Origin of the sequence: Desulfitibacter sp. BRH_c19, from assembly GCA_001515945.1 — a bacterium.
Lineage (GTDB): Bacteria > Bacillota > DSM-16504 > Desulfitibacterales > Desulfitibacteraceae > Desulfitibacter.
The window spans coordinates 1-57,671 of the sequence record LOER01000046.1 but is presented as its reverse complement, the minus strand read 5'-3'; the positions used below and the strand labels follow the sequence as shown (position 1 = coordinate 57,671).

45 protein-coding genes, 1 tRNA gene, 1 rRNA gene and 1 pseudogene (1 of these 48 running past the window's edge) are annotated in these 57,671 nt (G+C 34.8%); 43 read left to right on the top strand and 5 right to left on the bottom strand.

What is annotated here, in order from left to right; genetic code table 11:
• The 3 genes from APF76_09590 to APF76_09580 all read left to right on the top strand — a co-directional run.
• A protein-coding gene (locus tag APF76_09590) for a hypothetical protein (GenBank protein KUO48892.1) crosses the window boundary here: on the top strand, positions 1–1,204 show its 3' portion. 623 nt of this gene lie to the left of the window's left edge; 1,204 of the gene's 1,827 nt are visible here — the last part of the coding sequence; its start codon lies off the left edge, out of view; it ends in the stop codon at positions 1,202–1,204.
• Positions 1,205–1,304: 100 nt separating this feature from the next.
• Complete coding sequence (locus APF76_09585) at positions 1,305–2,495, top strand: hypothetical protein (GenBank protein KUO49089.1); 1,191 nt, start codon at positions 1,305–1,307, stop codon at positions 2,493–2,495.
• A gap of 75 nt (positions 2,496–2,570) precedes the next feature.
• A complete protein-coding gene (locus APF76_09580) occupies positions 2,571–3,344 on the top strand; it encodes a hypothetical protein (protein KUO48891.1) in 774 nt (257 codons plus the stop codon).
• A gap of 121 nt (positions 3,345–3,465) precedes the next feature.
• Here APF76_09580 and APF76_09575 read toward each other — a convergent pair whose 3' ends face one another.
• Positions 3,466–4,647 (bottom strand): hypothetical protein, encoded by a 1,182-nt coding sequence (locus APF76_09575; protein KUO48890.1) that lies wholly within the window; start codon positions 4,645–4,647, stop codon positions 3,466–3,468.
• A gap of 270 nt (positions 4,648–4,917) precedes the next feature.
• Between APF76_09575 and APF76_09570 the strand changes: the two genes are divergently transcribed.
• Genes APF76_09570 through APF76_09560 form a run of 3 tightly spaced genes read left to right on the top strand, consistent with a single transcriptional unit; the run spans position 4,918 to position 7,742 of the window.
• Complete coding sequence (locus tag APF76_09570; GenBank protein ID KUO48889.1) at positions 4,918–6,897, top strand: hypothetical protein; 1,980 nt, start codon at positions 4,918–4,920, stop codon at positions 6,895–6,897.
• A 51-nt stretch (positions 6,898–6,948) separates the two neighbouring features.
• Complete coding sequence (locus APF76_09565) at positions 6,949–7,338, top strand: hypothetical protein (GenBank protein KUO48888.1); 390 nt, start codon at positions 6,949–6,951, stop codon at positions 7,336–7,338.
• A 35-nt stretch (positions 7,339–7,373) separates the two neighbouring features.
• The gene (locus tag APF76_09560; GenBank protein ID KUO48887.1) at positions 7,374–7,742 is read left to right on the top strand and encodes an iron-sulfur cluster assembly scaffold protein; all 369 of its coding nucleotides are present in this window, start codon (positions 7,374–7,376) and stop codon (positions 7,740–7,742) included.
• Between the two features lie 65 nt (positions 7,743–7,807).
• Here the strand turns inward: APF76_09560 and APF76_09555 are convergent, their stop codons facing one another.
• The gene (locus tag APF76_09555) at positions 7,808–8,914 is read right to left on the bottom strand and encodes a hypothetical protein (protein ID KUO48886.1); all 1,107 of its coding nucleotides are present in this window, start codon (positions 8,912–8,914) and stop codon (positions 7,808–7,810) included.
• Positions 8,915–9,513: 599 nt separating this feature from the next.
• Between APF76_09555 and APF76_09550 the strand changes: the two genes are divergently transcribed.
• The 15 genes and pseudogenes from APF76_09550 (at position 9,514) to APF76_09480 (ending at position 26,528) form a co-directional block, all read left to right on the top strand.
• Positions 9,514–10,203 (top strand): two-component system response regulator, encoded by a 690-nt coding sequence (locus APF76_09550; protein KUO48885.1) that lies wholly within the window; start codon positions 9,514–9,516, stop codon positions 10,201–10,203.
• Positions 10,200–11,942, top strand: a complete 1,743-nt coding sequence (locus APF76_09545; GenBank protein ID KUO48884.1) for a hypothetical protein — start codon at positions 10,200–10,202, stop codon at positions 11,940–11,942. Before APF76_09550 ends, APF76_09545 begins: the two co-directional genes overlap by 4 nt.
• A 63-nt stretch (positions 11,943–12,005) precedes the next feature.
• Positions 12,006–12,659: a hypothetical protein gene (locus APF76_09540; protein KUO48883.1), complete on the top strand. Its 654-nt coding sequence runs from the start codon at positions 12,006–12,008 to the stop codon at positions 12,657–12,659.
• A gap of 64 nt (positions 12,660–12,723) precedes the next feature.
• Positions 12,724–13,296: a hypothetical protein gene (locus tag APF76_09535; GenBank protein ID KUO48882.1), complete on the top strand. Its 573-nt coding sequence runs from the start codon at positions 12,724–12,726 to the stop codon at positions 13,294–13,296.
• Between the two features lie 5 nt (positions 13,297–13,301).
• Positions 13,302–14,645, top strand: a complete 1,344-nt coding sequence (locus APF76_09530) for a glutamine synthetase (protein KUO48881.1) — start codon at positions 13,302–13,304, stop codon at positions 14,643–14,645.
• Positions 14,645–15,238: a hypothetical protein gene (locus APF76_09525; GenBank protein ID KUO48880.1), complete on the top strand. Its 594-nt coding sequence runs from the start codon at positions 14,645–14,647 to the stop codon at positions 15,236–15,238. The genes APF76_09530 and APF76_09525 overlap by 1 nt, the downstream gene beginning before the upstream one ends.
• A 173-nt stretch (positions 15,239–15,411) precedes the next feature.
• Positions 15,412–16,743, top strand: coding sequence for a glutamine synthetase (locus APF76_09520; protein KUO48879.1), 1,332 nt, complete (start codon positions 15,412–15,414; stop codon positions 16,741–16,743).
• Between the two features lie 260 nt (positions 16,744–17,003).
• A complete protein-coding gene (locus tag APF76_09515; protein ID KUO48878.1) occupies positions 17,004–18,374 on the top strand; it encodes a pyridine nucleotide-disulfide oxidoreductase in 1,371 nt (456 codons plus the stop codon).
• Between the two features lie 16 nt (positions 18,375–18,390).
• Entirely contained in the window at positions 18,391–19,272 is an 882-nt protein-coding gene (locus tag APF76_09510; GenBank protein ID KUO48877.1) for a lipoyl synthase, read from the top strand.
• A 252-nt stretch (positions 19,273–19,524) separates the two neighbouring features.
• Positions 19,525–20,631 (top strand): annotated as a pseudogene (locus APF76_09505) (hypothetical protein).
• Between the two features lie 45 nt (positions 20,632–20,676).
• A complete protein-coding gene (locus APF76_09500) occupies positions 20,677–22,176 on the top strand; it encodes a glutamate synthase (GenBank protein ID KUO48876.1) in 1,500 nt (499 codons plus the stop codon).
• Positions 22,177–22,186: 10 nt separating this feature from the next.
• Positions 22,187–24,382 carry a hypothetical protein gene (locus tag APF76_09495; protein KUO48875.1) on the top strand — a complete coding sequence of 732 codons (2,196 nt, stop codon included), beginning with the start codon at positions 22,187–22,189 and terminating at the stop codon, positions 24,380–24,382.
• 4 nt (positions 24,383–24,386) lie between these two features.
• Entirely contained in the window at positions 24,387–25,226 is an 840-nt protein-coding gene (locus tag APF76_09490; protein ID KUO48874.1) for a diaminopimelate epimerase, read from the top strand.
• 19 nt (positions 25,227–25,245) lie between these two features.
• Positions 25,246–26,409 carry an LL-diaminopimelate aminotransferase gene (locus tag APF76_09485; GenBank protein ID KUO48873.1) on the top strand — a complete coding sequence of 388 codons (1,164 nt, stop codon included), beginning with the start codon at positions 25,246–25,248 and terminating at the stop codon, positions 26,407–26,409.
• A gap of 44 nt (positions 26,410–26,453) precedes the next feature.
• Positions 26,454–26,528: transfer RNA gene (locus APF76_09480), tRNA-Val, on the top strand.
• Positions 26,529–27,152: 624 nt separating this feature from the next.
• On the opposite strand, the gene APF76_09475 is transcribed toward APF76_09480, so the two are convergent.
• On the bottom strand, positions 27,153–27,395 hold the full coding sequence (locus APF76_09475; protein KUO48872.1) for a hypothetical protein: 243 nt from the start codon (positions 27,393–27,395) through the stop codon (positions 27,153–27,155).
• Between the two features lie 208 nt (positions 27,396–27,603).
• Here APF76_09475 and APF76_09470 point away from each other — a divergent pair, with 208 nt between their 5' ends.
• From APF76_09470 to APF76_09400, 15 genes are all read left to right on the top strand, one after another.
• The gene (locus tag APF76_09470; GenBank protein ID KUO48871.1) at positions 27,604–28,479 is read left to right on the top strand and encodes a hypothetical protein; all 876 of its coding nucleotides are present in this window, start codon (positions 27,604–27,606) and stop codon (positions 28,477–28,479) included.
• A 64-nt stretch (positions 28,480–28,543) separates the two neighbouring features.
• Positions 28,544–29,146 carry a hypothetical protein gene (locus APF76_09465; protein KUO48870.1) on the top strand — a complete coding sequence of 201 codons (603 nt, stop codon included), beginning with the start codon at positions 28,544–28,546 and terminating at the stop codon, positions 29,144–29,146.
• Between the two features lie 156 nt (positions 29,147–29,302).
• Positions 29,303–31,222: a threonine--tRNA ligase gene (locus APF76_09460; protein ID KUO48869.1), complete on the top strand. Its 1,920-nt coding sequence runs from the start codon at positions 29,303–29,305 to the stop codon at positions 31,220–31,222.
• A gap of 239 nt (positions 31,223–31,461) precedes the next feature.
• A complete protein-coding gene (locus tag APF76_09455) occupies positions 31,462–31,956 on the top strand; it encodes a translation initiation factor IF-3 (GenBank protein KUO48868.1) in 495 nt (164 codons plus the stop codon).
• Between the two features lie 23 nt (positions 31,957–31,979).
• On the top strand, positions 31,980–32,174 hold the full coding sequence (locus APF76_09450) for a 50S ribosomal protein L35 (protein KUO48867.1): 195 nt from the start codon (positions 31,980–31,982) through the stop codon (positions 32,172–32,174).
• Between the two features lie 23 nt (positions 32,175–32,197).
• The gene (locus APF76_09445) at positions 32,198–32,551 is read left to right on the top strand and encodes a 50S ribosomal protein L20 (GenBank protein ID KUO48866.1); all 354 of its coding nucleotides are present in this window, start codon (positions 32,198–32,200) and stop codon (positions 32,549–32,551) included.
• A 90-nt stretch (positions 32,552–32,641) separates the two neighbouring features.
• Positions 32,642–33,442: a hypothetical protein gene (locus APF76_09440; GenBank protein KUO48865.1), complete on the top strand. Its 801-nt coding sequence runs from the start codon at positions 32,642–32,644 to the stop codon at positions 33,440–33,442.
• A gap of 485 nt (positions 33,443–33,927) precedes the next feature.
• Positions 33,928–34,953, top strand: a complete 1,026-nt coding sequence (pheS, locus tag APF76_09435; protein ID KUO48864.1) for a phenylalanine--tRNA ligase subunit alpha — start codon at positions 33,928–33,930, stop codon at positions 34,951–34,953.
• 18 nt (positions 34,954–34,971) lie between these two features.
• On the top strand, positions 34,972–37,389 hold the full coding sequence (locus tag APF76_09430) for a hypothetical protein (protein ID KUO48863.1): 2,418 nt from the start codon (positions 34,972–34,974) through the stop codon (positions 37,387–37,389).
• A gap of 75 nt (positions 37,390–37,464) precedes the next feature.
• The gene (locus APF76_09425) at positions 37,465–37,737 is read left to right on the top strand and encodes a hypothetical protein (protein ID KUO48862.1); all 273 of its coding nucleotides are present in this window, start codon (positions 37,465–37,467) and stop codon (positions 37,735–37,737) included.
• 68 nt (positions 37,738–37,805) lie between these two features.
• Positions 37,806–39,485 (top strand): hypothetical protein, encoded by a 1,680-nt coding sequence (locus APF76_09420; protein KUO48861.1) that lies wholly within the window; start codon positions 37,806–37,808, stop codon positions 39,483–39,485.
• Positions 39,464–40,048, top strand: a complete 585-nt coding sequence (locus APF76_09415; GenBank protein KUO48860.1) for a hypothetical protein — start codon at positions 39,464–39,466, stop codon at positions 40,046–40,048. The genes APF76_09420 and APF76_09415 overlap by 22 nt, the downstream gene beginning before the upstream one ends.
• Positions 40,049–40,116: 68 nt before the next feature.
• Positions 40,117–41,070, top strand: coding sequence for an NGG1p interacting factor NIF3 (locus tag APF76_09410; protein ID KUO48859.1), 954 nt, complete (start codon positions 40,117–40,119; stop codon positions 41,068–41,070).
• Positions 41,071–41,143: 73 nt separating this feature from the next.
• Complete coding sequence (locus APF76_09405) at positions 41,144–43,660, top strand: hypothetical protein (protein KUO48858.1); 2,517 nt, start codon at positions 41,144–41,146, stop codon at positions 43,658–43,660.
• Positions 43,660–46,008 carry a hypothetical protein gene (locus APF76_09400; GenBank protein ID KUO48857.1) on the top strand — a complete coding sequence of 783 codons (2,349 nt, stop codon included), beginning with the start codon at positions 43,660–43,662 and terminating at the stop codon, positions 46,006–46,008. Before APF76_09405 ends, APF76_09400 begins: the two co-directional genes overlap by 1 nt.
• Positions 46,009–46,100: 92 nt before the next feature.
• Here APF76_09400 and APF76_09395 read toward each other — a convergent pair whose 3' ends face one another.
• A complete protein-coding gene (locus APF76_09395; GenBank protein KUO48856.1) occupies positions 46,101–48,845 on the bottom strand; it encodes a hypothetical protein in 2,745 nt (914 codons plus the stop codon).
• A 210-nt stretch (positions 48,846–49,055) separates the two neighbouring features.
• Here APF76_09395 and APF76_09390 point away from each other — a divergent pair, with 210 nt between their 5' ends.
• From APF76_09390 to APF76_09365, 6 genes are all read left to right on the top strand, one after another.
• Positions 49,056–50,279 carry a tyrosine--tRNA ligase gene (locus APF76_09390; GenBank protein ID KUO49088.1) on the top strand — a complete coding sequence of 408 codons (1,224 nt, stop codon included), beginning with the start codon at positions 49,056–49,058 and terminating at the stop codon, positions 50,277–50,279.
• Between the two features lie 128 nt (positions 50,280–50,407).
• Positions 50,408–51,079: a hypothetical protein gene (locus APF76_09385; protein KUO48855.1), complete on the top strand. Its 672-nt coding sequence runs from the start codon at positions 50,408–50,410 to the stop codon at positions 51,077–51,079.
• 142 nt (positions 51,080–51,221) lie between these two features.
• A complete protein-coding gene (locus tag APF76_09380; protein ID KUO48854.1) occupies positions 51,222–51,806 on the top strand; it encodes an anthranilate synthase in 585 nt (194 codons plus the stop codon).
• Positions 51,807–51,828: 22 nt separating this feature from the next.
• Complete coding sequence (locus tag APF76_09375; protein ID KUO48853.1) at positions 51,829–53,250, top strand: hypothetical protein; 1,422 nt, start codon at positions 51,829–51,831, stop codon at positions 53,248–53,250.
• Positions 53,251–53,266: 16 nt separating this feature from the next.
• Positions 53,267–54,070, top strand: coding sequence for a hypothetical protein (locus APF76_09370; protein KUO48852.1), 804 nt, complete (start codon positions 53,267–53,269; stop codon positions 54,068–54,070).
• 255 nt (positions 54,071–54,325) lie between these two features.
• Positions 54,326–55,069 carry a hypothetical protein gene (locus APF76_09365; protein KUO48851.1) on the top strand — a complete coding sequence of 248 codons (744 nt, stop codon included), beginning with the start codon at positions 54,326–54,328 and terminating at the stop codon, positions 55,067–55,069.
• Between the two features lie 361 nt (positions 55,070–55,430).
• Here APF76_09365 and APF76_09360 read toward each other — a convergent pair whose 3' ends face one another.
• Complete coding sequence (locus APF76_09360; GenBank protein KUO48850.1) at positions 55,431–57,035, bottom strand: hypothetical protein; 1,605 nt, start codon at positions 57,033–57,035, stop codon at positions 55,431–55,433.
• A gap of 564 nt (positions 57,036–57,599) precedes the next feature.
• Between APF76_09360 and APF76_09355 the strand changes: the two genes are divergently transcribed.
• Positions 57,600–57,671 (top strand): 16S ribosomal RNA (locus APF76_09355); the annotation flags it as partial.

The window sequence follows — 57,671 nt, the reverse complement described above, 5'->3', positions numbered from 1 at the left end:
TAGAGGTACTGGTGAAATAGAGATTTCCCAAAAAGGAAAAATGGCATCCTTAGTTAAAAATCTTTACCAGGAGTTTAAAATCCATCCAAAAGCAAAGGCAAGAACCAGATATGGTACTGTAGAAATGCTTGACGGAATTAATAAATTGGGTTTTTGGTCGACCCGTAATTTTTCCCAAGGATACTTTGAAGGTGGAGATAAATTAGTTGGGCATAAAATGCGAGATGAAATAGTAGTTGGTGATGCATCCTGTTATTCATGTCCAATTGGTTGCGGAAAAAATACCAAAGTCTTTTATAAAGGATCTAAAGTGCATATCGAAGGTCCTGAGTTTGAAACAGTTGGACTTCTGGGAGCAAATTGTGGAGTGAATGATTGGGAAAGTATTCTTAAGGCAACAGAAATATGTGATTATTATGGTATGGATACTATGGCTATAGGAGCAACTGTATCCTTTGCTATGGAGTGCTTTGAAAATGGAATCATTAACCTATCAGATACAGATAATCTGGAATTAAGATTTGGGAACGGTGATGAACTTGTTTCACTAGTAGATAAAATAGCCAAGAGAGATGGGCTTGGAGATTTACTTGCCGAAGGTGTAAAAACTGCATCAGAAAAACTAGGTGCCCAGAAATATGCCATGCATAGCAAAGGATTGCCCTTGGCAACTTATGATCCAAGGGGATGTAAAGGTATGGCTTTAACCTACGCAACATCTTCAAAAGGAGCCCATCATATGATATCACCAACTATGGGAGCTGAAATCCCAGGAGATAGATTTGCAGAAGAAGATAAAGCAGGTCTTGTGAAAGACACACAAATAGAAATGGCTTTGGTTGATTCTCTAGGTCTTTGTTCCACAATGAGATTTGTTCTAGATGTGGGTAGACAACAACAACTTTTAGAACATGCATCAGGAATGGAATTATCTAAGGAAGAAATTCTTAAGATTGGTGAGAGAATATTGAATCTTGAAAGACTGTTTAATATTCAAGAGGGTTTTGATCGCAAAGATGATACCCTGCCAAATAGATTCTTAAAGGAAAGCTTTAAAGAGGGTCTAAGCGCAGGACACACAATAGACTTAAAAAAGATGCTTGATGAATACTATCAAGTAATGGGATGGGATAGCAACGGTATCCCAAGTGAAAGTAAGTTAATTGAATTAGATATTTCCGAGATTACTAATTTGAAAGAGTAACCTCCTCCCTATGTCATAACTGTTTACACATAGAGTAAACGGTTATGACAATTTAAAAATATAGAGCAGTTTTAAGCATAAAGGAGTGACTTATATGACTATTAAAGGTAACCTTATTGTGGGCCAGTCAGGGGGACCTACTACAGTTATTAATGGAAGCCTTGCTGGGGTTATTGCGGAAGCAAAAAACCACGAAAAAATCCAAAAAATTTATGGAATGCAGCATGGTATTGAAGGTTTATTAAAAAAAAATTTCCTTGATTTAACTGATTGTTCATTGAATATCATAAACGGCCTTCGTGTCACACCAGCATCAGCATTAGGAGGATGTCGTTACAAAGTCAAGGATGATGACTACTCGCAAATACTAGAAATTTTAAAAGAGAAGAATATTAGATACTTTTTTTATATTGGTGGTAATGATTCAATGGATACCTGCAATAAGATAAGCATTCTTGCTGAAAAAGAAGGTTATGAAATGCAGGTATTAGGAATACCAAAAACTATTGATAATGATTTGCCAATTACGGATCACTGCCCAGGCTTTGGTAGTGCTGCGCGTTTCACAGCTATTAGTACTGCTAGTGCAGGCAAAGATTTGGAGGCAATGAAAAGCTTTGATGATGTTGCAATTAATGAGATTATGGGTCGTCATGCAGGTTGGTTGGCAGCAGCTTCAGTATTAGCTAAGAATGACTTTAAAGACGCACCCCATTTAGTCTACCTTCCTGAAAGAGCTTTCTCTGTTGAAAAGTTCTTAGAAGATGTAAAATCAATTCACAAGGAACTTGGATATGTTTTTGTATCCATAGGGGAAGGAATCAAAAATTCTTCTGGTGAATTTATCGGTGAAAATCAAGCTGAAACTGTAGTTGATGCCTTTGGACATAAAGCAATTGCTTTGGGAAATGGTCCTGCATCATATCTTTCAAAAACCATAAAAGAAAATCTTGGTTTACAAGCTCGCTATAGTCGTTGTGGTACTATCCAGAGATCATTTTCTGAATGTGTTTCTAATATAGACTATGAAGAAGCATATTTAGTAGGAGTCACAGCAGTAAAACATGCTGCTGAAGGTAAAACAGGCTTGATGATTACTTTAGAAAGAACTAGTAATGATCCTTACAAGTGTTGTGCTGGAGCAGTTTCTTTAAGCAAAGTTGCTAATGTGGAGCACTTTGTGCCTAAAGAATATATTAACCAACAAGGGAATTTTGTAACTCAAGAATTTTTTACGTATTGTTTACCCTTGGCAGGGAAAAATATACCAAAGTATGTAAGATTAGTTTAATATACTTTGACATAAGTATTATTTATAGATAAAATAGATAAGAAATAGACGATAAATTGTCGAGGAGATAAAAGAATGATTGATAAGACACAGCCCCTTCCATTACACTATCAAATTACAATGGATTTAAGAAACAAAATAAGAGAAGGTTACTGGATTGTGGGTGACCTATTTCCCACGGATAAGGAATTAATGGAACAGTATGGAGTTAGTAGCACCACAATTAGACGAGCTGTTTCAGAGTTGGTTAATGAAGGCTGGATTAGAAGGCAGCCTGGTAAAGGAACCTTTATTACTAAGGAGTTTGTCGAAACAGTAGATGATGGATTAAGAGGTTTTTTTGAGGAAGTTAAGGCAAAAGGCAAGAATCCTAGCGCTGATATTCTTAGTATGACATCTATTTATGTTGATGAGAAAATCTGCGATGATGTTCCGGAACTCCAGATTTTTAGAGATACCAAAGTGTTTGTAATTGAAAAAGTCCATAGAATTGATGGTAATCCAGTAACTTATTTAAAAAGTTATTGGCCTGATAATATCGGTAAAAAAATTCCAGAATTTGATCTTTCATCAAGGGGGATGTATGAGATACTAGAAGTTGAATTAGGAATTTCACTTGAAAAGGCAGAACAAATGATAAGTGCAAAAATTGCTAATGACCACGAATCTGAAGCCCTTGAAGTCCCAAAGAAGTCACCAGTTCTGTTAATGGAGAGAGTTGCTTATGCACAAGGAAAACCAATTGAGCTTTCTCTTAATGTATATCGTGCTGATAGTTACAGGTACCGTTTAGTATTAAATAGAAATCAACCTAAAAATGGCGGCATTGTTTTAAATACACAAAGCTAAAAAAAATTTTAACTTATAAAAGAACCTTCAAGTCTGTAAACATAATATGTACCTTATATAGGGTACATATTAAAACTTGAAGGTTCTTTGCCTTACATAAATGAAATAAATACTAAATAAGTTATTTTAAAAGCTTTGAGCAACAGTAAACCAATTGGTCACTAGTATATTTGATATTATTAATAGCTTCACCAATTTCAGCCATTGATATTTTTTCCTCTTTCGAGGAAGAAGCTATATTCTCAATATTTTCCTTATTATGTCTTATTCCATTAGAAAGTTCTTCTAAAGAAGGAACAATATCTTGAACAACGTTCTGAATGTTTTCTATATGATCCTTTATTTTATCAACAGAAGAGTGGCTTCCGTTTGCTAACTTTCTGACTTCTTGTGCAACTACTCCAAAACCTCTACCCTGCTCCCCTGCACGAGCTGCTTCAATAGCTGCATTTAAAGCAAGTAAGTTTGTTTGATCTGAAATCTTCTTTATCGTTTCTACAACGTCTCCAATGTTATTAGTGGCTTGAGATAATATTTTTGAAATATCTACAATGGAGGCAACTTTAGTAAATTCTGTATTCATTTTCTCGCTTACAGAACTTACAGTACAAGATGTTGTTTCGATAGATGCATTCATTTCTTGGGTAACGGCTACTATTTGTTCAATTTCAGTATTAAGGTGTTGTGATATTTGGGAAACCTCACTAGAAAGAGATTGATAGTTTATATGGTACACGGCTTTCATAATCGTTTTCGTGCTTTCAAATGTAGCAACCCTCTTTGCAGGTATTATAGTTGTAGTCTTTTGTATATAAGAAGTGAATTTGTTAAGTAAATATCCACCAGAACCAACAATAGTATCTGGTCCTAATATATATTTTGCTTTAGAAATATGTTCAATAATTTGATCATTTGGAAGTTCATTGTATGCTATTACCTTGTACTTTATATGGGCTAAATTATTTTTCTTACAATATATAACAATCTTTTCCCCCTGAGCAGTATTATTATTGAAAACAATAACATCTTCACCAGCAGGGATTTTTGCAACTTGAACATAGAAATAGGCATCAGGAACCAATTCCAAACTAACTATCTTTTTTCTGGGTAGTTTTTGGGCAGCTTCTTCGACTCTTGTAGGTAAAGCAACAAATAGATCTGCAACAGATTCATTAGGTACAGATCTTAAAGCCATGGCCTTGGATTCTACCTCATTAGGAAAAATCTCTTTTACCACAGTTAATAGCTCTTGGGCAACAGTTTCAGTACTTCCAACAGTAATTAACCTAATCTTGTTTTCCATTGTTTCTCTCCTTATAGTCTCTTAGTATATTTTCTGAACATAAGAGTTTCATATTTTATAACTCTATATTATCAGGTAACATAAATTCTTTCTAGTTATAACTGGTATTTTAAGAAATTATAGAGCATTATGGAAAATAGTTTATAAATAAAGGTAATATTTTGTAGAAAGTTGGAATATAAAGAGGAAAAAACAAAAAACTATAGAATATTCAGATAAATAAACAGAAATATATATTATATTTAACTGTATAGATTTGGAGGGATGTTTGTGTCAAGGAGTCATATTGTAATTGGTATTATACTGGCTCAATTACCTACTGGTGTGATAATATTGTTTATACGCCCCCAAAGCTGGGAAATGGCCCTTTTGGGAGTTTTAGTTGCAGTTATTTTATCAGGAATCATTTTCTGGTTACATTTTATCAAACCAACTTTACAAGTATTAGAACTCCAAAACAAGATAATATCCGGGGATTTAACAATTGAAAAGCCTAATTTAAGTAAAGGTATTGCATCTTTGATGTCAGATTTATTTTTTAGATTGCTTTCAGAACTAAAAAGTTTGCTTGCTGGAACATCTGGTACTGGGCAAACAATGATTTTTTCTGCAAGACAGCTTGCTAAAAGCGCAGAAACTGTCAAACAGTCAGTAGAACAAGTGGCACTTGCTATTGGAGAGATAGCTGAAGGAAATAATATGGTTGTAAAAAATGTTGAAGATACTTATACGCAGCTTAAAACAATCGAAACACAGATGAGAAGTGTAGCTGAAGTTGGTCAAGACCTGAAGAATCACGCATTAGATAGCCAGTCTGCTGTGAAAGAAGGTAGAGACGCTTTAACTGAATATGATTCAAGTCTAAAAGAAAATGTAATAGCCAATCAAGATGCTAAGGAATCTGTTCAACAGTTAGCGGATTATTCTAAACAAATAGTTTCCATAGTTAACACTATAACAAATGTTGCCGAACAGACAACCCTTCTTGCTTTAAATGCATCAATTGAGGCTGCCAGAGCTGGTGAGGCCGGCAGAGGATTTTCCGTGGTTGCAAATGAAGTTGGAAAGTTAGCAGAAAACTCTAATAAGGCTGCTGATGAAATACGCAAATTACTAAAAGAAATAAATCACCTAGTAGCTAACGTACAGGAAAAGACAGATGCAAGTGAAAATTCAATTGAAGTTCAAAAGAATTGTGCAGAAGAAGTTAATATAATATTTGGAAACATATTCAAACATACAGAGGAAACTTTTAATAGTGTAAATGATATTATTTTAGGAAACAAATCGTTGAATGATGCTTTAACTAGAATAGGAAATGCTATGGATCAGGTTCTTAATACTACACAACAGACTGCAGCAACATCTCAAGAGGTTAATGCCAATGCAATACAACAAACAGACAACGCAGCAGAAATTGCAGAAGCTTCATCAAATCTTGCTAGACTAGTGGAAAGTTTAAAAAGCCATACAGATAAATTTAAAATACCTAAAGTAGGATACTTAAATTGGACTAGTGAAATTGCTAGTGCATATGTTTTTAAACATTGGCTTCAAAAAACAAAGGGTTTTGATGTTATATTAGTGGAAGTAGAAGGCAATGCAATAAGTGAGATGTATTCTGCCTTAGCTACTGGTGAATTTGATTCAACAGTATCATGCTGGACACCCGATATGCATGATGTCTATGTGAACGTTAATAAAGAAAAGCTTAGTATACTTGGAGCCAATTTAGAGGGTGCAAAAACAGGATTAGTGGTTCCTGATTATGTAACAATAGACAGTATATCTGAATTAAATCTACATAAAGAGAAGTTTGATAACAATATGTATGCTATAGAGAAAGAAGCGGGAGTTAGTAAACAAGCGGTTGATTCTATAACGAAATATTCTTTAGATTTTAATATTCAATTTGGAGATAACAATTCTGTTTGTAGTGCAATTGATCAGGCAATTAAGGAGAAAAGATGGATAGTGGTAACTGGCTGGATACCCGAAGTAATGTTTGGAAGATGGCCCCTTAAATTCCTTGAAGATCCAAAGGGTTCTTTCGGTGGAGATAAGAAAATTCTCAATATTGCTCGCCTAGGATTAGATAAAGATTATCCAGTATTGTACGAAGCAATGCAACGCTTCCAATGGTCATTAGAAGATGTTACTAAGGTTATGAAATTTATGAATGATGGCTATAGTCCAGATGATGCTGCTCGATTATTTCTCGAACAAAATCCCAATTTCATTAAAAAATAGAATATAATTTATGTACACATATAGATTTTAATGAAATGGAAGTGTAAATAAATGGATAATAATCAATCTTCACTAGATTTATTAGAATTGCTATTTAACAATATCAATAAGCTGAAGAAGGTAGCTGATGAAACTAGTGAAAATAGTGATTTAGTAGTAAAATCTTTAAAGGGTTTAGAAGAATATTATCAGGATATGGTAGATAAAATACATGGTTTAAACCAAGAAAAGGCTGCCCTTTTATGTCAATTGGACATCATGAAACAAGAAATAGAAGGGTATCAAGAAGAAAAAGATGAAATTGAGAAGGCATTAGCATCAGGACATGAAAAAGTAATCGAAATGCAGCGTAGTAAACATGAGCTTATATGTGAAGTTAGAAAAGCACAAAGGGAGCTTGATAAAATATACCAGGATATAGACGTAGCTCGCAGGATGTAGGAACTTTATTTAAAATAGGATAGGAGCTGCATACAATGTATACAGAGCTAGTAAATGAACATTTTCAAAATCCCCGGAATCAAGGTTTTATTGATGACCCTGATGCAGTAGGAGAGGTCAGTAATGAAAACCTAGGAGATTCAATAACACTATACCTAAAGATAGATAAGGATATTATTACTGATATTAAATATGAGATATTTGGATGTCCTGCAGCTATTGCTACTGCATCAATGCTAACGGAACTAGTTAAAGGAAAGAACTTGAAAGAAGCTTTAACGGTTACGAAAGAAATGGTTGCAGAAGCATTAGGAGGATTACCCGAAAGAAAAATGGAGTGTTCCACAGTAAGTGTTCAGGCGTTAAAAGAAGCAATTGAAGAATTCACACAGAATAAAAAATAGAGTGGCTTATTTGATTGATAGTATGTAATGAAAGTGCATGGCCTAAACCATGCACTTTGAACTGTCTATTTCCTTAATGTTAAGATTCTTTGAAGTGTTTTTACTTTGACCTGATTAATCTTAGAAAAATCCATAGCAGGTACATAAAATGCTTCAAGCTCATCATGCACTCTCTTTGCCTTTGCAACATAGTTGATTGTTCTATTAATTGAGTTCCAAAAGCGCTCTCTACATTCACTAATTTCTCGCTCATAAACTGAAACCTTGTTGGCCATTAATCCAATATTTAGATCAACTTCTGCAATTCTAGTTTCAAAGCCGTCAAGAGTATAATCATTAGGAAAAGGGTTAATTACTGCAACTTGAAGAGTGGGAATGTAAACTCCTGAAAATTTCAGAGGGTCAAAAGATGACCTGAATACTTCTGTATATAAACCGTAGCTTTTAGCTCTATTAAGTACTCTTTCTACCACAGTTGATTTACCCGTTCCAGGTTTACCTCTAAGGATAAATATATTCTGGCAGTTCTGCAATATAGAAGGCCATTCATTTACTAGTCCCATAGGAGTTGTGGCACTAGCAAACAGTTCTCTAGACCTTGGGAAGGATTGATATTGAGGTTCTAGATTATCAAAAATATTTCCGATGATTTTTTGAGTAATTTGATTTGCCTTTGTAAAATCTACACATTCAGTAATATAGCTAATCCACTCTTCATGGATAACTTTGGCTTCTTTAAGAGAAGCATACGCTGTTTTAAAACTCCGGCTGACTCTCTGAGAAGTTTCAAGAATATCTGCCTTATTCTCTATTAACATGTTTTCATTCCAATGATCCCCAAGATGTATAATCTCATCAACAGCGCCAGGAGTTTTAGGGTCTACCACGTGGGGAGCAGTACCATCTAGCAAGCATACACCTAAGGTAGGAATGACTATTCCATCAAGAGAACCATTATCACTTGAACACCAATGTTGCTCTATATCATATCCATTTTCTACCATTGTATTGCCTATACTTTTCATAAAGGTTGACTTGCCTACTCCAGGACCTCCTTTAATAACAAATATTCTTGATGCATCATTTTGTTGTATAATGTTGTCATATAGAGAGTAAAAGCCTAAGCAGGTATTTCCGCCAGGGAAAAAATTTCTTGTAGTTCCATTACTCATATTTGTTCCTCCTGTCCTAAAATTTTAAATTATTGACACCTTACAATTTGTAATATAATACTGTTAGATAGTCAAAAACGTTACACTTTCAGTAATACTTTTTAATGGATCATTTCGCCATATGTCGCAGGAGGTTACTAAATGGGAAAATACTCATTAGGTTTCTTTTACTAGATGTGTTATCGGCGTTGGATTCATTTTTGTAATAATGCCAATAATACTATATTGGTTTATTCATAGTGATTATGAAAGATACAAAAGGGGGTGGTGAAATTGGTATTAGAAGTATTATTTAAACTAGTTTTACCGGTATTATTAGTTACCTTGTTCGGTTTTGTATTAATAAAAAAATATTTAAAATAAACGCTAGGTTTTGTTATATCAATAAATTAATGGTACAGATAAACCAATATAAACTGAATACAACATTGAAGGGTAGGAATTTCCTGCTCTTTTTAGTAGTTAAAAAGAAGGAAAGTAAGTTATTATAGAGAATTTGAAAAAAAAGCATAAATGTGAGGTATTATAGGAGAATTATTTAAATCCCAGATATATTAAAAAGAATCAGCATAAAACAGAATAATGTGGGGGGTAGATTTATGAGTATTGGAACAATATTAGTTATTGATGATGAAAAAAGAATAAGAGATCTAGTTAAAATGTATCTTTTAAAAGAGGATTTCCGAGTGGATGAAGCTGAAAATGGTATTATAGCATTAGAAAAGATTCAGGAATCCGAATATGCCTTAATTATTTTAGACTTGATGCTACCAGGAATAGATGGATTTACATTATTTAAAGAGATTAGAAAAATAGGTGATGTACCGGTAATTATGCTAACTGCTAGAGGTGAGGAATTTGATAGAGTTTTAGGGTTTGAAATGGGAGCTGATGACTATGTTGTCAAACCATTCAGCCCTAGAGAGCTTGTTGGTCGTGTAAAGGCTTTGCTTAGAAGATCTAACAATAATCAATTTGATACTTCTACTGAACTTAATTTTGATGGCTTATCAATAAACAAGAACACTAGAAAGGTTCTCGTTGAAGGGCACGAAGCTGTATTGACTCCTAAAGAGTATGAACTACTCCTATACTTGACTAGCTCACCAGGACAGGTTTTTAATAGGGAACAAATAATGCAAGCTGTTTGGAATTATGATTTTTTCGGTGATTTCAGAACTGTTGATACTCATATTAAGAACTTAAGAGAGAAGATTGGGAATAAGGCTGGTCAGAAATATATACACACAGTATGGGGAGTGGGATATAAATTTGAGGTACATCCATGAGGTTTGGTATAAACCTTAAAATACGCATTTTATTAGTTTTTCTAGTTGTAATTATCCTCCTTTTTGTATGTATATTTCTTAATTCTTCTATTCAAAAATATTACTCTAATCAGCAAGCAGAAAGCCTACTGGAAAACGGGGTAACCCTAGCAACAAAGCTTGGAGTTAGTGAGAACTTAAATGATTATGGAAATGAAATAGTCTTTTTAAGCGATTATATTAGTACAGATATTATAGTAATTGATCGTGACAGGAAAATTATTGCTACCACAGAAAACATTCATCTTAATGTTGGAATGTATATGGAGTCGGAAGAAGTAAATGAAGTTTTTCAAGGAAATGCCTATATAGATCAAGGGGAACATTTTGGTTTTGAGAATCCAAGAATTTCAGTTGCCGTTCCAATTTATCAAGGAGATACAATAAGGGGTGCACTTCTATTAAGTAAATCCGAGGAGTCTTTTACAACAATACTAAAGGATTTTCGTCAAATTATACTAATTGTTGGTTTTGTGGCAATAGTATTAACTTTAATCATTGCACCTATTGTGTCTAATAGGTTTATTAAGCCTCTTTCTCAAATCAGAGAGGTAGCACAAAACATGCTGTTAGGGGACTTTTCAGGAAGAGTCTCTGCTAGAACAAATGATGAACTTGGTGATCTTGCAAAATGTTTTAATTCACTTTCAGAGGAGTTAGAAAAGTCAGTAGGAGCATTATCTCAAGAAAAAGATAAGTTGGTAAGTGTTATAGAAAGTATAAATGAAGGAGTACTTACCTTCGATAAGGATCGGAACCTTACGTTGGTCAATCCACAAACCAAAATTGTTTTAGGTAATGATATTGATAGAGAAGGAATTACTAATAGCAAAGAGGGCAAACTTATTGCTGCCCTTGTATATAAATCTATTAAGAGAAGAATGTTAGTAGAAAGAGAAATAGAAATAAATAGCAGAATAGTATCATTAAAGGCTAATCCGTTAAAAGATAGCAAGATAGGTGAAATAATAGGTGCAGTTATTGTAATCCAAGATGTGACTGTTCAAAAAAGAATTAATCAAATTAGAAAAGAATTTTTGGCAAGTGTTTCCCATGAAATAAGGACTCCACTAAGTATCATGCAAGGTTATACAGAAGCACTTATAGATGGCATGGCCACTAACCCTGAAGACCAAAATACCTATTTGTTAATTATAAAGGATGAAATTTTAAGGTTAAAGGTTTTGGTAAATGATTTATTAGATATAAACAAAATGGAAACAGGCAATTTTGCTCTAAAAAAAGATTACTATGACATAAGAAGATTAATAGAAAGAGTAAATACAAAATATTCTTCTTTTATAGCAGAAACTGCAATATCCTTAGAACTAACTTTACAGCCAGATTTACCATTAGTTTATGGTGATGAAAGAAGAATAGAACAGGCACTAATTAATCTACTTGAAAATGCCATAAAACACACTCCAAGTGACGGCAGAATTATTATATCTTCGTATTGTGAAGATCAAAAAATTATTGTCCAAGTTACTGACAACGGTGAAGGAATACCTCAAGATGAGATACACTTCATTTGGGACAGATTCTTTAAAGTTGATAAAGCAAGAACAAGAGAGAAAGCAGGCTCTGGGCTGGGACTTGCAATTGTTAAAAACATTATAGAAGCCCACGGGGGAGTTGTGGGTGTAAGAAGTGTTGAAGGAGAAGGCAGTATGTTTAAAATAGAGTTTCCTATAGTTTAAATAAAAGTAAGGTTTTATATATGGTGGGTATTTAGGAGAAATATAGACAAAAGAGGTATATATATGAATCTTAAGGCAAGAACATTAGATCTTGTTGAACAGAGAGATTTTCATGAACTAGCTATATTGGTCAATAATAATAAACGAGCTGTAAAATATATCTATTCAGTTTTGTATGAACCTAATGCTAGTAACAAATGGAATGGTATTGATGCTTTTGGGTATTTAGCCAAGGAGCTTGGAGAGTCTGATACGGAGTTTTTCAGAGAAATTCTAAGAAGATTTATCTGGATGATGAACGAAGAAGGAGGCAATAGCAATTGGAGCGCTCCTGAAGCTATTGGAGAGATTGTATATAATCAACCAGGGCTATTCGGATATCTAGCACCAGTAATGATTACTGCAGCTATAGACGAAAAGATTTTCCAGAAAGGGATGCTGTGGGCAATTGCTAGGTTCGGAGAAGTAATACCTAATGAGGTTATAAAATTTGAAAATGAAATTATAGAGTTTTTGCATTGTGATAATCCTGAGATAAAAGGATTAGCAGCAAGGGCATTAGGTAATAGCGGTATAAAAAAGGCAGGACCGATATTGCAGACAATGGTAAAAAATGATAAATTAATTGAAATATATATAGATGGAAAAAAGCATGTCTTAACAATAGGACAGATTGCTATAGAAGCTTTAGTGAAATTAGAGAAAACTAAAGTGTGAGATGTGATAGTATAATATTATTAATAAGTTTCTTATAAGATCAATCCAAGGAAGATGTGGTTTAATGAATGAGTTGAGGTGCATAATTGGCGGCGATGAAATAAATTTTCCATATTCTATTGAGGAATATATTACTTTAGAAGGTCATTTAGTCGTTGCTAAACCTAAAAATGCTCGGTCTTTATTACAGTCAGTAATTAACATAAGACCTGATATTATAATTATTAACGCTACAATACAAACAAATAACATTATAGAATTGTGTAAAAATATCTCAGAGCAAAATGTTGCACCTATTATATTAATTGCAAATCAATTGGAAACCAGTAAACTTACCTCATATATGAAGACAGACGTTTTTAACTATATCATTACTCCTATTACTAGGGATAATTTTATATCTATTTTAGAATTTTCAATTAGTAAGTTTCAACAAATAAATGATTTAGAAAAGAAAGTAAAAGAGTACGAAAAACAAATAGAAAGTAGAGTCTTAATAGAAAAGGCAAAGGGAATGTTAATGCAGAGAAAGGGTTTGTCTGAGGATGAGGCTTATAAAATGATGAGAAAGATTAGCATGGACCAATGCCTATCAATGCAGAGAGTCGCAAAGGCCATTATAAAAAAATTGGGGTGAAAATAATGAAGCATGACTCCTATCAAGTATTAGAGAAAGTAAAAGAAAATAATATAAAGTTTATCAGACTTCAGTTTACGGATGTTTTCGGTAGATTGAAGAATATTGCTGTAACAGTTGAGGAACTGGAGAAAGTTTTAAGCGGACAAAAAAGGTTTGATTCATCTGCTGTAATTGGGATAACTGAGAACCGAGAGGCAGATATCGTCCTAATTCCTGATCCAGATAGTTTAGTAATATTTCCATGGAGACCCAGAGAGGGAGCCGTTGCCAGGATGCTGTGTGATGTTTATAATCCAGACGGCAGTATTTTTGAATTTTGCTCTCGATCAATATTAAAAAAGGTTGTTAAGGATACTTATCAAATGGGATTTGATGTCCAAATTGGATCTGAAATAGAGTTTTTCTTATTTCACACAACAGCTGATGGTACTCCAACAATAAAAGCTCATGATCAAGCAAGTTATTGTGATTTAAGTCCTGTAGATTTAGGTGAGAATGCACGAAGAGACATGGTTCTTACCCTTGAGGAAATGAATTTTGAAATAGGGTCATCCCATCATGAAAACTCTCCGGGGCAAAATGAGATAGTACTTAAACCTGATGACCCTATAGATGCTGCAGATAAAATAGCAACGTTTAAATTTGTAGTAAGAACCATTGCCCAAAGACATGGGTTACATGCTTCCTTTATGCCTAAACCACTTATTGATACAAACGGATCCGCTTTACACTTACATTATTCAATATACGAAAATGGAAACAATATATTTTTTGATAATAATGCCAAGTGGCAATTAAGTCAAAAGGCACTAGCGTATATAAAAGGCACTTTGGAACACGCTGGGGGTATTACTGCTATTGCAAATCCAATAATTAATTCTTATAAACGCTTGTCACCAAGTTACGTTGCACCTTTTTATTTGGGGTGGTCTCAAACAAATAGGAATACCATGGTAAGAGTACCCTCCCAGAGAGATACAGGTTGTCGCATTGAATTAAGGAGTCCCGATCCTGCATGTAATCCATATACTGTATTAGCCACAAGCATTAGAGCTGGTTTAATGGGTATAAAAGAATATACAGAAAAAAGTAGTCTACCTGAGCCCAATGAAAATGTAGACTTTAAATTCTACAGTAATATAGATATACTCGAGGAACATAGAGATTGTATTTTACCTCGTAACCTAGATAGAGCTTTACAAATATTAAGGAACGATTCTCTATTGAAAGATACATTAGGAGAAAAATTTGTAAAATTATATCTAGATGCTAAGGGAAAAGAGTGGGAGAAGTTTAACTCATTTATTCATCCTTGGGAGTTAGATGAATATCTCATCCACGTGTAATGGTGGGGGTGAAAGCAGAGATGAATAACATTTATTTAGCTACTGAAGATAAAAAGCTTCATCAATTAGTTCAAAAAATAATGGCTAGAAATGGTTACCAAATAACAGAAAGAGCTGCATCTGCCGTTCAGGTAGTAAGAGATGTAAGACAAAGAAGATTTCAGTTGGCCATTATGGATTATTCTCTACCAGGTTTTTCTGCCTTGGACATGATTAATATAATGGAAATAGAGGACATCCCAGTAGTTCTGCTTGTAAATGGGTGGCAAACTAATTTTTCTGAGCTTACAAAGGCTGGTCAGGTCAATTCTATAGTTGTTAAACCAATTACTGAAAATAACCTTATACCTGTGGTAGAGTCTGTCCTAGCTGTAGCTCACAAAATAAAACTGCTTAAGTCTGAAATAGATACATTGAAAATGAAAATGGAAGCAAGGAAAACTGTTGAAAAGGCAAAGGGAATACTAATGAAAACCCTTAGTATTTCGGAAGATGAAGCATTTAAAAAGATACAAAAACAAAGCATGAATCAATCAATGTCTATGAAAGCAGTTGCAGAAGCCATTATAAATAGCTATCAATTATTCAAATAATTTTATTAAGGATATTGTCAAGTTAAAAGAAAAGTGATATAGTATAGGCAGGTTAAAAGTGATAGGCGATGGAGCCTATTATTCAAAGAGCAAAGACGCTCTCATGTGTAACATACTTTAGGTATGTGCATCTGAGGGCATTTTTTATTTTACAAATTTAGGAGGCAAAAAAAATGGATGAGTTAAGAAAAAAAGAAATTATGGAGAAAGCAAAAGAGAATGACGTAAAATTTATTCGACTACAGTTTTCCGACATTACAGGAGTACTTAAAAATGTTGCAATTACAATTGAACAGCTAGAAAAGGCCTTAGATGACGAATTGATGTTTGACGGTTCTTCAGTAGATGGTTTTGTTCGTATAGAAGAATCTGATATGTACTTAAGACCAGACCCTGACACATTTGTTGTTTTCCCTTGGAGACCACAAAATGGTAGGGTAGCGAGATTAATTTGTGATATATATAATCCTGATGGAACACCTTTTGAAGGATGTCCACGCGTAACTCTTAAAAGAGCAGTAGCCGAAGCGGAAAAACTAGGTTATACAATGTATGTTGGTCCAGAATGTGAATTCTTCTTATTCCATACTGATGAGAAAGGTCATCCTACTTTGGAAACTCATGATAATGCAGGGTATTTTGATCTAGCTCCTGTAGATTTAGGTGAAAATGCTAGAAGAGACATGTGTGTTATGTTGCAACAAATGGGTTTTGAAATTGAGGCTTCACACCATGAGGTAGCTCCAGGACAGCATGAAATTGACTTCAAATATGCTGATGCAGTTACAACAGCCGATATGATAGTAACATTTAAGTTTGTAGTAAGAACAGTTGCACAGCAACATGGTTTACATGCTACATTTATGCCAAAGCCAATAGTTGGCATCAATGGTTCTGGCATGCACACAAACCAATCCTTGTTTAAAGATGGAACAAATGCTTTTGATGATCCATCAAGAAATTATGGCTTAAGTCAAATAGCATATAACTATATTGGAGGATTACTTCATCACGCAAAAGCCATATGTGCTATTACAAACCCTACCATTAACTCATATAAGAGGCTAGTTCCTGGTTATGAAGCACCTATATATATTGCATGGTCCCATAGAAATAGAAGCCCGTTAATTAGAATTCCTGCTAAAAGAGGGCTATCAACAAGAGTAGAAATGAGGAACCCAGATCCAGCTTGTAACCCATATTTATCTTTAGCAGTAATGTTAAAAGCTGGTTTAGACGGGATTAATCGAGGATTAGATCCAGCAGCTCCAACAGATGTGAATATCTATACAATGACCGATGAAGAAAAGGATGCTAGAGGAATTGAAAGTTTACCACCAACTATTATGGATGCAGTAGCTGAGCTTGAGAAAGATCAAGTAGTAAAAGAAGCTTTAGGTGAGCATGTAGTTACTAAATTTAAAGAAGCAAAAGTTAAAGAGTGGGAATCCTATAAAATTCAGGTTACACCATGGGAAGTTGAGCAATATTTATCACGCTTCTAAAACCTTACTATTTTACACCATAAATAAAAACTACCATCAAAAGTAAAGACTGCCTAACTGCTTATAGTTTTAGGCAGTTTTTTCTTTGCACTATCACTGCTTTAAAGTTATGGTGTAAGCCAAGTTTTGTTTTACAACAATCTGTTAGAAATGGAAGGTTAGTCATTGTTTGTGTAGAATACAATAAAATAGTATACTAAATAGTGGTGGATATGTGTTTTTATTTTTGTTAATTCTTAGTGAAAAATGGAGGTGTCTATATGTATGATATAGTTGTCGTAGGTGGAGGACCAGGAGGGTATGTAGCAGCTATTCGTGGAGCTCAACTAGGTGCCAAGGTTGCCTTAATTGAAGCTAGCGAGCTTGGTGGTACCTGCCTAAATAGAGGATGTATACCAACAAAGGCAATGATAGCAAGTGTCGACAAACTTGAGGCAGTAAAAGAAGCTGGGGATTTTGGAATAGAGGTTGACGGATATAAGGTAAACTTTCAAAAACTTCAAGAAAGAAAAAATCAGGTTGTAGCCCAGCTTGTAAAGGGCGTACATTTTTTAGTTAAAAAAAATAAGATTGATCATTTTAAAGGCTATGGATTTCTTCTTAATGATAATGAATTAGAAGTAAAATCAGAGGACGGTTCTCAAAAAATATCAGGAAAGAACATTATTATAGCTACTGGTTCAGAACCCTTAGTATTTGATTCATTTAATTATGACGGTGTTAATATCATAACTAGTGACGAGGCCCTTGAATTACAAGAGGTTCCTGAAAGCTTACTAATTGTAGGTGGAGGAGTAATAGGATGTGAATTTGCTACTATTTATGCAGCCTTAGGTACTAAAGTAACCATCGTTGAAGCCTTACCCCGGGTATTACCCATGGTGGATAAGGATATTGCAATGCGATTACAAAGCTTTTTAAAGAAAAAAGGAATTACCATTAAAACAAAGACCATGATCAAGGAACTAATAGCTACAGAAGGTCAAGTAAAGGCTGTGATTGATGGTGGTGATATAATAGCCCAAAAAGTTCTCGTATCTGTAGGAAGAAAGGTTAGTTCTCAGGGATTTGGCATGGAAAATACGGGAGTTGAAATTGGTAGTAGGGGAGAAATTCTCGTCAATGAAAAGATGCAGACCAACATTCCCCATATTTATGCAATAGGTGATGTAACTAATAAAGTACTACTTGCCCATGTAGCTTCCGCTCAAGGAATTACTGCGTCAGAAAGTATAATGGGTAAGGAAAAAACAATGGATTATAAGGTTGTTCCAAACTGTATATTTACCAAGCCTGAGGTAGCATCTGTAGGCTTAACAAGTGATGAATGTACAACTGAAAATATAGCTATAAAGGTAGGCAAATTTAATTTTATAGCCATCGGAAAGGCTGTAGCAATGGGAGAAACTGATGGAATGGTCAAAATTATTGCTAGAGAAGACGACAATACAATATTGGGGGTTCACATCATAGGTCCCCACGCTGCAGATCTAATTTCTGAAGCATCAGTAGCTATTCATAGTAAGCTAACATTAGAGGACTTAGCAGAAATAATACATGCACATCCTACTTTATCGGAAGCAGTAATGGAAGCTGCCGAACAAGGGTTAGGCAAGGCAATTCACAGCTAAGTAGAAGGAGGACCCCATGAAAAGGGCAAGATTTCCAGAATGGTTAAAAAGAAGAATACCAGCATCAGCAAATATTTCCCAAACAAATGAAATATTAAAAAAATTAAATCTAAATACTGTTTGCGAAAGTGCAATATGTCCTAATAGAGGCGAATGCTTTAGTAAAAAAACAGCAACCTTCATGATCTTAGGAAATGTATGTTCACGTAATTGTAGGTTCTGTGCAGTTCCTGGTGATAAACCCCAACCTGTTGATTATGAAGAACCTGATAAAATTGTTGAGGCTGTAGGCCTCCTTGGCCTTAAACATGTAGTAATAACATCCGTTACTAGAGATGATTTGCCAGATGGTGGGGCAGAACAATTTAGTGAAGTGATAAGGAAATTAAAAGCTTTTAATAAAGATTTAATTGTTGAAGTTTTAACTCCCGATTTTGCTGGTTCCTCATCAGCTATTAAAACTGTTACATCTGCAAAGCCAGACATATATAATCATAATCTAGAAACAGTTTCTGAGCTTTATAGTACTGTCAGGCCAGAAGCAGATTACAAAAGAAGCCTTAATGTATTAAAATTAGTAAAATCAATCGATAAGGCTGTTTATACAAAATCAGGGATCATGGTAGGCTTAGGAGAAACCTTTGAGCAGGTAAAACAGGTTCTATATGATTTAAAGGTAGTAGGTTGTGATATAGTAACCATAGGTCAGTACCTTGCGCCATCTAAAGAGCATCTAGTAGTTAAAGAATATGTGCACCCAGATGTTTTTGAAAAGTATAAAGCTTTGGGCGAAGAAATGGAATTTAAACATGTGGCTGCATCTCCATTTGTACGTAGTTCCTTTAATGCGGCCGATTTTTCTGAAAAGGTCCTTAATAAAAATAAAACTCAAGTATAAAGTATACACTCAAGAAAAGGTATTGAAATTAACATAGATATACTTTATAATAATGAGCACAAATGAATAATAAATAAGGCAATGGCGTCTTTGTTACCAGAATTACTCTGGTGCAAAGACGTTTTTTAATGTAAAGGCAATGGCGTCTTTATGCCCAATCTTGGAATTGGGTGTAAAGAGGCTTTTTTATTTCAACTTAAGATGATTAATAAACTGCATTTACTAGGCTAATTTTTTAAGTAAAAAGGGAGGATGATATAGATGTGTGGTATAGCAGGACTTATAAGCCAGGAGAAAGTTAGAGAAAATGGGAAAAGAATACGTAAAGCAATAGTGTTGCAAAATGATAGGGGAAATGGACTAGGTGCTGGGTATGGGGCTTATGGAATTTTTCCGGAGTACAAAGATCTTTATGCATTCCAAGTATCTTTTAACGAAAACAGACAACAGGAAGAGGTTTACTCATATTTAAGTAATTACTTTAATGTACATCATAAGGAAAAGGTTGAGGTTTGGGGTAAGAAAATTAAAGACTATCCAATTATCTATAGATTTTTCCTTGAGCCAAAGGTCGAACAAATTCCATTCACTATGGTAGATGAAGAAGAAAGAGTAAGATTTGATGATTATGTGATCTCCCATGTAATGCAAATTAATTCGTCAATTGATGGTGCCTATGTTTTCTCTAGTGGCAAAAACATGGGTGTATTCAAAGGTGTTGGTACTCCTGAAGAAATATATGATTTCTATCGTTTAGATGAATATGAAGGATACTGCTGGATAGCACATAATAGATTTCCAACAAATACCCCAGGCTGGTGGGGTGGTGCCCATCCCCTGAGTCTTCTAGGATGGTCAATAGTTCATAATGGAGAAATATCCTCCTATGGAATAAATAGAAGATATTTGGAGACCTTTGACTACCAATGCAATCTTCAAACAGATAGTGAAGTTGTAGCATATTTACTAGATTTATTAATTCGCCAGCACGGTCTAAGCATTGAAGATGCTACTAAGGTCTTAGCTCCACCATATTGGTCTGAGATTAAAAGAATGCTAAATACTTCAGAAAAGGCAAGGTTAATAGGATTAAAGACAGTATATGAATCAGCCATGTTAAATGGGCCATTTGCTATTTTATGTGGTCATGATAATGGACTCTTTAGTCTGACAGACAATACAAAGCTTCGTCCCATGTCTGTGGGAGTTAATAAAGGTTACAATTATTTCAGTAGTGAATTATCGGCTCTTTTTGAGATGGAAAACAGTATCAATGAAATATTCACTCCAAGAGCAGGAGAGCCTGTAATAGCATCCTACCAAAAGGAGGAAAGCATGCTCCAAAAACATGCTTCCTGATCTGACTTAACAGGTAGAAAAGCAATAAAACAGGGAGTGGTTAAAATGCAGAAGTTTTACGATATTGGTCTAAAATCCTTATATAAGCCGGAGTTTAATTATGAATTGTGTGACGGATGTGCTGAGTGTGCTAAAGAGTGTTCATTCAATGAGATAAAAATTAATCTCAAAGATGGTAAGAAGCTACCAGTAGCCAACCAAAAATCCTGCGGGGCATGTCATCGTTGTGAACTGACTTGTCCTAGAGGGGCTATCACAATAGTTGATAGACCATCACCACTTAGAGTTAATAAATCATGGGACTATAGAAATGTTAATAGGATTCACTTACAGGCATCATCAGGAGCAGTTGTTTTAACTGGCATGGGATCTGACAATAATCTCCCCATGTATTTTGATAGAATTACCTTTAATGCCTGTCAGGTAACTAATCCATCTATAGATCCACAGCGAGAACCCATGGAAACATTCACTTATCTAGGCAGAAAGGAAGTTTCTTATGGAAAAGACCATAAGGCTAATAAACTGTTGGAGATTGACCTTCCACTAGTCTTTGGCCCCATGTCTTATGGTAGCATCAGTTTAAATCTACAAAAAGCACTAGCAAGAGTTGCTACAAAAAAGCAGATGTTGTGGTATTCAGGAGAGGGTGGACTCCATAGAGATTTATATGACTATGCACCACGAGCTGTATTACAGATAGCGTCAGGACGTTTTGGAGTAAGTCCCGAGTATCTCAGAGTTGGCTCAGCATATCAGATAAAGATTGGGCAGGGAGCAAAGCCTGGGATAGGTGGGCATTTGCCAGGAGAAAAGGTTTTACCTGGAATTTCCGAAACAAGAATGATACCCCTCCATAGCGATGCTATATCACCTGCACCACAACACGATATTTATTCTATTGAGGATCTTAGACTTTTGATTTATGCCATTAAAGAAGCAAATGATTATAAACCGGTATGTGTAAAGATTGCAGCAGTTCATAATGTTGCAGCCATTGCTACAGGAGTTGTCCATGCAGGTGCAGATATGATCTATATAGATGGGTTTAGGGGTGGCTCAGGGGCTACGCCTTCAATTGTAAGAGACAATGTAGGGATACCTATAGAGCTGGCATTGGCTGTGGTTGATGAAAGACTGCGAAAAGAAGGTATCAGGCACAAAGCTTCTATAATTGCGGCTGGTGGAGTAAGAAATAGTGCTGATGTGATGAAATGTATAGCTTTAGGAGCAGATGCTGTAGCTATTGGAACTGCCGCATTAATTGCGTGTGGATGTCACATGTGTCAAAGGTGCCATTCTGGAAAATGTCCTTGGGGATTAACTACCAATGAAGAAGATCTTATGAAACGTTTAGATGTAGATTGGGCTGAAGAAAGACTTGCCAATCTTATTGAGGGTTGGCATCATGAAATGCAAGAAATTATGGGTCTTAATGGAATATACGATATCGGGAGCTTTAGGGGTAATAGATTGCTATTAAGAGGTCTCGGTTTAAATGCAAAGGAATTAGAAGTATTAGGTATTCAACATGCGGGAGAATAGAGGTGATACCATGTCATATGTTATAGATGCTAAAGAGCTTTATTATAAAGACCTTAACCGTAAAATAAGAGTTGCTTTAAAGGAAGGCCACAAAAACATTCTCCTACGAAATGTTTTAGGTCAACGATATATTGGTACAGGAATAGCTGATGCTGGAGCGGTAATAGAAATTGAGGGTATTCCTGGGGAAGATCTTGGTTTTGCTTTAGAAGGAAGCAAAATAGTAGTAAAAGGTCATGCCCAAAATTCTATAGGCAATACAATGGATAGTGGTAAGATTGCTGTTCATGGTTTAGCAGGCGATGCCCTTGCCTATGGAATGCGGGGAGGAAAAATCTTTGTAAGAGATGACGTTGGTTATAGAGTAGGTATCCATATGAAGTCTTACAAGGAAAAAGTGCCTACTTTAGTGATAGGTGGTACAACAGGAGATTTTCTTGGTGAATATATGGCTGGAGGAACTATTATTGTTCTGAATAAGCATAATATTAATAGTGGAGTAGTAGGAAAAGCTAGTAATACTCTTGCAACAGGTATTCATGGAGGAGAAATTTTTATTTTTGGCAGTCAGATCGAGGATTATCAACTAGGGATTGGAGCTGCTTTTTCTGAAATATCCAAGGAAGACATGGAAAGAATTATCCCATTAGTTGAAGAGTTTTGTGATGAGTTTAGTTTTGAACCTGAATCATTGCTTAAGAGAAATATTATCAAAATTACACCTATAGGTAACAGGCCCTTTAGCAGTTTCTATTTTCCTGCTTATCCTGTTAATACAGGTTTACAGCCAGTTCATAAAGAAAGAAAATCCCCATGTGAAAGCTCCTGTCCTGTTGGTATTCCTACAGGAAGATTTCTAAAATATATCAGAAATAATGATACGAAAAAAGCAATAGAATTGTTAGATGAATATACTCCATTTAGAAATAGTTGCTGTGGGCATATATGTCCGCACCTATGTATGGATGGATGTACAAGAGGCTACTTGGATTTTCCAATACAAAGTAGTAAACTGGCAAAGACTTATAAAAGTAATGCGGTATCTGGCACAATAGGAAAATTTAAAGGATCTATTGGCATAATTGGAGGAGGACCTGCTGGTCTCACAACAGCCTATTTCTTGGCCCGTTTAGGCTATAAAGTAAAAATATATGAAGGTGATGAGAAACTAGGGGGAAAAATGTTTCAAGTAATCTCAAGGCAAAGATTACCTCTTGAGGAATTAGAACATGATCTAAAGAGAATTCTAGAAATGGGTGTGGAGGTAGAAGTTAATTCACCAGTAGATGCAAAAAAATTCCAAGAAATAGCTGATAAGCATGATAGTGTTGTAATAGCGGTGGGTGCACATAAAGGAATGTTTCCTCCCATTCAAGGTATTGAGGTAGCAACACCTGGCATAGATTTTCTCAAAGACTATAATAGAGGAAAAGCACCTAAACTAGGGGAAAAAGTAATAGTTTTAGGAGCTGGTGATGCAGCCATTGATGGTCTAGAAGCAGCAATAGAAATGGGTGTTCAAGGAGAGAATCTAACTGTACTAGATATTAAAACTCCATCAGGAAATAAAGAGGAAATTAATAAATTAAGAGGAAAAGGAATAAACTTTAAGTATCCAGTCTTTGTAGAAGAGATCACCCAAGAAGGAAGTGTAGTGGCAAAGGATCAGATGGGAAACATTTTGAACTATACTGCTAATAGTATTCTCGTCTTTACAAGCGAGGTACCAGTTTTGGACTTTTTGCCAAAGGATTTAAAAGAGCAAACTGATACGAGAGGATTTATGAAACCAGTTTCTGAGAAAAGATCTAGAATAGAGAATTCAAAAATCTATTGTGTTGGTGATGTAAGTGGCTTAAAGATTGTTGCAGAAAACATATCTTATGCAAAAAAATGTGCACATGAAATTCATGCAGATTTGCAGGGTATTGAATATCAGTATAGTATTAATATAAAAAGTAATAATTTTCCTCTAGAACCTTATAAATGCTCTCCCCTAGACCATAATAGTGCTATTGAAGAACATGAGCGTTGTCTGCATTGCGGTGTATGTATTCAATGCGATGAATGTGTAGAAGCTTGTCCTAGAGGAGCAATTATCAGAGAGGATCAAACTTTTCATGTGGATTTGCAAAAATGTGGGGGCTGTGGTACTTGTGCAGCTGCATGTAAGGGTTCAGTTATACAAATGATAGAGAGGGGATAAAAAAATGAAGTTTGTAAAGATGCATGGTTTAGGTAATGATTTTGTAATTGTAAACAACATAGATAATAGTGTATCTATGGATTATGCTCGTACGGCTATGAATATTTGTCATAGACAATTTGGTGTGGGTGCTGATGGACTAGTGGTATTATTGCCTTCAGAAACAGCTCATCTTACTATGAGGATTTTTAATCCTGATGGGTCTGAAGCTGAAATGTGTGGTAATGCAACTAGATGTGTAGCAAAGTATGTATATGAAAAAGGAATAATTAAGGATGAGATAATTAAAATTAGCACATTAGCTGGTCCAATCATAACTGAAATCAAGACAAAAGGTGAAAAGGTTGAAACTGTCAAGGTGAACATGGGAGCTCCGCGTCTAAAGCCTGAGCAAATACCCACAACGCTAGAAGGAAATCCAGAGGTCGTTAACCAGCCACTAAGCATAAATGACCAGCATTTTAATCTAACATGTGTCTCCATGGGAAATCCCCATTGTATTATATATGTTGACAAGATAGAAGATGTACCTTTACAAAAATGGGGTCCATTGCTAGAAAAGGCGGAGGTATTTCCAGCGTACACAAATGTAGAGTTTGTAGAAGTTGTTGATGATGCAAATGTAAAGGTTAGGGTATGGGAGAGAGGTGCTGGCCCAACAATGGCCTGCGGAACAGGTGCATGTGCTGTAGCAGTTGCAGGAGTATTAAATGGAAAGAATAAACGAGAAGTAAAGGTTCAGCTCCCAGGAGGAATACTTGAAATCCAGTGGAATAATCAGGACGATCTAGTCTATATGACTGGTACTGCCCAGTATGTATTTGAAGGAAATTTGATAATATAATATCTAAAGAGGTGAACTAATGATTAAACAAGCTGAAAGAATTGCAAAACTTCCACCATATTTGTTTGCACGCATAGAACAAAAAATTGATGAAGCTAAAGAGAAGGGGATTGATATAATTAGCTTAGGAATTGGAGATCCCGATCAACCAACTCCTGATTATATTGTAGATGAATTAAACGTTGCTTCTAAGAAGACAGCAAATCACCAGTATCCAAGCTCAGTAGGAATGCTTGAATATAGGAAGGCTGTTAACAATTGGTATGAAAGACAGCACGGGGTATCATTGGATCCTAAAACTGAAGTGGTTTCACTAATTGGTTCAAAGGAAGGGATAGGTCATATATCATTTTGTTATGTAAATCCAGGAGATATAAATCTTGTTCCTGATCCTGGTTATCCAGTTTACGGAATAGGAACTATCCTTGCAGGAGGCACTCCTTACCTATTACCTCTCAAAGAGGAGAATAGCTTTCTTGTTGATTTAGAATCCATACCTGCAGATGTAGCCCAAAAAGCAAAGTTGATGTTTATCAATTATCCAAATAACCCAACAGGAGCCGTTGCTAATAGAGAGTTTTTTGAAAGGGTTGTAGCTTTTGGGAAGAAATATGATATTATAGTATGCCATGATGCTGCATACTCTGAAGTTTTCTTTGACGGGCAAAGGCCTTTAAGCTTTATGGAGATCCCCGGGGCAAAAGATGTTGGTATAGAATTTAATTCTCTTTCCAAACCTTTTAATATGACAGGCTGGAGAATAGGTTGGGCAGTTGGAAAACGAGAAGTTATAGAAGCTTTAGGAAGAATCAAATCCAACATAGATTCAGGTGCATTTCAAGCTGTTCAGGTTGCCGCAGTAAAGGCTTTGACAGGACCATTAGACTGTCTAGAAGATATGCGTAGAACATATCAAGAAAGAAGAGACATTGTAATTGATGGATTAAACACAATGGGATGGAAGCTTAAAAAGCCTATAGGAAGTTTCTATATTTGGATTCCAGTACCTAAAGGATATACTTCTACAGAATTTTGCGAATTAATTCTTGATAAAGCAAATGTAATAATCACACCTGGAAATGGATATGGTGAATATGGAGAGGGTTACTTCAGAATTTCATTGACAATAGAACCAAAGCGGTTAACTGAAGCTCTTGAAAGAATGAAAAAAGTAAATTGGTAGCATTGCAAAAAACGGATAAAGAGTGTATAATATGTTAGGTTAAAGGGCAATTAACTCAGTGGTAGAGTGCTACCTTGACGTGGTAGAAGTCGTGGGTTCAAGTCCCTCATTGCCCACCAATTTATTTTGCAGTAGTAGATAGACAGTCCGTTTTGGGCTGTTTTTTATTGCATTCATCTAAGTATAATTTATCCGATGACTATCACCGCTAGCCTTGCATGGGTTCAGCTATGCCAACAAGTTGACAAGTTTCACTCCAAGACTCCCATCTTCTAGCTTTGCACTGGTATTTCTACGTTGCAAAAATCACAATGCTAGAACTACTGGCGGCTCTGCACTAGTATTTCTACGCATTGCTAAAACACAATGCTAGAACTACGGTCGTAGGTGGGAGATAAGCGGTGCTATGTCCCTGGATAACGGTTTCCCCTAAAGGATTAACATTTAATCTGCTGATTAAATGAAGTTTCGCTCTATAACCTTCAGATGGAGTAATTCAGTGAAACTTAGTTCAGATGTTTTTCCCTGAACTGTAGTTGAACTAATCCTGTGGGAAACCCCACCTGAAGCCAAGAATCCTGTTTATCCAAAATATTCTATATGGGTTAAGACCCCCCACTTCTATAAGTGAGCTCTAAAACAGGTGGAGTATGATTACCTGATGTTCAGCTTTGGCTGAAAGAGTTCACTTGAGTTAAACTATTAAATGGAACCTGATGGTTCCATTTAATAGTTTAATAGTATTAGTGAATATTTTGCTTACCAATTCTTACTAAAAGATTAGCTATTGTATACTTTTCCTCATTTGTTGCATTGTCCCACATGGATTTCATTAAAGCTTCTTCACTAGTATCAGGTTTTGTAAATTTTTCTAGAAGATTACCTAAAGAAACAACACCTTTTACCATATTCTCTTCAGAAACTCCGTGTTTTTGACCTTCTCTTATCTTTTCTGCTAATTCCTTTGGAAATTCTAATTCAGCCATTATATTCACCTCCATTATCTATTATCTCCGAAATAATTTTTTTTACCCATTATATAGGATGTATGATTTTTATAGATAATATTACCTTGTTTTCAAATAAAATATATTAAAAAAGTATATTGTTAAGTGTGGTAGCTTATTAGTTTACTAATTGAATACATTAAAAACAATCTACATATATTGATAGAGGAAAGGGGAGTGATTAAAAATGGGTTTAGTATACTCAATTGGCACCAAAAATGGAAACGAATTAATGAATAAAGAATTGGAAACTCAAATCAGTAGTATGAAAGAACAAGGCTTAATAATGGACAAAACAATGAAAACAATCGGTAAATACTATTTTTATGAATTAATTCTGCCAGATGATTATAATAGTAAATCCCGAAGGTATTGTATTACTTCACTAACTTCTGCTTTAACTAACTTAATAGTTGATAAATATAAGGATATTGTGATTTACCAAACAATAAAGAATCACTATTATTATTTTAATATAGAGGAAAGAAAAGCTATTGGTGAAAAAACAGCAATTTATTTACAGGATATACCTGAAATGCAATACCATAAGGAATGGAAAAAAAGAGTTTCTAAAAGAATTATTAAGCACCTAGAAACTAATAATAATTTGATAATCGATGGCTTTGTAAACTTTAGGTTGAAAGATTTCTGTAATGAGATACAATTAGCTGTAGAAGATTCTGTAGAAGATTATATTCTTGAGAAAGAATATGACGAATTTGTAGATTTGCTAAAGCATCTAATAAATATTACAAAATCGAAATTTGAAAATGTCCATATATTTTTTACTAGCTCAGGTAGCTTTAAGCTTTATGATGAAGATATGCAGGGAATACAATTTTATAATTACGGGATTAACTTAATGGACGAACACATAAACTACGAAGATGTACTTATAAGTTCTTTAGTAACTTTTGCTCCAAAAAACTTAATACTTCATAACTTTAAACTAACAGATTACCACACATTGATTACTACTTTAAAAAAAGTTTTTGGTGAAAAAAATGTGATAAAATGTAAAGGCTGTAGTAAATGTAGTAATTCATATTCAGAAAATAACTGAACAAACTAAATAGAGCAATTATCACTTATAAGTAAAATAAGGATCTAGCTAAGGATGAAACTTTATGGAACTAAAATTCATAGTAATCCCTATCTTGGGAGCACTAATAGGTTGGATAACCAATCTATTAGCAATTAAACTAATATTTCGTCCATATTATCCTATAACGATTCCATTATTCAATTATTCTATACAGGGTATTATTCCAAAAAGGCGCTATGAGATTTCGGTTAATATTGGCAAAGTAGTTGAAAAGGAGCTTCTATCAGTACAAGATATACTGCCTATATTTGAAAGCGGTATAAATGACACACATTTTATCAAAAATATATCCAGTATTATTAAGGCTGATTTGCTTAATAGGTGTCCTGCTTTTTTCCCTTCAAAACTTAAGGAAACTGCAGGCAATTTGATTGAAGACATCCTACTAAAGGAGCTACCAAAAGTTCTTCCTAACCTAGCAAAACATGGCCTGGAAAACTTAGGGGACAATATAGATATTAGCAGTATTGTCGAAGAAAAAATTAATAATTTAGAGTTATTTGAGTTTGAAGAAATGCTAATTAAAATAACTAAAAAAGAATTAAAACATATCGAATATCTAGGTGGCGTACTTGGATTTTTAATTGGATTATTACAGCTACTGTTAATTACTTTATTAATGTAACATTTAAGATTGGTTTGACAAAAATACTTAAATACCGTTATAATTCTTTTCAAAGATTATATTTAAAATGGTGATATATGTCCATTTATTTCAGGGATGGCTTTTGATTTCACTATTAATATATAAGCAAATTTATTTAGCACAGGAGGTAATTTTATGTCTGGAATAACTATTACTCTTAAGGATGGTAGTCAGACTGAATATCCAAAGGGAACAACACCATTTCAAATTGCAGAAATTATAAGCAAGAGACTTGCTAAAGAAGCTGTAGTAGCAAAATTTAATGGAGCTATCGTTGGATTGGACAAGCCATTGCAGGAGGACGGAGAACTTGAAATACATACTTTTGAAACAGATGAAGGCAAGAATTGTTATAGACATAGTGCATCACATATTTTAGCAGAGGCAGTTCAACGATTATTTCCTGGGACCAAGCTTGGTATTGGTCCAGCCATTGAGGATGGATTCTATTATGATTTCGATTCAGAACATAAGTTTACTCCCGAGGATTTAGAAAAAATAGAAAATGAAATGCAAAAAATAATCAAGGAAAAAGAAGATTTTAAAAAAAGAGAAATATCAAGGGCAGATGCGATAAAGCTTTTTAAAGAACGGGGAGAAGACTATAAAATTGAACTGATTAATGATCTTCCAGAGGATACAGCAATATCTCTCTATGAAAATGGCCAGTGGCTTGATTTATGTGCTGGACCTCATGTTGCTAATACTGGTGATATAAAAGCAATAAAACTATTATCCTTAGCAGGAGCTTATTGGCGAGGATCCGAGAAAAATCCAATGCTCCAAAGGGTTTATGGTACAGCCTTTCCAAAGAAAAAGTCATTAGATGAGTACCTTGAATTTATAGAGGAAGCAAAAAAGAGAGACCATCGTCGTCTTGGAGCCCAGTTAGGTCTTTTTAGTATGCAAGAGGAAGGGCCGGGATTTCCATTTTTTCATCCAAAGGGAATGGTGTTAAGAAATCAATTGGAGGATTTTTGGAGAAGGGAACATAAAAAGTGGGGCTACCAGGAAATTAAAAGTCCCGTTATTTTAAATAAAGTGCTTTGGGAAAGATCAGGACACTGGGAGAATTATAGAGAGAATATGTACTACACAAATATAGATGAAAATGATTTTTGTGTAAAACCTATGAATTGTCCAGGTGCAATGCTTGTTTATAAATCTGAGCAGCATAGCTATAGAGAATTTCCAATTAGATTAGCTGAAATGGGTTTAGTCCATAGGCATGAAAAATCAGGTGTGCTTCATGGTTTAATGAGGGTAAGAGCATTTACTCAAGATGATTCACATATCTTTATGTTGCCTTCTCAAATTACCGATGAGATAAAAAATGTAATTGATCTTGTTGATTATTTCTACAATACTTTTGGTTTTGAATATACAGTAGAACTTTCAACAAAGCCTGAAAAAGCAATGGGTTCAGATGAAACTTGGGAGAAAGCTATTAAGGCATTAAAAATAGCATTAGAAGAAAAGGAAATTGCCTATAAAATCAATGAGGGAGATGGAGCTTTTTATGGTCCCAAAATTGATTTTCACTTAAAGGATTCCATAGGAAGGACCTGGCAGTGTGGTACAATACAACTTGACTTTTTAATGCCAGAAAAATTTGACCTTTACTACATTGGAGAAGATGGTGGAAAACATAGTCCTGTTATGATCCATAGAGTAGTACTCGGTAGCATAGAAAGGTTTATAGGAATTTTAATTGAACACTATGCAGGTGCCTTTCCTTTGTGGCTTTCCCCTGTACAGGCTAAAATATTACCAATCGCAGATACTCATGGCGAATATGCCGCAATGGTATTGAAAAAGTTAGATAATAAGGGTATTCGTGCAGAAGTAGATTACCGTAATGAAAAAATTGGTTATAAGATTAGAGAGGCCCAGCTTCAAAAGGTTCCTTATATGTTAATTATAGGGGATAAAGAAGTTGAAAATAGGGAAGTATCTGTTAGAAAAAGAAATGCAGGTGACCTAGGTGGCCAACCGTTAGACATTTTTATTGAGGAAATAGTAAAAGAAAGTGAAATGCCAAAGAGCACTAAATAATTTGACAGGATACTTAAACTCATGATATAATTCACAACTAGAGAATTAAATATAATTTCATATTTAATATTTAAGAAGAGGCCCGAAGCTTCTCACCCTATGGCTAACGCTTATAGGGTTGCGTTGTCAGTATATTTTTAGTTACTGATTAGCATTTTAAACGGGCATAGTATGTCCGTTTTTTTGTTGCTATTGGGCAAAATTCATGGAGGTGACAAAATATTAGTAAAGAATTAAGGATTAATGAGGCTATTCGTACAAGAGAGGTTCGCCTTATTAGTGAAACTGGAGAACAGTTGGGGATAGTGTCTCCGAAAGAGGGACTACAAATTGCTATGGAAAAGGGAATGGATTTAGTAGAAATTTCACCGGGAGCTAAACCACCTGTCTGTCGTATCATGGATTACGGCAAGTATATGTTTGAGCTAAGCAAAAAGGAAAGAGAATCTCGCAAAAAACAGAAAACTATCAATGTAAAAGAGGTTAAATTTAGAGTAGGTATTGAGGAGCATGATTTTCAAACTAAAGCCAGAAATGCAATAAAGTTTATTGAAAATGGTGATAAGGTTAAGGTAACAATCATGTTCAGAGGTAGAGAAGTTACCCACTCTGAATTAGGTAGAGCTATTTGCCTTAAGCTAGCCAAACAATTAGAAGAAATAACAAATGTTGAGAAACCTCCAAAATTAGAAGGTAAAAACATGACAATGATCCTAGTTCCAAAGGCAGAGTAAATAGATTAAGGGAGGAAGCAAATATGCCTAAAATGAAAACCCATAGGGGAGCAGCCAAAAGATTTAAGCGTACTGCATCTGGCAAGATAAAAAGGTCTAAAGCTTATACAAGCCATATGCTTGGTAGAAAATCAGCCAAGAGAAAAAGAAATTTACGTAAAGGCACCATAGTTACTGCAGGAGATCAAAAAAGAATGGATCAACTTATTCCTAGATAATTATAGCAAAGGAGGAACTATATATGGCAAGAGTTAAAAGGGGTGTAACCGCTCGTAAAAGACATAAAAAGATTCTTAAACTAGCAAAAGGTTATTTTGGCGCAAAATCTAAGATTTTTAGACCGGCTAACCAGCAGGTATTAAAGTCTTTATCATATGCCTATGCACATCGTAAGAAAAGAAAAGGCGATTTTAGAAAATTATGGATTTCTAGAATTAACGCAGCAGCTAGAATAAATGGTCTATCCTATAACCGTTTTATAAGAGGATTGAAAAATGCTGGTGTTGATATTAACAGAAAAATCCTAGCTGAATTAGCAGTTAGTGATGCTAAAGCTTTTGAAAAGTTAGCTAGTATTGCAAAAGAAAATAACTAATCTTAACTTAAACGGCTTTTGACAATACAAAGGCCGTTTTTTACTATAGGATGAATTTTAATATCAATACATAGAGGGGTATTACGTTTAATGCATTTTAAAGATATTACTTCCAAAGATAATTCTGTATTTAAATTAACAAAATCTTTGAGCCAGAAAAAAAATAGACATGATAGTGGCTTATTTCTGTTAGAAGGTACAAGACTGATAGAGGAAGCTATTGCTCATGGAGTAATAATCGAGCACCTGATTGTTGGTGAAATGATTGATAAATTACCAGCTAATTGTGATGATTGTCAAGTATTAAGGTTTAACAATAAAATGTTTAGAGAGATTTCTGATACAGTATCTCCACAGGGTGTAATAGCTGTAGCGAAACAAATTAGACACTCACTTGCAGATCTTATAATTGACCAAAGCCCTTTATTCATAGTATTAAATGGAATACAGGATCCAGGAAATCTTGGGACCATTATAAGGACAAGTGCCGCAGCAAATGCGAGTGCTGTTTTATTGACTGAAGGAACTGTAGATTTATATAATTCTAAAGTTATAAGGGCCACAATGGGAGCATTGTTTCAAATTCCTATTATTACTGAATTAAAAGATAGTGAAGCCATTAACTGGTTAAAATATAATAAAGTAGATATCTTAGTAGCTGATTTAGATACTAATGAATATTATTTCTCTGTTAATCTAAAAGAACCAGTAGCAATAATTATAGGTAATGAAAACAAAGGACCTTCTCACAAGTGGAAGGAAGCAAGTAATAAAAAGATTAAAATACCAATCTTAGGTAGCACAGAATCCTTAAATGCAGCTGTAGCAGCAGGCATAATTATTTATGATGTTGTTCGTCAAAGGTACTTAAATCATGGCCACCTTTCTTGATTATGGTTTTAAAAATATGATATAATACTACTGTAATCCAAAACTGGAAAGGTTGGTGTATGCCCTGTGTTTCTACCTGCTGAAATTTTTTGGAGGATTTTTGAAAAAACTGGATCAATAAGAGCCTATATTATGTACAAAAAGTTGATTGTACAGTAGAATATCAGGGTAGAAATAGCTATGAATGGGATAAGTAATTATTTTCAAATCTCTTCAGGGAGGTAGAGTCTTGATTGAAAGCTTTACCAGAGATAAAAATAATGAAATTCACCCAAGAGCTGCCTTTTTGAAACCTCAGTAGGGAAGGCCGGTGAATACACCGTTATCAAATCATGAGATAATCTTATGAATTCATTTGTTCATAGATTAAATAGGGTGGTACCACGAATATGCTTTCGTCCCTTGGGGAAGAGAGCATTTTTATTTTGGGGACATTTCGGTGTATCCCCGATTATTAACTAAACGTAGGGAGGTTAAAGATTTATATGATAGATAAGCTAAATATAATTAGAGATCAGGCTTATAGTGAAATAACAGACTGTCAAGATATGTCTAACTTAGAAGGAATAAAAATCAAATTCCTAGGCAAAAAAGGAGAACTAACATCATTATTAAGAGGTATGGGGCAACTCACCTCAGAGGAAAGGCCTAAAGTTGGAAAAATTGCCAATGAAGTTAGAGATAGTATTCAAAAATTACTAGATCAAAAACTTGAGGACTTAAAAGTTAAAGAGACTGAAGCTAAATTGAAGCAGGAACAGCAGGATGTAACACTTCCTGGATACAAAATAGGAGTAGGAAGAATTCATCCAATTAGTCAAGTTTTAAATGAAATCCAAGATATTTTTCAAGGTTTAGGGTATTCAATAGCCGAAGGACCTGAAATAGAAAGCGATTATTACAATTTTGAAGCCTTAAATTTACCAAAAGACCATCCAGCAAGAGATATGCAAGATTCTTTTTATATTACATCAGAAGTATTATTAAGAACCCATACGTCGCCAGTCCAGGTAAGAGTAATGGAAAAAATTGCTCCAAAGTTACCTGTAAGAATAATTGCACCAGGAAAGGTATTTAGAAGAGATGATGACGCAACCCACTCACCTATGTTTCACCAGGTTGAAGGATTGTTGATTGATAGAGAGGTTACTTTAGGAGATTTAAAAGGGACGCTATTGGCGTTTGCAAAGGCAATGTTCGGCGAAGGGGTGGAGATCCGTTTAAGACCAAGTTATTTTCCATTTACCGAACCAAGTGCTGAAGTTGATATCTCATGTGTAATGTGTCATGGTTCTGGCTGCAGAGTATGTTCAGGTACTGGTTGGCTGGAGATTTTAGGTAGTGGTATGGTGCATCCTAGAGTATTGGAGATGTCAGGCTATGACCCTGAAGAGGTAAGAGGATTTGCCTTTGGTATGGGTGTAGAGAGAATAGCTATGTTAAAATATGGCATTAATGATTTGCGATTATTTTTTGATAATGACATTAGATTTTTAGAACAGTTTAAATAGAGATAGGAGGAATTAGGTGTGAGAGTTTCTTTAAATTGGTTAAGGGAATATGTAAAGTTCAATATTAGCCCTGAGGAACTAGCTGAAAGATTAACAAGCGCTGGTAATGCTGTTGATACAATTGAATACTTAGGGCAAGAAATATCAGAGATATATGTGGGAGAGGTAAAAGAAGCAGGTCAACATCCTAATGCTGATAAGCTCTCTCTTTGCGTGGTAGATGTAAATGAGGAAAATAAAGATTTACAAATCATTTGTGGAGCTCCCAATGTTAAAAAGGGACAAAAGGTAGTTGTAGCTGTACCAGGAGCAAAGCTTCCAAACGATATTAAAATACGTAAAGCTAAAATAAGGGGAATTGAGTCCTGCGGAATGATCTGTTCTGGGCAAGAACTAGGAATAGATGAAAACTTAATCCCGGAGGAACAAAAAAATGGAATACTAGTTTTAGATGCAAGTGTTCCTTTAGGGTCTGACGCTAAAAAGGTTTTAGGATTAGATGATGTAGTTCTTGTTTTAGATTTAACACCAAATAGATCAGACTGCTTAAGCATAATCAATATTGCTAAAGAAGTAGCTGCCGTAACAGGTGGAAAAGTCAAGTTTCCAGAAATAATAATGTCGTTAGATGAAAGCACCGTAAATTCTGTATCTGTTGAGATTATTAGTCCAGACTTATGTGAAAGATACGTAGCTAGGGTTGTTAGAGATGTTAAAATAATGCCATCTCCCCTGTGGATGCAAAAAAGACTTCAGGCAGTTGGAGTACGTCCCATAAACAATGTGGTAGATATTACCAACTACGTTATGCTAGAAATGGGTCAGCCACTACACGCATTTGACCATGACCTAGTTTCAGAGCAAAAAATAATTGTTAGGCGTGCAGAAAATGCAGAAGTTATCAAAACTCTTGATGAAAAGGACAGAAAGTTACATGATGAGATGCTTGTTATTGCCGATCCTGAAAAAGCAATAGCAATTGCAGGAGTTATGGGAGGCTATGATACAGAGGTTACAGATAGAACCAAGAATATAATTATAGAGTCAGCCCATTTTCATCCTATATCTGTACGTAAAACATCCCGAGAACTTAATCTTCGATCGGAAGCCTCTTTGCGGTTTGAAAAGGGTATGGATAAGGTGCGTACAGAGACGGCAGCAAATAGAGCATGTCAGCTACTTGGAGATCTAGCTGGGGGAAAAGTAGTAAAAGAATTTGTAGATGAGTATCCTGTAAAATATTCTCCTATAACTATAGTTCTTAGAAGAAGCAAAGTAAATGCTACCATTGGTGTTAATCTTTCATTAAAAGAAATAAAGGAATTACTTGAAAGGATAGAACTTCAGGTAGAGATCAATAATCAAGATGCTATGACTGTATCTATCCCTAGCTATCGAGGAGACGTTACAGGAGAAATAGATCTAATAGAAGAGGTTTCAAGGCTTTACGGCTTAGATAATATACCAACTACCATGCCCTTTGGAACGATTGAAAGAACGGTAAAATCTAAAATGCAGTCTATTGAAGAAATTATTAGAAACTCATTAGTATCCTGTGGTTCCATGGAAGTAATCACATATAGTTTTATCAATGAGAATGTGTATAACAAATTAAATATTTCAGAAGATCACATGCTAAGGGATTCAGTAAAAATCTGTAACCCATTAAGTGAAGATGGAGCAATAATGAGAACTACCCTTATTTCCAATCTTCTTGACGTTTATGTAAAAAATAAAAGTCGTAGAATAGAAGATGTTAATATTTTTGAATTGGGAAGAGTATACTATTCAACTTCTGATTTATTGCCAAAAGAAACCAAGAAGCTAGGAATACTTGTTTCTGGTAAAACATGGAAGGGCTGGGGTTGGGGTAGTCTAGATATGGATTTTTACTTTCTTAAAGGTATGGCTGAACAATTAGCGGAAAATCTTAATATAGAACTTGAATTTGAACCATTAACTGAAATTCCATATTTACATCCAGGAAGAACAGCTCTTGTCAAGGTGCAAGGAATAGGTGTGGGTAGCATTGGGCAACTTAATCCATTAGTTATGGAAAACTATGAAATAGAAAACCCAGTATATTTATTAGAATTTGATCTTGATAAATTGGCTGATTTCTACGTATCCGATACTATCTATAAGGAAATAGGAAAATATCCAACAGTTGAAAGGGATTTAGCTATCTTAATCAAAGAGGATATTAATGTCAAAGAAGTGGAATTTGTGATTAAAAAATTTGGAGGAAGCCTTCTTAAAGACTTTCATTTGTTTGATGTTTATAGAGGAAAACAGGTTCCTGACGGTTACAAAAGTCTTGCTTTTTCACTAATATATCAATCAATGGAAAAAACACTAACAGATGTTGAAGTGAACGAGGTCCACGAAAATATACAAAAGAACCTTTCAAGTGATATTGGTGCGCAACTTAGATAATTTTCCTTTTATAATATTAAAAGAAATGGTAATATTAGGCTAAGAAAATACGATTTTGTAAAATGAGGTGGCATTATGACGAATAATGCGGAAAAGGTTAGGGTTAAAGTTGATTTACTTGGACAAGAATACATTATAATAGGAGATAAATCATCAGAGCATATTCTAAAGGTAGCTGGAGAAGTTAATGATTTGATGAATAAAATTCATCAGAATAACCCCCATATGCCTCAAGTAAAAATTGCAGTCTTGACAGCCTTAAATCTTGCAGATGAATTAACTAAAACTAGGGACGACTATACATGGCTTTTAGATTTAATAGAAGATGAGAAAAAAGCAACAAAGTAACAAAGAAATAGAATAACCCGGCATTATACACCGGGTTATTCTTAAAATTATTATATTAAGGTGATTAAATGACAAGTATTGAAATAGCTTGGATTTTACAGCAAATATCCGATTATATGGAATTATTAAATGAAAACACCTTAAAAACAAATGACTATCGGAAAGCTTCTAAATTACTTAAAAAATATAATGGTAGTGGTTATGAATTCATTAAAGAATACTCTTCAAAAAGAAAACACACTTTTCACATTGACGTAATCAAAGATATCCAGGAAATTTTAAAAACAAGAAAAAGTAAAAGGTTATTCTATTTGAAGCAGAAAATTCCCAGGAATGTGCAGGGGCTTTTAGATATCCCTGGTATAGAAACTAAAGTAATTAAACAAATATATAATACATTGAATATCACTAATCTTCACGGCCTAGAAAAAGCTGCCAAAGAGAAGCGAATTCGTCAACTGCCAGGAATGGGTAGCAAAACTGAATTATCTCTTATTAGGGGTATTGACCTCCTGAATAATCCTCGAAATATTTTCCCGCTGGGTATGGCAACATATATTGCCAAAGATTTTTTGCATATTCTCACTAACCTTTCAAATGTAAAAAATGCATCAATAGCCGGGGAAGTGCGAAGAGCACAAGAGATGATTGAAAAAATAATCTTAGTAGTAAAATGTGAAGATAAAGAATTAACTGCAAGGGTTCTTGGAAAACACCCACTTGTCAGTAAGGTATTACAAAGTAACAGTCAAATGATTGGGTTACTTACAAAGATAAACTTACCAATAGAAATCAATTTTTGTAGAGATAATTTCTTTTTTTGTTTGCACCATTATACAGGCAGTAAAAAATATCTTGATGCATTTTTCAAAAAGCTAGATACTGCTAATCTTAATTTGACTAATCTTGACTCTGAAGAGGATATCTTTATTAGAGCAAATATCCAGTTCATAAGTCCAGAAATTAGGGAAAGTAGCGAAGTGCTAGAGTGGTCAAAGGAACGAAGTATTCCAGAATTAATTGAATTAGAAGATATAAAAGGTGACCTGCATATTCATAGCAATTGGAGCGATGGTGTCAACACCATCGAAGAAATGGTTGAAGCAGGCCAAAAAAAGGGTTATGAATACATGGCTATTACAGACCATTCTAGAACCTTGACGGTCGCAAGTGGTCTTTCAATTGAACAAATACATAAGCAACACCAAATCGTTTCTGAAATTAATAAAAACTTAAAGGATTTTAATGTTTTCACAGGCATAGAGGTAGATATTTTGAAAGCGGGAGACTTGGATTATCCAGATCAAATATTAGAAAATACAGATCTGATAATAGCTTCAGTACATAATAATTTACGGCAAGATGAAGAAACTATAACTGTAAGGGTAGAGAATGCAATAAAAAATCCCAATGTAGACATTCTTGCTCACCCTACTGGCAGGATATTAGGAAGAAGAAACAGTACCCTTATTAACCTAGAAAGAATATTTTCACTTGCAGAAAAAACTGGTACCGCATTAGAAATAAACTCATCACCTGATCGACTTGATTTAAATTCAGAAAATGTAAAGCTTTCGCAAAAATATGAGATACCTATTGCAATTAATACTGATGCTCACAGCATTAAATCTCTTCAAGACATAGAGTTCGGTATTAAAACAGCAAAAAGGGGGTTGCTTGAAAAACAATCTGTTATTAATACTTGGTCGAAAGAGGAATTGAAAAGATGGTTAAGGAAAAAGAAATAACTGGATTTTTTTTTGAAAGGGATACAGTAACGGTTGCTGAAGAACTATTAGGGTGTTTGCTAATCCATAACACACCAAAAGGCCCTATTGGGGGATATATAGTTGAAACTGAAGCCTACCTAGGATATGATGATCCAGCTTGTCATTCATGTAGAGGTGCAACAAAAAGAAATGAAGTAATGTTTTTAGGATCTGGTCTAGTTTATGTATATTTAATATACGGTCTTTATTATTGTTTAAACTTTACAACTGCATCTGATGACAAACCGGAGGCAGTTCTAATAAGGGCCATTGAACCTCTTACCGGAATTGAAACAATGCAGAGCAATCGTAATAGGATTGGAGAAAAAGACCTTTGTAGTGGTCCAGGTAAATTAGCACAAGCGCTTGAAGTTGATTTGAAACTAAATGGAACTAAAGTTGGAGAAAAGGTTGCTATAAAAGTAGGAAAAGATATTTTACAAAAGCAAATAGTGAAGACAACAAGAGTTGGTTTATCTCAAGCTGCAGATTTGCCTTTGCGTTTTTACATAAGAAACAATCCATTTATCTCAAAAAGATAAAGAATTACATATTATTAGGATGAGCTAGAATAATAAATCTATCTTCAATAAGATAAGGAGTGAAAGTTGTGAAACTTAAGGACATTTATCAGTTGGCTATTCAACTTGGAATTGAAAATGACCCAAGAGATAGCGAAATGGTTGAAAGAGTATTAAGACTTGCAAAAGAAGAATTTGCAGAGCTTAAGTATGATAAGAAAAAGGACTTTGACCAGGATAAGCTCGATAATCCATATGCAGATACTCGTATACTTGCAGGAGAGAGTGACCAGGAGATTAAGTGTATTCTTACTGGTATCGATATGGAAGTAGGAGAAGTTTTACTGGCTGACAGGCTTAATGAAAAGGGTCAAAAGATTGATCTTATTTTATCACATCATCCTGAAGGCAAAGCTCTTGCCAGATTATCAGAGGTCATGAAACTTCAGGAAGACCTTTTAAATAAATGGGGAGTCCCCATATCTGTAGCAGAAGGTATTATGACTAAAAGAATCAAAGAAGTTGATCAAGGGCTCTGGCCCATAAATCATAACAGAACTATAGATGCTGCTAAACTATTAGGATTTGCTTTTATGTGTACTCATACGCCAGCAGATAATTTGGTAACAACTTTCCTACAAAACTATCTGGACAAGGCAAAACCAGAGACACTTAAAGGAGTAGTGGAGACACTAAAGGAAATTCCTGAATTTGCACAGGCAATCCAAACAAATGCAGGGCCAAAGATTTTACTAGGAACAGAAAAAAGAAGAGCAGGTAAAACAATCGTCGAAATGACTGGAGGTACAAGTGGTTCAGAAGATGCCTTTGCAAAGCTTAGCCAAGCTGGCATAAGTACATTAATAGTAATGCATATGGGGGAAAAACACCGCAAGTTAGCAGAAAAAAATAATATGAATGTTATTGTAGCAGGTCATATGGCAAGCGATTCATTGGGAATGAATCTTCTCCTTGACAAGATAGAGGAAAAAGATATAAAAATTATAACTTGCTCAGGCTTAATAAGGGTTAGTCGGAATTGACATTTCAGCGGCATATAAGCCGCTGTTTCCTTGTGGTTATTTTTTTAGAAAACAGGTGAAGGTGATTAAGCATATGGATAGGAAAAGAAAAATGGAGATATTGGCACCTGCTGGAGGGTTTGAAGCTCTTATGGCAGGTGTTGAAAATGGTGCAGACGCAGTTTATCTAGGCGGAGGTCTTTTTAATGCTCGTCAGTTTGCAGCTAATTTTTCAGATGAAGAACTTAAAAAAGCAATTTTTTACTGTCATGGAAAGGGAGTAAAAGTATATGTAACTGTTAATACCCTCATATTTAACCATGAACTTAATGAGGTAACAGACTATCTGTATTTCTTATATACAAGTGGAGTCGATGCAGTAATTATTCAAGATGCTGGTTTGTTACTACTTATAAAAGAAGTCTTACCAGGACTGGCTGTTCACGCAAGCACTCAGATGACAATACATAATCAATATGGAGCAAATTTTTTATGGAACAGGGGCGTGGAAAGGGTAGTACTTGCTAGAGAACTGTCTATAAGTGATATAAGCACGATTCACAATAAAAGTAAAATTGAATTAGAGATTTTTGTCCATGGAGCTTTATGTATTAGTTATTCTGGGCAATGTCTATTTAGTAGTATGATAGGGGGTCGCAGCGGAAACAGGGGAAAATGTGCTCAACCCTGTAGACTTCCATATAAATTAGTAGAAACCAAAGATAGTAAAATAGTCAATGAGTTTTCTGCTCCTGGAGAATTCATTTTAAGTACTCGGGACCTAAATACAATAGAAATACTACCAGAACTTATAGAGTCAGGAGCAACTTCCTTTAAATTTGAAGGACGTATGAAAAGACCAGAATATGTGGCTACAGTAATTAGAATATATAGAGCAGCACTTGATAGATATTATAGTAACTCAGACCATTATTTTGTTTCCCAAGAAGATTTAAATGCACTTGAACAGGTATTTAACAGGGATTTCACACAAGCATATTTAAAGGGAGATCCTAAAGCAGATTTAATGAGTTTTACAAAGCCCAATAATAGAGGCCTGTTTCTTGGAAGAGTGGTAGACTTTGAAAATGGGCAGGCTCTTGTAAAACTTGAAGAGGATTTATCGATTGGTGACGGAATTCAGGCGTGGGTATCTATTGGAGGACGCAAGGGAGAAACAATAAATAGTATATCCCAGAATGGGCAACGGGTAGAAATGGCATCTAAAGGATCTGTAGTGGGGTTAGATTTACCAAAGGGAATCAGAAAGGGTGACAGGCTTTTTAAGACATATGACCATCAATTGATGGAAAAAGCAGAAAAGACCTATGCTTATGAGACCAAGATATCAAAGGTTCAATTAAATCTTACAGTAAAAGGTCAAGTGGGAAAACCATTAGAAGTATATGCTCAGGATGAAAAAGGAAATAGTGTTCACGCATCATCAGAGATTGCCTGTCAGGAAGCTATAAAGCATTCCTTAACAGAAAATGTACTTATTAAACAACTCGGAAGATTAGGAGATTCAGAGTATGAATTAGGAACTTTGTCGCTTGAATTACAAGGTCAAATAATGCTTCCATTAAGTGAGCTTAATAAAGTTAGAAGGATAATTGTAGATAAGCTAGAAAAACACAAAGGAGAAAGTATTTCTGGACTTAGCCATCAGGAGTTTCTAAAAAACAAAAAAGTGTTTTTAAATAAAGCTCAAAGTACACAGAAACGGCGAAAGAAACACCGACTCAAGCTTAATGTCAAAGTGGGTGACTACGCTTCCTGTGTTGAAGCATTATCCCAAAATGTAAATGCAATCTATATTCCATTATTTCCTTTAAAAAATAAACAGTTTACAGTTAAACAGGCAAAAACTTCTATTATAAGTGGAAAAAATAAGGGGATCAAAGTAATCCCCTATCTCCCAAGAATTGTTCATTCAGATAAGATAAATGATATAATAAAAGCATTAGATTATATTAGACAGGCGGCACCTGAAGGTATTTTAGTAGGTAACCTAGGTTTAATTCAATTAATACAAGAAATAGCACCTGAAATACCTATATATGGCGACTATTTCTTAAATGTATTAAATTGGGCAGCTGCTAAGTTACTTTTAAGAGAAAAGATAGTAAGTTTGTGTTTATCACCTGAATTAAACTTTACTCAATTAGAAAGATTTCCTAATGAAATACTGGAGATGTCTGAGTGTTTAGTTCATGGTTATTTACCTTTGATGGTATCACGTTATTGTCCAGTAGCTGCCCTTGGTGGCGGTTGTGACAGATCTTCACAAGATAATCTTGCTTGTAACAGGCAGCTTGGCCTTAAAGATAGAAAAGACTATGTATTCCCGATTGAGATGGATTATCACTGCTCAATGCATCTTTATAATGCCAATGTTTTATCCTTAATTGATAGTTTGCAAAGGTTTAAGGATTTTGGCATAGGGGGAATCAGATTAGAGATGGAGCAAGAAGATGAAAGACAGGTGTTAAAGGTACTAGGATATTATAGAGACGCATTAGAAAATGAAACTTTGGATAGGATGGATCTGATTAAGAAACTGTATCCGGGAGGAGTAACTAAAGGGCATTATTTTAGGGGAGTGGAATAGTGATAATGGATGGCAGAAAGAAGGTTTTAGAAAAACTAGAATATAACAAGATTATTCAACTTCTTGCAAGAGAAGCCAGTTCTAATCTAGGAGTAGAAAAAATTGAACAGATAAAGCCTTCGCATAATTTACAGGAAATCAAAATCCTTCTACAGGAAACTAGTGAGGCAAGTGAGGTAATAAGATTAAATCCCCAGTTTTCTATAGGTGGGTTTAGAAACATTAAACCATATATCAAAAGAACGTTATTAGGATTAAGTATTGAACCTGATAACTTTTTAGATATCACTATCTCCATAGGTAGCGGTATCAAAGTAAAGCGTTTTTTTGAAAATTTGGGTAACAAGTATCCTTCAATTTCACGACAGGTACAAAGAATTGAGAATTTGTCCAATTTAAAAAACAGTATTGAAAAAATAATTACTTCGGAAGGCACAATAGCCGATGATGCCAGTCCTAAATTAAAGGAAATAAACAGAGGAATTATTGATACTAAAGAAAAAACAAAAAGTAAGCTTCAAGGAATAATCCATTCTGTTGCCATGCAAAAAAAGCTTCAGGAGCAGATTGTTACAATTAGAAATGGTAGATATGTAGTACCAGTAAAACAAGAATATGTATCACAAGTTCCTGGAATGGTTCATGACCAATCCGCAAGTGGTGCTACGGTATTTATTGAGCCAATGGTAGTAGTTGAGTTAAATAACAAACTCAAACAATTATTGCTTCAGAAAAAAAGTGAGGAAGAAAGAATTTTAAGTGAGCTTAGCCAAATGGTGGCAGTTGAAGAAGTGCCATTATTGGAGTTAATTGAGGCATTAACAAGCCTAGATGTTTTTTTTGCTAAAGCCAACCTTGCATATAGATTAAGAGCAACGAAACCCATAATAAATCAGAAAAAATATATAAATCTAAAAAATGCAAGACATCCTCTAATTAAGGAAGATGAGGTTGTACCAATAGACTTTTGGCTTGAAGATAATGTTACTATGGTTGTAATTACCGGACCAAATACAGGAGGAAAAACAGTAACTATAAAAACCGTTGGACTATTAACGTTAATGGGGCAAAGTGGTCTTTTTATACCTGCTGCTGAAGAAAGTGAAATAACTCTAGTAGATAGTGTTTATGCAGATATTGGGGATGAGCAAAGTCTTGAACAGTCATTGAGTACATTTTCATCCCATCTAACCAATATCATTGATATCTTAAGTAGTGCAACCGATAATAGTCTAATACTACTAGATGAACTAGGTGCAGGAACAGATCCCATTGAAGGAGCAGCTCTTGCAATGTCTATATTGGAGTATCTACATGATCGAGATATCCTTACAGTTGCTACAACACATTATGGTTCATTGAAACATTTTGCTTATAATACTGCTGGGGTTGACAATGCTAGTGTAGAATTTGATATAGCAACTTTAAGACCAACTTATCGACTGTTAATGGGTTTACCTGGTAAAAGCAATGCCTTTGAAATTTCCAAAAAGCTAGGGTTACAGCTTTCGGTAATTGAAAGGGCAAGGGATTTTATGAATTCTGATGAGATTGAAGTAGGAGATTTAATTCAAAGTCTAGAAGAAAGCAGAAAGGAATTAGAATATCAAAAACAGGAAATTCTCAGGGAAAAACAGGAAGCTGAAAATTATAAGCAACTTTTCAAAAACAAATATGTGAAGTTTAAAGATAAAGAAAATCAGATTTTAGAAAAAGCGGCAGATGAAGCACGTGAACTTCTTAAGAGAGTAAAGCTAGAAGCGAAGGAAATCATTCAAGGTTTACACACATCTAAAGAAATCCAGGAAACCCAAAACAGTCTGAAGTCTTTAGATGATAGAATTTCTAAGGTTAAAGCCGAAAAAGAACATCAATTTGCTGGAGAGAAACCTAAAGCGTTACACATAGGTGATGCAGTATATATTCCCAAACTTAATCAAAAGGCTACTGTGCTAGAGCTGACTGGAGATGGCAGGGATGTATTAGTCCAGGCAGGAATAATGAAAATCAATGTGAATATTAAGGATCTAAGAATAGTATCTAAAAATGAAACTAAAAAGGAAAAGTCAAAACCCATAACGGCAATGATAATAGAAAAGAGTAGAAGCATATCACCTGAGTTAGATCTAAGGGGCTATAATGGAGAGGAAGCAATTAAGACTATTGAAAAGTACATTGATGACGCTGTACTTGTAGGATTAGGGCAGTTGTCTTTAATTCATGGCAAAGGTACTGGTGCCTTAGCAAAAGCTGTTCAGGGGTATTTAAAAACTCATCCCCAAGTAAAAGACTTCAGATATGGACAGCATGGTGAAGGGGGACATGGAGTCACAATAGTCAAGCTATAATTACACATATCTCTAATAAGTGTATATAGTAGCAACAAAAGTACAAATAAAAGGGAACTTGGTTTCATTTAGTCCAAGTTCCCTTTTCATATTTATCTAGTTTTAGCCGTTATGACATCACTTAGCCGATTTCCAGCTACAATTTGATACTTATAATTTTGATTGGGTTCGATAGCTTCATCTAAAAATGATGTTCCAGTTGTAGAACCAAGCTGTTTCTTCAGATTGCCATTTTCCCAACGCTGAATACTATAGGTAATATCTGAACCTAAGGAATTCCAGCTTAATAGTATACCATGGTTATTACCATCATTTATCAGTTCTATACTTAGCTCTAATGGCACTTCTCCAGGTTCAAGATCAATCTCGTTATCATTATCGCTATTATTTCCAGGGCCTGAACCTGACACTTTACCAAACAGTTGGTGATCATCTAAATCGCAATAATCACTTGGAATATCTTCAAGAGACATTCTTCTTTCTGTTACTACATTGTCTGGACAACCTCCAGTTTGCCCTGGTTCAGGTTTAAGAGCTAAAACTGGAAAACCTCTGTGTTTTTCATCTTCACAAAAATATACGGTTATTTTACTTTGTGCATCATGCATGTCACAAATTTCTGTTGGATACTCCATATCATAGTCTTCAGGATAGACACCTGGACGAGTTTCTGGTGGAACATATGGGACTGGTCTTTGCATGTAAACCCCATAAACTATATCAGTACAATATTCAGAAGGTCTCTTGCCAGTTTCAGCGCAAATTGGCGCTTCTATCCAAACATCTGAAATCTCTTTAGGAACATTATCCCGAATAAATACTTCATTTATTATATATTGACTAGGTGTCAGTTCACTTGGTAACAAACCGGATTTGGCGTCTATGGCAGTATATACTAGGTTTGCTGGTCTAGTAAACTGTTCAACAGGCTTATCTTTTAAAGCTTCTTGCATTGCAGATTTCCAGATAGCAGCGGGCATGTGACCACCATAAACCGCTTTAAGATAATGCTTAGGTGTGGTCTCGTCATATCCCATCCATACTACACTAGTATATTCAGGAGAATAGCCTGCAAACCATGCATCTCTAAAGTTGTTACGCAGGTTATCAAACTCTGGCAAAGGTGGTAACTGGGTTGTACCAGTTTTACCAGCCGCTGGCCTACCTAAATTAGCTCTTGTTCCAGTACCACTTTGAATAACTGTAACAAGCATATCAGTCATTAAGTAAGCAGTCTGTTCACTCATTACTACACTTTTATTAGGGTTAGCTTCATACAAAACCTGGCCATCTTTATCCACTATTTTACGGATAGCATGAGGTTCTATCAGCACTCCTTGATTAGCAAAAGCACCATAGGCACCAGCCATATCTAATGGTGATACACCTTGAGTTAAGCCACCAAGAGCTAAACTGAGGTTTTGATCAGTATCCAAAAGGGGTAAACCAAGTTTTTTTGCAAAATCAAATCCTTGTTTAACACCCACCTGTTGTAATGCTCTAAGGGCAGGAATATTAATAGAATCTTTTATAGCAGCCCTCATTGTAAGAAGTCCTCTCCATCTTCTATCGAAGTTGTGAGGTGAGTAGGTTGACCCTCCTGCACCACCTGGGAAATCAACTGGAGCATCATCATAAACTGTCGCAGGTGAATAGCCTGCTTCAAGGGCTGGTCCATAAGCGGCTATAGGTTTAATAGTAGAACCTGGTTGCCTTTTCATATCAGTAGCACGATTAAGACCTCTGCGTGTTGTAAGTTCTCTACCGCCAACAAGTGCCATTATTTCTCCATTACGATGATCTAGAAGTACTGCTGCACTTTCCACTAAGATTTCATCTACTCCCTCCGGGAAGTTGGCTGGATCTTTATATACACTCTCAAGATTTGTCTGTACTTTAGTATCCATGGTAGTATAAATGCTTAAACCTGATTTAAAAATTTGTACCGATTCTATACCCATCTCTTCTAATATAGAAGAAGCTTCCTTAATAACATAATCAGTAAACCATGGATAATTGTCTTCAAGTTGCGTTCTATTTTCATTCAAAACAAATTCTTCCTGTTTAGCTTCTTCTGCTTGTGCTTCAGTAATAAAATCGTACTTTGCCATCATGTTCAAAACAGTATTCCGTCTATTCATGGTTGACTCCGGATTATTGTATGGCGAATACGTCGAAGGCCTTTGAACTATACCTGCTAGAAGAGCAGATTCGGCAAGTGTTAACTCGTCAAGTTCCTTATCAAAATAGGTCTGAGCAGCTGTTCTAATACCCGATGCACCATGACCAAAATAAATATGATTAAGATATAAATTAAATATTTCATCCTTTGTATATACTCTCTCTAGTTGAATAGCCAATATTGCTTGCTGAATTTTTCTTTCCATCTTTTTTTCCCTGTTAAAAATAAAAGCATTATTGGCAAGCTGCATTGTAATAGTACTAGATCCTTCAGCGTAACGACCTTGACGGAGGTTAGTAACAACTGCTCTGCCAATGGATTTTATATCCACTCCGAAGTGCTCATAAAATCGAACATCTTCTGTTGCAAGAAATGCTTTCTTTACGGTATCTGGAATCTCATCAAATTCCGCCCATATTCTATTTTCTGTGCCCCTTAATTGTGCAATGATTTGGTCATCATTATCATAGACAAAAGCAGATAAATCAGGGTTATATTCCAGATCAAAATCAGGCATATTTTTTACGACACCAACCATAAATCCAATACCTGCACCACCAATAATAAAAACTAATAATAATATTAGAAAAATAGAAAAACGCTTTGCATTTAACTTGCGCTTCTTCTTTCCTTTATTGTTTTTTGTGTTTGACATTTTGCTTACCTCCTTGAGATGTCATGACAAATAATCCACCCATTGCCTAACATAGTTCATTATAACACAAATGAAAACCAAGAGAAAATCATAATATTATGTTGTATAGGAAACTTTAATTGTGCTAAAATATAATAACTGAATTAAACGGTTCTTCTTACCTAGGTAAGAAGATTATTTTTTTTAAAGTTGGAGGGATATTAATTGTTAATAAATGATCTTAAGACTCAGCTAGAAATAATTAAAAGGGGCACAGCTGAAATTATTCCAGAAACAGAATTAATTACCAAGCTCGAAAACTCCATTAAAAGTAATAAACCCTTAAAAGTAAAATTGGGTCTTGACCCGAGTGCTCCGGACATTCACTTGGGCCATACAGTAGTATTACATAAAATGAGACAATTTCAAGAACTTGGCCACCAGGTTATCATCATTATTGGTGATTTTACTGGGAAAATTGGAGATCCCACAGGAAAATCTGAAACAAGAAAAGCTTTGACTGATCTTCAAATAAACAGAAATGCCCAGACATATAAAGAACAAATTTTTAAAATTTTAGATAAAGAAAAGACAAAAGTTGTTTTTAATAGCCATTGGTTAGCACCTCTAAATTTTGCACAAATTGTTGATCTAGCTGCCAAAACTACTGTTGCAAGAATGCTTGAAAGAGATGATTTTTCAAAAAGATACAGTACCAATCAACCAATTAGCATCCACGAGTTTTTTTATCCATTAATGCAGGGATATGATTCGGTACATCTTGATGCTGATATTGAATTAGGCGGAACTGACCAGAAATTCAACTTATTAATGGGGCGAACCCTACAAAAAGAATATGATCAAGAACCTCAAATAGCAATTACAATGCCTATCCTAGAAGGATTAGATGGTGTTCAAAAAATGAGCAAAAGTCTAGGAAACTATATAGGCATCAGCGAAGCTCCTAAAGACATCTATGGTAAAGCAATGTCTATAGCTGACGATTTAATGCTTCGATATTTTGAGTTAGTTACCGACATTTCTTTAGACGAATTAAATCAATTAAAGTTGCAGTTAGAAAGTGGTCTACTTCATCCAAGAGATACAAAAATGAGATTAGCAAAAACCTTAGTATCCATGTATTATGGAGATGACTTAGCAGCAAAAGCAGAAGAGCATTTTAAAACTGTATTTCAAAAGAGAGACTTACCAGATGATATTCCAGAATTTATAATTACAGATGAAATTCTTGATAATGGCATGGTATGGCTTCCTAAAGTTCTTGTTGAGAGTGGTTTGATAGCGAGCACTAGTGAAGCTAGAAGGCTAATTAAGCAGGGAGCAGTTAAAATTGATGATAATAGGATAGACGAGATGGATTACATGCTTCAACCAAATGATAATATGGTAATTAAAGCTGGTAAGAGAAAATTTCTAAAAATAAAATTTAAATAATTTTTAAACAATCCAAATAGTATTACTTAATCATTTGCCAGGTGAAAATAAGCCTGGCTTTTTTATATTATTATTGCACCTTTTCCGAAGTATTTCATATATTTATGATATGGGGGAGGTGATTACATTTGTATAAAAGAAGAAAAAAAATAAGAATTAACCCCGTTACCAAAGTTTTAATATTTTTGGTATTATTTATATTACTGGTAGTATTATTTCTAGAAGTATCTTTAAAGCCTTCATTAAGTGCACTAGCAGAAACCCAGGCACAGTGGACCGCTACTGAAGCCATTCATCAAGCTATTCTTGAAGAAATTGCATCAGATATTAAATATACTGATTTAGTTATACCCCATAAAGATAAGGATGATAGAGTAGTGTTCATGCAGGCCAATTTACTAGTTGTAAATAGGCTTGCATCTGAATCTGTATTGAAGGTTCAAAAACATTTAGAACAAATGAGAGAGGAAAGTTTCTCTATTCCCCTAGGTCAAATTACAGGAATTAAGCTATTAGCAAACTTCGGACCTAAGATAAAGTTTAAACTATTACCTGTAGGTACAGTTAGGGTACAGATTTCTGATGACTTTACACAAGCAGGAATTAATCAAACACGGCATAAAATTTATCTTAATGTTAGTAGTGATATGAAAATTGCCTTCCCATTAATTGCAACAGACACCAATGTAGAAGCACAGGTTCCTATTGCAGATTCTATCATTGTTGGTCCAGTACCTGATACCTATATGTTCTTAGATATAGGGGCCCAGGCAAAACTATCAGATTTAACTGAATTATAGCCATTGACATCGATAAATATGTCGGGTATTATTGGCAATGACTGATACCAGTACTTTAGTACTGGTTTTTTCATGCTATTACAAGCTAAATCTAATTTAAAACTCCAGTAATATTAATGTTTTGTAAAAGGAGTTGGTACTATTGATTTTACTAATAGACAACTATGATTCATTTGTGTTTAATCTTTATCAATACTTGGGACATTTAGGTGAAGAAATAAAGGTTGTTCGTAATGATAAAATAACCATCGAAGAAATCGCAGAAATGAATCCTGAACACATTATTATATCTCCAGGGCCATGCACACCAAATGAAGCTGGAATTAGTCAGGAAGTTGTAAATAGTTTTGCAAATAAAATTCCAATTTTAGGAGTTTGTTTAGGCCACCAAACAATTGGACAGGTTAACGGTGGGCAAGTAGTAAGAGCACAAAGATTAATGCATGGAAAGACTTCTGAAATTTATCATGATGGGAAAACTATATTTAAAGGATTAAAAAATCCTTTAACAGTTACTCGTTATCACTCGCTAATTGTGAACAGAGACACCCTCCCAGATTGTCTGGAAATTAGTGCTGAAACAGATCAAGGAGAAATCATGGCGTTTCGTCATAGAGACTGCTTAATTGAGGGAGTTCAGTTTCATCCTGAAGCAATTCTTACAGAACAGGGGTATGATTTGCTAGAAAATTTCTTAAAATTAAGATATGTGGATAATATAAAATAATTTAAGTAGCTCGGAGGTTTTCATGGAAAAAGGAAATAAGGTTTTTGTAAAGAAAATAAAAGCAGAATGGGACCCAGAGAGAATTTTCCCATTCTTTTTGGATGGAGAACATCCATTTTTTTTAGATAGTGGTCTATACCATTCAGAAATCGGCAGATATTCATTTATGGGAAATAATCCTTATCTGATTTTTAAATCAAGAAAAGAACAGATACACATTTTGGAGAAAAACAAGGTCACCCAAATAGATGGAAATCCAATTGACGTACTGGATACTATTTTAAAAGATAATAGATGTTTACCCTTAGATTCCTCTTATCCTCCATTTCAAAATGGAGCAGTTGGTTATTTAGCATATGATTTAGGATGGCATATGGAAGTTCTTCCTGATATGGCCCAAAATGATATAGATTTGCCTGAAGGATATTTTGCTTTTTATGATTGTGTACTTGCTTACGATCATCTTGAAAAAAACTGCTTTCTTTTTTCATCAGGGCTTCCTTTAAAGGGCAAAGCAGCAGAAAATAAAGCAAAAGATAGATTAGAAGAAATGAATAAAAAGCTTAATTCATTCTTTAACCAATCACATACACCTCTTAAAAATGAGCTTCTACAAACAGAAACGCTAGAATTAAAATCTCATTTTACTAGAGAAGAGTATTGCGAAGCAATTCAAAAGGTAAAGGATTACATCGCGGCAGGGGATATATATCAAGTTAATATGACACAAAGATTTGAAACAAAAAGCCTAGTTTCCCCATGGGACCTTTATTGTAAATTGCGGAGGATTAACCCAGCTCCATTTGCTGCTTATCTAGATTTAGAAGAGGGTTATGTAATAAGTGCATCCCCAGAAAGATTTATAAAAATGGATGGAGATTATATCGAAACAAGACCAATAAAGGGTACTAGGCCAAGGTCTGAGTGTAATGATTTTAATGATAAAATGAAAAATGAATTATTAAATAGCGAGAAAGATAGAGCAGAACTAGTGATGATAGTGGACTTAGAAAGAAATGACTTAGGTAGAGTCTGTGAGTTTGGTTCAGTAAAAGTAGAAGAATTGTTTAGATTAGAATCCTATGCTACTGTTTTTCATCTAGTTTCAACTATTACAGGAAAACTAAAACCAAATTATCATTTTAAAGAAGTTATAAAATCAACATTTCCCGGCGGGTCAATAACAGGGGCTCCAAAAATACGTGCTATGGAAATAATTGAAGAGTTAGAACCTGTAAAAAGAGGTATTTATACTGGGTCAATTGGTTACTTAAATTTAGCAGGAAATATTGATCTTAATATAGTTATCCGGACAATTATCATTAAAGGTGACAAAACCTATTTCCAAGTTGGAGGCGGGATTGTAGCAGACTCCAATCCCGAAGAAGAATATCAGGAAACTCTAGATAAGGCAAAAGCATTAATAATGGCACTACAAAGATAAAAGGGAAGTTGATAAAATGAAAGTCTGGTTTAATGGAATAATCGAGGATAATAAAACACCATTAATACCCCTAGATGATTATGCCCTTCTATATGGATATGGTCTTTTTGAAACCCTTCTTATTGATAACGGAAGACCAATACTTTGGGAGGAACATATCATGCGAATGGTTAATTCTGCAAAAGAGTTCAAAATGGAGTTACCTTTTCAATCAGATAAATTGCTCCAGGAGGCTTTTAAGCTTATCGAGATTAATAACATAGAACATGGAAGTATTAGAATAACCTTATCAGGTAGTTCAAACATATTTATGACATGCAAAAAAGGAATACCTTATAATAATAGCTTATATAATACTGGAGTTTTACTATCTGCCAGGAAAGAAATAGAGGTATATAGTAGTAACTGGCTACTAAATCATAAAACCTGTTCATATATGAATAAACTATTAATCAAAAAAGATCAAGGGTTAAAAGGGTATTTTGATGCTGTTTTGGTTAATGAAAAAGGAAATGTTACAGAATGCTGTGTGAGCAACATCTTTTGTGTGCAAGATTCCATATTATATACACCACCAATTACTGCTGGAATATTACCTGGAATTATGAGAGATGTTGTATTTAAGCTTACAGCTGGTAGCAATATGAAAATAAAGGAGATGGATTTTACATTTGATTTTTTAGTTGGCTGCCAAGAAGTTTTTTTAACTAATTCTTTAATGGGAATAATGCCAGTACAGCGCATAGAGGAGCATTCCTTTGAAGTACCTGCTGAGATAACAACACATTTAACTAAAAAGTATAAAGCATATCAGTTGTAGATATACGACAATCCACCTATCATATTGGATTGTTTTTAGTTTTAAAGTGAACTCGTTCAGCCAAAGCTGAACATTGGGGAATCAGATGGAGACTCTACTCCACCTGATTTAGAGTCCACTTATAGAAGTGGGGGTCTTAACCCATATAGAATATTTTGGATAACCAGATTTAGTAAAGGCCATGTTTTATAATATATGTTACAATGAACAATGAACTTAATATGTATATTAATCAATTGTAGGGAGAATACAACTATGACAGAAAAAAACAAACAACCACTAATAGAAGTGGACAAACAGTTCTATCTTAGAATACCAGTTAAGACACATGTGCTGACAGAAGACGACAGTATAATTGATGCTGTTCAAAAGTATGCTACCCCTGTTTTGCAAGAAGGAGATATAGTTTTTGTAAGCGAAAAAGCAACAGCTATTACACAAGGTAGAGCAATTAAACTAAAGGATATTAAACCAAGATTCTTAGCAACCTTTCTTTCAAAGTATGTAAAGAAAGTTAGTTACGGTATCGGACTAGGAATGCCAGAAACTATGGAAATGGCATTTCGTGAAGTTGGTACCTTAAGAATTATTTTCGCAGCTATAGTTAGTGTTATAGGAAAAATATTTGGCAGAAGTGGGGATTTCTATCGTATCGCAGGAAGAAAAGTTGCTATGATAGATGGACCAACACCATATACATTACCTCCATATAACCAGTACGTAGTTTTAGGTCCTGAAAACTCCAATCAACTAGCAAACGAAATCGCACAGAGAATTAAGGCTGTCTGCGCAATAGTGGATGTTAATGACATAGGTAGTGAAGTAATATCGCTATCAGATAATTCTGCCCTTACAAAAAATGAGGTTGCTGCTATTTTAAAGGACAATCCACTTGGACAAGGTTCACAACAAACACCTATAGGCATTATTAGAAGTCTTGGAAAAGAAGAAAGCCTGGCACTATCCCAGGTCTCTGCGGCAGATAAACAGGATTCTTGACTTCAGGTAGAGTTTCCCACAGGATTAGTTCAACTACAGTTCAGGGAAAAACATCTGAACTAAGTTTCACTGAATTACTCCATCTAAAGGTTATAGAGCGAAACTTCATTTAATCAGCAGATTAAATGTTTAGCTGAGCTAATCCTTTAGGGGAAACCGTTATCCAGGGACATAGCACCGCTTATCTCCCACCTACGACCGTAGTTCTAGCATTGAGATTTTTGCAAGAAATACCAGTACAAGCTAGAAGATGGGAGTCTTGGAGTGAAACTTGTCAGCTTGTTGGCATAGCTGAACCCATGCAAGGCTAGCGGTGATAGTCATCGGATAAATAATAGCCTGAAATTTAATAAGAATAAGTCTAAGACTTAAATATTTTTAGCTTAGTAAGGAAACTTGCTACTTTAGGCCCAATTCTAGGTATTGAATTTAAGTCTTTTACTTTAACTCCACCAAGAAGCAACAGGCTAAAAGAATAGATTATCATCCCAGTTGAAATTGCAAAAACTACAGCTAATGTATTACCTATTGAGTTGATTGTTAATTCATAAACCAACAATGCTACAATTGCCATTAGTATAGTACATATTAAAGGGATTGTAACGTTCCTTTTCCAGCTCATTTTTAGTGAAGTATATTTTTTAACGTGATAATAATTAAGGAGTACTGAAACTGTAAAACCTGTAACTGTGGCAATCCCGGCACCAATAATTCCTAGTGTAGGTATACCTACAAGAATATAATTAAGGGATCCTTTTATAATAATACCAACAGTTAGGTTTATTACAGGCAAATAAGTTTTACCCATTCCTTGTAAAGCCCCACGTGTAGTTTGGTATAATCCTAAAAGAAGTGTTGAAGGTGCCAAAACTGCTATACTTTTACCTACTTCGGGTATCTTAAATAACATTTCTGCTATAGGTGTGCCAAGTATGAAAAGACCTGCAGCAGCTGGTAGCCCTATTAAAAATGTTACCCATAAACCTAGATTTATTCTATACCTAGCATCCTCTAATTGATTTTTTGCAAGGGCCTCAGAAATTGTTGGCACGAGACTTATTGCCACGGAAATAGTTATTATGGGGGGTAAATTAATTAAAACATTGGCCATTCCAGAAAATTGACCAAAGAGTTCAGTTGCTCTTGCAATAGAATGCCCAGCATCCTGTAACCTTGTGGGAATTATGGTAGCGTCTATTACTTGCATAATTGGGACAACAAGTCCGCCAATGGAGATTGGTAAGGCTAATGCAGTTATTCTTTTCATTAATGTTATAACTGGTTCAGCTTCGTGTATTGCAGAGAGAGAGACGGCATTATTTTTTTGATGTTTATTCCTAAAAGAAATATAGGCTATTATAAGAACAAACAAAGCTGCTATACTTCCTGTTACTGCTCCAAAAGCTGCACCAGCAGCAGCAAATTCAATACCTCTTGGAATAAGGATATATGCAAGGGCTAAAACAGTAGCAACTCTGATAAATTGCTCAAATACTTGGGATAAAGCTGTAGGAACCATTGTTTGATTCCCTTGAAAATAACCTCTAAAGGCTGAAGAAATAGCAGTTACAAAAATAGCTGGTGAAATCGCTAGTAATGCATAATATGCTCTTGTATCAAATAAAACGTTGTTAACTATCCATCTCGAGTTAAGCATTAATAATAATGTAATTACGAAACCAACAATGGCTAAAATTGATAATGAAACAAAGAATACTCTTTTAGCTCCTGTATCATCACCTTTAGCCTGCTTTTCAGATACTAAAATAGAAATAGCAACAGGAATCCCTGCAGTAGATAGTGCCAATAGCATTGTATATATGGGATAAGCCATTTGATATAGACCAATTCCCTCACCGCCAATTAGACGAGCTAGTGGAATTCTATATAAAGCCCCCATTACTTTTACTATCAAGCCTGCTACGGATAAGATAAAAGCTCCATGAAGGAAACTCCTACTAGTCATATATAAACCTACTTTCAAAGAATATTAATAATGTATATATAATGTAGTAATACTTAACGAATTACAATACAAATTGTATATCATTTTTGTTATGTATGTTACCACTTAGCAAGGATCATTAAACTAAACAACAAAAAGAATCATAAAATAGAATATTATTCACAAAATATCATAACATATTACTACCATTATATAAAACATAATATAAACCTCCTTATTACTACAAGATATTCATGAAGGTAAAAACAAGGTAAAAACAAAGAAAAACAAGTCGAAAAGCAGTTGACAAAGATATAAAGAGATGTTAATATAACTATTGTCGTTCGAAACGGCAAAGCAACAAAAGCAAGAATCACCAAGAAATACCAGTTGCAAAGAGGACGAAGAAATGTTAAACTAGAGTTCCGGCCGATGAGGCCAATGATCTTTGAGAATTGAACAGTGATAAGAATTAGACCCGTTAATTGAAACAACAGTAATAAAATTAATGGACAACAAAAAGTCCGATTTAAGCTAAGCTAGATCAAACTAGTAAAGTTAGTAACTAACGAAAGTTAGTTCAAATATTAACTGGAGAGTTTGATCCTGGCTCAGGACGAACGCTGGCGGCGTGCTTAACACATGCAAGTCGAACGG

What these genes read in the sequence shown, in the direction of transcription:
- APF76_09510 (KUO48877.1), top strand. Translation starts at nt 18,391, where the DNA reads ATGAAAAGGGCAAGATTTCCAGAATGGTTAAAAAGAAGAATACCAGCA.
- APF76_09515 (KUO48878.1), top strand. Translation starts at nt 17,004, where the DNA reads ATGTATGATATAGTTGTCGTAGGTGGAGGACCAGGAGGGTATGTAGCA.
- APF76_09445 (KUO48866.1), top strand. Translation starts at nt 32,198, where the DNA reads ATGGCAAGAGTTAAAAGGGGTGTAACCGCTCGTAAAAGACATAAAAAG.
- APF76_09475 (KUO48872.1), bottom strand. Translation starts at nt 27,395, where the DNA reads ATGGCTGAATTAGAATTTCCAAAGGAATTAGCAGAAAAGATAAGAGAA.
- APF76_09525 (KUO48880.1), top strand. Translation starts at nt 14,645, where the DNA reads ATGGTGGGGGTGAAAGCAGAGATGAATAACATTTATTTAGCTACTGAA.
- APF76_09540 (KUO48883.1), top strand. Translation starts at nt 12,006, where the DNA reads ATGAATCTTAAGGCAAGAACATTAGATCTTGTTGAACAGAGAGATTTT.
- APF76_09575 (KUO48890.1), bottom strand. Translation starts at nt 4,647, where the DNA reads ATGGAAAACAAGATTAGGTTAATTACTGTTGGAAGTACTGAAACTGTT.
- APF76_09395 (KUO48856.1), bottom strand. Translation starts at nt 48,845, where the DNA reads ATGTCAAACACAAAAAACAATAAAGGAAAGAAGAAGCGCAAGTTAAAT.
- APF76_09450 (KUO48867.1), top strand. Translation starts at nt 31,980, where the DNA reads ATGCCTAAAATGAAAACCCATAGGGGAGCAGCCAAAAGATTTAAGCGT.
- APF76_09535 (KUO48882.1), top strand. Translation starts at nt 12,724, where the DNA reads ATGAATGAGTTGAGGTGCATAATTGGCGGCGATGAAATAAATTTTCCA.
- APF76_09415 (KUO48860.1), top strand. Translation starts at nt 39,464, where the DNA reads ATGGTTAAGGAAAAAGAAATAACTGGATTTTTTTTTGAAAGGGATACA.
- APF76_09580 (KUO48891.1), top strand. Translation starts at nt 2,571, where the DNA reads ATGATTGATAAGACACAGCCCCTTCCATTACACTATCAAATTACAATG.
- APF76_09550 (KUO48885.1), top strand. Translation starts at nt 9,514, where the DNA reads ATGAGTATTGGAACAATATTAGTTATTGATGATGAAAAAAGAATAAGA.
- APF76_09520 (KUO48879.1), top strand. Translation starts at nt 15,412, where the DNA reads ATGGATGAGTTAAGAAAAAAAGAAATTATGGAGAAAGCAAAAGAGAAT.
- APF76_09460 (KUO48869.1), top strand. Translation starts at nt 29,303, where the DNA reads ATGTCTGGAATAACTATTACTCTTAAGGATGGTAGTCAGACTGAATAT.
- APF76_09470 (KUO48871.1), top strand. Translation starts at nt 27,604, where the DNA reads ATGGGTTTAGTATACTCAATTGGCACCAAAAATGGAAACGAATTAATG.
- APF76_09420 (KUO48861.1), top strand. Translation starts at nt 37,806, where the DNA reads ATGACAAGTATTGAAATAGCTTGGATTTTACAGCAAATATCCGATTAT.
- APF76_09555 (KUO48886.1), bottom strand. Translation starts at nt 8,914, where the DNA reads ATGAGTAATGGAACTACAAGAAATTTTTTCCCTGGCGGAAATACCTGC.
- APF76_09440 (KUO48865.1), top strand. Translation starts at nt 32,642, where the DNA reads ATGCATTTTAAAGATATTACTTCCAAAGATAATTCTGTATTTAAATTA.
- APF76_09500 (KUO48876.1), top strand. Translation starts at nt 20,677, where the DNA reads ATGCAGAAGTTTTACGATATTGGTCTAAAATCCTTATATAAGCCGGAG.
- APF76_09375 (KUO48853.1), top strand. Translation starts at nt 51,829, where the DNA reads ATGGAAAAAGGAAATAAGGTTTTTGTAAAGAAAATAAAAGCAGAATGG.
- APF76_09545 (KUO48884.1), top strand. Translation starts at nt 10,200, where the DNA reads ATGAGGTTTGGTATAAACCTTAAAATACGCATTTTATTAGTTTTTCTA.
- APF76_09560 (KUO48887.1), top strand. Translation starts at nt 7,374, where the DNA reads ATGTATACAGAGCTAGTAAATGAACATTTTCAAAATCCCCGGAATCAA.
- APF76_09465 (KUO48870.1), top strand. Translation starts at nt 28,544, where the DNA reads ATGGAACTAAAATTCATAGTAATCCCTATCTTGGGAGCACTAATAGGT.
- APF76_09485 (KUO48873.1), top strand. Translation starts at nt 25,246, where the DNA reads ATGATTAAACAAGCTGAAAGAATTGCAAAACTTCCACCATATTTGTTT.
- APF76_09405 (KUO48858.1), top strand. Translation starts at nt 41,144, where the DNA reads ATGGATAGGAAAAGAAAAATGGAGATATTGGCACCTGCTGGAGGGTTT.
- pheS (KUO48864.1), top strand. Translation starts at nt 33,928, where the DNA reads ATGATAGATAAGCTAAATATAATTAGAGATCAGGCTTATAGTGAAATA.
- APF76_09530 (KUO48881.1), top strand. Translation starts at nt 13,302, where the DNA reads ATGAAGCATGACTCCTATCAAGTATTAGAGAAAGTAAAAGAAAATAAT.
- APF76_09565 (KUO48888.1), top strand. Translation starts at nt 6,949, where the DNA reads ATGGATAATAATCAATCTTCACTAGATTTATTAGAATTGCTATTTAAC.
- APF76_09425 (KUO48862.1), top strand. Translation starts at nt 37,465, where the DNA reads ATGACGAATAATGCGGAAAAGGTTAGGGTTAAAGTTGATTTACTTGGA.
- APF76_09360 (KUO48850.1), bottom strand. Translation starts at nt 57,035, where the DNA reads ATGACTAGTAGGAGTTTCCTTCATGGAGCTTTTATCTTATCCGTAGCA.
- APF76_09490 (KUO48874.1), top strand. Translation starts at nt 24,387, where the DNA reads ATGAAGTTTGTAAAGATGCATGGTTTAGGTAATGATTTTGTAATTGTA.
- APF76_09370 (KUO48852.1), top strand. Translation starts at nt 53,267, where the DNA reads ATGAAAGTCTGGTTTAATGGAATAATCGAGGATAATAAAACACCATTA.
- APF76_09495 (KUO48875.1), top strand. Translation starts at nt 22,187, where the DNA reads ATGTCATATGTTATAGATGCTAAAGAGCTTTATTATAAAGACCTTAAC.
- APF76_09365 (KUO48851.1), top strand. Translation starts at nt 54,326, where the DNA reads ATGACAGAAAAAAACAAACAACCACTAATAGAAGTGGACAAACAGTTC.